Consider the following 57,671-nt stretch of genomic DNA (forward strand, 5'->3'; position numbering starts at 1 on the left):
CTACGACCCCGCCACCGCATGGAAGGACCAAACCCCCGCCGCGGCTTGACATCAAACCTTCAGGGATGTCTCGATCAGCGGGAGTTCGCGGGCTACTCGATCAGCGGGAGTTCGCGGGCTTCTCGATCAGCGGGAGTTCGCGGCGCTTCTCGATCAGCGAACGGAGCCGTTGAGCATTCTGGTGGTCGAGTAGGGGGCGAGCCGCTAGGCGAGATCCCGTATCGAGACCATCACCACCACAACATCATTCACCAGGAAACACGATCCCGACCTGCGCTCTGATGCGATCCATGACATCGAGCGTCTCGATCACGTCGGCAGCCGGGTGGACCTCGGAGTCGGCTGCTCCCGCGGCGATCCGTCGGGCAGCGTCCACCGCGGAGAAATGCAGCCCGTCTGTGTGGGTACCCGGCTCCTCGTCGTGGACGAGCACGTCGCCGGTCCGCGGCACGAGCCGGAACGGCCCGGGCTGATAGAACGGCCCAGGCAGATCCAGGTAAGCGTCCTCGCCGGCGACGAAGGCCGTCGTCGGCGTGTTGGACAGAATCGTCGTGTGCACCAACGACTGGCTGCCCCCGACGTGTCCCAGCGTCGCCGAGACCTGGCCGTTGAGTTCGTCGTTCGCCGGTTGACCGATGGCCGACACGGTAGCGACGTGACCAAGCGTCCAGTAAGCGAAGGCGATCGGATAGGTGCCGAGGTCGAGCATCGGTCCACCTGCCAATGCGGTGTCGTAGATGCGGTGGTCGGTGGTGAAGAACTCGCCGTGATCGGCGGCGACCGTGCGGATCTCGCCGAGCAGGCCGTCGGCGAGGATCTGACCGAGCACGTCGAACTTGGGTAGGAAGCGGGTCCACATCGCCTCACCGGCGAAGACGCCGGAGTTCTGGGCGGCCGTGAACACCTCGCGCGCCTGACTGGCGTTGATACCCAGGGGCTTCTCGATCAGCACGTGCTTTCCTGCGGCAATCGCGTCCAGTGCGCAGCGATGGTGCTGTGGATGCGGGGTGCTGACATAGACGATCTCGACGAGGGGGTCGGCAAGCAACGACTCGTACGAACCGTGAGCCGCCTCGACCCCCATTCGCCTGGCGAAATCATCGGCGCGCTGGGCGGAACGCGATCCGACCGCGACGACCTGCTGGGTGGTGTTCTCATTGAGGGCTTCGACGAAGCGCTGCGCGATCCACCCCGGACCCATGACACCCCAACGCAGTGCCGGGGCGGTCACGGGATCGAGGGTGCGAGGTGCGGGCAACCGTGTCAGCACGTCAGCCCCGATACTTCGCGACGTAGTCGGTCATCGTGGACAACTGGTAGCGCGAGACCTTGTGGGCATTCTCGTTCTCCGCGAACACACTCGAGACCATGACCGTGTCGTCGCGATCGTAGAAGCCGATCTCACCCAAGGTGCCGAAGAATTCGTCCCAATTGACGTCGCCATCGCCGATCTTGAGGTGCTGATGTACGCGCACCGCATTTCCGGGCGGATTGGTGATGTAGCGAAGACCATGAGAGGCATGATGATCCATGGTGTCGGCGACATGCACCAGACGCAGCATGTCACCGGCGGTGGTCATGATCTCGGCCATGTTCCCGCCCATGTGGAAGCTGTGGCAGGCGACGTACACCAGCCCGAAGTTCTTCGAGTTGATGCCGCGGATCATCCGGATGGCGGCCAGGCCGTCCTCGACGAAATCGTCGGGGTGCGGATCGATCCGGACGTCGATGCCTTCGCGCTCGATGATCGGCACGAGTTCTTCCATCGACCGGAAGAAGGCCCGTTCGGACTCCTCGGGCTTCTCGGGGCGGCCGGAGAACTCGGTGTTCATCACGTTGACGCCGAGGTCGACGGTGATCTGAATCGCCCGTTTCCAGTAGCGGACTGCGGCCTCGCGGGCGTCCTCGTCGGGCCCCGACCAGCGCAGCACCGGCAGCACCGAGGCGATGCCGACGCCCGCGTCGGCGCAGGCCTTGCGGAACTTCGCCACCAGGGCGTCGTCGGCCTTGGGGTGATTGAAGAAGGGAATCATGTCCACGTGCGGCGTCAACTGCAGGTACTCGTAGCCGAGATCGGCAACGACGCCGGGCAATTCGAGCAGTGAATAGCTGTGGTGGAACGGGGTGGGGTCGAGTGCAACCTTCATCGTCGAAACTCCTCAGCGTGGTCAGCGGAAGCGGACGGCCGGGACACCGCAGGAACCCAGGTACCTCTGGGTCCGCTGGGCGATGGGCAACGGAGCATCCGGGGAGCAGGGGTACATATCCTGCTCGACGATGGCGAAGATGTCGATGTCGAGGTCGGCGACCGCCTCGAGCAGCGGCGGCATCTCCGGGATGCCACGTGGCGGTTCGGTCATCGCGCCCAGGCGCACGGCCTCACCGAACGGCAGATCGTCGGCGGCCACCTTGGCGCGTACCGTTTCGTCTACCTGCTTGAGGTGCAGGTAGCCGATCCGCTCGGGGTGGTTGCGGATGATGGCGAGATTGTCACCGCCGCAATAGCTCACGTGACCGGTGTCGAGGCAGAGGTTGACGAACTCACCGTCGGTGTTCTCGAGGAAGCGGTAGATGTTCTCCTCGGTGTCCACGTGACTGTCGGCGTGCGGATGATACTGCGCACGCACACCGTACTTCTCGAACATCGCCTTGCCGAGTTCGTCCATGCCCTCGGTCTTCTTGCGCCACTGCTCCTCGGTCAGGTCGCGGTCCTCGAGGACGTCACCGGTCGCAGGATCGCGCCACATCTCCGGGATCACCACGACGTGCTTGCCCCCGACCGCCGCCGTGAGTTTGGCGACGTCCTCGATCTGGGTCCATACCGCGTCCCACGAATTGTCCTGATGCAGGTGCTCGAAGACAGTGCCGGCCGACAGCTTCAGTCCACGCTCGCCGAGTTCATCGAGCAGTTGCTTCGGGTCGGTGGGCAGATAGCCGAACGGGCCCAGCTCGATCCACTCGTAGCCCGATGCCGCGACCTCGTCGAGGAATCGGGTGTACGGGGTCTGTTGCGGATCGTCCGGAAACCAGACGCCCCAGGAATCCGGTGCGGAGCCGACGACGATGTTGCTCATGTGGGTGTATCCCTTCGGTGGGTCGGGTCGATCAGTGCGTGGTGACTGCGCTGGGCGTCACCGGGTAGGTGATGGTTTCGCGGTTGCCGGTCCGCAGCGAGCGCGCGGCGGCCTCGGCGATGGCCTGCGCCTTGAGCGCCTCGCCGAGCGTGGGGCCGATGTCTGCGCCGGTGGTGAGGGCCGCGAGGAAATGATCGAGTGCGGCGCGGTAGGTCGGTGCGACACGCTCGAACCAACCGGCATGCAGCCCGTCGCCGACTAAGCGGCCGGGCCCGTACCGGGATACCGATCCGACTGGGCGGCGGCCGGATTCGATCATGCCATCCGAACCGAGAACCTCGATGCGTTCGTCGTAGCCGTACCCCGTTCGCCGTGCACTGTCGATCTGCACGAGTGCGCCGCTGGGCATCCGTAGCGTGACGACCGAGGTGTCGACGTCGCCGAGTTGGGCCATTCGCGGGTCGGTGAACACGGACCCGGCAGCGAACACATCGACCGGGTCCTCGCCGGTGATCCAGCGGGCCAGGTCGAAGAAGTGCACGGTCTGATCGCGCATCTGACCGCCGGAGGTCGCGATGTAGTCCAGTGGCGGAAGCGACGGGCCGCGGGAGGTCAACTGGACGAGCTCCACTCCGCCGATCTCGCCGGTACGGACCGACCGGTGCAACTCGCTGTGATCGCGATCGAATCGTCGGTTGAAGTCCACCATGGTCGCCACGCCGGCCGCGGTCACCCGCGCCACGGTGTCGATTGCATGTGCCAGATCCAGATCGATCGGCTTCTCGCAGAAGGTGGGCAGTCCCGCTAAAGCCGCGCGACGCAGGTGGTCGGCGTGGGTATCGGTCGACGATGCGATCAGGACCGCGTCGACCTGGTCGGAGTCGTAGATCTCGGCGTCGGTGAGCCGGTGAGTTCCCATCCGGTTTGCGAGGTCATCGGCCCGAGCGGCATCGATGTCTGTGACACCCACAAACCGCACCTCGGGGTGCTCGGCGAGGTTCCGCGCATGCACCGAGCCGATGAAGCCGGCGCCGACGAGAGCGATGCGTACCAATTCGGACTCCTGTGTGAGACAGTTGTGGGACATGACTGGGACCGGTCCCAGTCACCATACGTGGTGTGGATCACGGAGGCAATAGGATGATCGATCGTGGGTGAGAACGAAGCGGGGATCGACTTCGTCGGCAATCGGCGACCGGCCACGATCCGGGACGTCGCCGCTCATGCCGGGGTGTCGAAGTCGGTGGTGTCACGCGTGCTGCGCGATGAGCCGAATGTCAGTGCGGAGCGGCGGGCGCGGGTCCGCGACGCGATGACCGAACTCGGCTACCGGCCCAACACCATCGCCCGCGGACTGTCGGAGTCGCGCAGCGGCACGGTCGGCGTGGTGATCAACGACTTGCGCAATCCTTGGTATGTGAGCCTTCTCGAGGGCTTGGCAACGACCTTCGACGCCGTCGACATCGCGCCGTTGTTGGTCGACAGTCGTCTGGACCACCAGGTCGGCCGCGACACCGTGGAGACGCTGCTGTCGCGGCAGGTCGACGGGCTGGTCGTGGTCGGCACCACCGACGCGCGGGTCGACGTGGAGCGTGCGGCGCAATCGATCCCGGTGGTGTTGGCGGGCACACTGGAGCCCGACCTGCCGACCGTGGACATCGCGGTCGATGATGATCGGGTCGGTGCGCGGCTGGCGACCGAACATCTGCTGGCACTGGGACATCGCCGGCTTGGCCACATCCAGGGGCCCGGAATGGTCGGTCGGCTGCGCCGCGAAGGCTTCGAGGAGACGATTGCCGCGACGGGTGCTGCCGACGAGTGCGTTGTGGAATACGGCGGGACCACCGAGGAGGGGGGATATGCGGCAACGGTACGTCTACTCGACTCGTCGACGCCGCCGTCGGCGATCCTGGCGTTCAACGACATGGCCTCGCTGGGGGCGATGTCGGCCGCCGACGACCGCGGATTGTCGATACCGCGCGATCTGTCGTTGATCGGCTACGACGACACGCAATTGGCCAGTCTGCGACACATTTCGTTGACCTCGGTGGACAACGGCAACTTCACGGTCGGCGCGCAAGCGGCCAAGTTCTTGCTGCGGCGGATGGGCAGGCTCGACGCCCCGCAGCAGATCTATCGGCATACGCCGCAACTAGTGGTGCGACGCACCACGGCCGAGCCGCGGTGAATCGCGACTCGGCCGTGACGTCGATTGTCAGCCGCGAGCGTGCCAGGCGGCGGCAACCAGCGCGGGCTGGCCGAACAAGCGGATGAATCGCTTTCGATCGGTGTCCAGCCCGAAGGCATCGATCTTGTTGCGGTACTGATGGATGTTGCCGGGGAACACCGCCACGAAGAACGCGGCGGCGACGGTTCCGATCATCCGGCGATGCTTCGGCAGTGCGATCAATCCGGCGCCGAGGGCGATCTCGGCGACCCCGGAGCCGACCACGGTCAGGTCGGGGTCCAGCGGCACGAAGTCTGGCACTTGGGCCTGGAACTCCTTGCGCTGGAAGGTGAGATGGCCGATGCCGGCGGTCGTCAAGATGGTGCCCAGAGTCAGTCGTGCGGCTCGCCGCGACGTCGGTTCATTGCTCGGCAGAATGGAGGCCATGGTGCCCTTCCGGTCAAAAGTGTGTTCGGGTGATCAGTCTTCGGCCACGGAGAGTGAGACCTCGATGTTCCCGCGGGTGGCGTTGGAGTACGGGCACACCTCATGCGCCTTGTCCACCAGTTGGCGAGCTTCGGGTGCGCTGACGGCGGGCAGGATCACCTCGAGTTCCACGGCGAGCTCGAAACCGCCGGAATCGTTGGAACCGAGGGAAACCCGAGCGCCGACCGAGGAGTCGCTGACGTCGGCGCCGGCCTGTCCGGCGACCAGACGCAGCGCACTGTGGAAACACGCCGCATACCCGGCGGCGAACAGTTGCTCGGGATTGGTGCCCACCCCCGACCCGCCCAATTCTTTGGGCATGTCCAGGTCGAGATCGATTTTGCCATCCGATGTCCGTGCGTGACCGTTGCGGCCGTCTCCGGTGGCGAGTGCCTCCGCGGTGTAGATCGGGGTCATGTCGTGCGTCCTTTCGTGGGTTCGTCGAGATGTCGACGGAGCTCGTCGGTGAGTTGATGCAGGGTCGAGCGCAGTTGGGCGAGATCGTCTATGTCAAAGGAGAATTCGTCGTCTCGTTGGTTTTCGGCCGCCTCCGCGATGGCCGCGGTCAGCGAGTCGTAGACGCAATCCGCGCGGGCTCCGAGTGCGACGCCCTCGGGGGTGAGGGCGACGGTGACCGAGCGCTCGTCGGAGGCGGACCGCCGCCGGCTCAGGTATCCGAGCGTCTCGAGCCTGCGGAGCAGGGGTGACACGGTCCCGGAATCCAACTGCAGTCGACGGCACAACCGGGACACGGTGATCTCGTCCTCCTCCCACAGCACCAGCATCGCCAGGTACTGCGGGTAGGTGAGACCCAGTTCGGCGAGCCCCGGCCGTTGCGCCGCGATCACGGCACGAGACGCGGAGTAGAGCGCGAAGCACAGTTGCTCGTCGAGTCGAACGTCGGTCACGGATCCGACCCTACACGATTTATGTTGTGCACAACATAGTTGTGGCAGATCTCGGCCCGATGTCAACCAATGTTGACGATCGACGATGGGTGGTGCAGGGTGCTGGGAGTGTCCACCCAGGCGATGCGCAATAAGTATCGGAGATTCGGATGACCGGGCCACACCCACTGGCCGACCACGCCGTCGTCGATCGTCTCGGTCAGGACCTGCGGGCCGCCGGGTACACATCCGAAGGCGTCAATCAACTGATCGGCGCATCCGCCAATGAGGCACTGGGCCGCGGCGTCTGGTGGCCGGCACTTGCCGCCACCCGGGCGGCCCCCGACCACGACGCGCCGTTGGCCGCCATCGTCCGGCTGTTCTTGCTCGGTGCCGACGAACCCGCCGATGGTGTGGCGCGGGCCTTTCCGTCGGTGCGTCCCGACGCGCTCATCGACGCCGGTGTGTTGACGGTCGGCGGCGCAGACGATTCGCTGCGCGCCGCCCTGGACATCCGCCCCCACGCCGACGATGTCCGGGAGTACCTGGTGGTGTCCGATCAGGACTCCGCAATGCGCGCCGGTCCGGTGGCCGCCGACCATGTCCTCGGGATCGGTGGGGCGTCGGTGTCGTTGGCGCGGGCGGTGATCCGCACGCCGGTGGGTAGGGCCCTCGACATCGGCACGGGCTGCGGTATCCAGGCGCTGCATCTGGACAACCACTGTGACGAGATCGTGGCGACCGACACCAACCCGCGGGCCCTCGCGTTGGCCGCGGCTACTGCGCGTCTGAATCAGATGGCCTGGGATCTGCGTGCGGGCAGCCTGTTCGAGCCGGTGGCGGGGGAGAGGTTCGACCTCATCGTCTCCAACCCGCCATTTGTGGTGGGTGCCGGAGGCCAGGACTACATCTACCGTGATTCGGGGGTTGCCGGAGATGGGCTGTGCGCGGACCTGATCCGGCAGATTCCCGATCACCTGAATCCGGGTGGGACCGCGCAGATCCTGGCCAACTGGGTGGTGCCGCATGACACCGACTGGCGCGAGCGGGTGCGCGGCTGGCTGGCCGGCACCGACCTGGACGCCTGGGTGGTACAACGCGAGTTCGCCGATCCCATCACCTACATCTCGTTATGGCTCTCGGACGCCGGGGAATCGGCACAACAGGCGGCCGACCGGGGTGCGCGATGGTTGGACTGGTTCGCGGCCAACGGTATCGACGGAATCGGCATGGGCTCGATCACGTTGCGCAGGCGCTCCCGGGACGGCGGTGAACCCGATCAGACGATCGAGGAGATCACGGGCGCCGGCGAGGAGGTGACCGGAGCAGAGGCCGAGGCGTTCCTGGCCCGCCGCCACTACCTGCGCAGCATCTCAGATGCGCAACTGTTGTCGACTCGGTTGTCGACATCGCCGGTGTTTCTGGAGGAACAGTCGTTACCCGGTAGCGAGGGGTGGCAACAGGTCTCGGCGACGGTGCGACGTCCGGGCGGTCCGGGTGCGGTCCTCGCGGTGGATGAGGTCTCGCGGGCCCTGCTGGCCGGGTGCCGGGGACAGGTGCCGCTGGGCGCGCTGCTCGAACTGCTCGCCGGCTTCCATGGAGTGGAACCCGATGCCCTCGCCGTGGCCGCTATTCCGGTGGTTCGCGAAGCCATCGGCCGTGGGATTCTGTACGAGGCGACGTGAGTCGACCACGCCCTTCGTGATGCTCGCAGGCTCGCTCCTCAGGGATCGGGCGGGACGCTCGCAGGCTCGCTCCTCAGGGGTCAGGGGTGACAGTCGCGGGTGAGCTCGGCTCCGGAATCTGAATGGGCGCTGTCGGTTTTCGGGCTGCCCACAGCCGATCACGAACCACCATCGGTAGCCGGTGGAGTTTGTCGATACCGAATTCCCGGCGGAACTCCGCCCAGGCCCAACACAACCCGAACACCAGAACCACGACGCACAGCGAGGTGGCGGTGTTCCACGGCCGGTGGGCTATGTGGATGGGCAGAACCACCAGCGCGAGCGCCTGCAGGACATAGGAATCCAGACTGCGCGTGCCGGTCATCACCAGTGGGCGTACCCAGTCCCGGTGCCAGTGGCGCAGCAGGAGGCGGAAGATGCCGTAGACCGCCGGTACCGCCAGCCATGCGCCGACGGCGCGGGCAGGGCGGAAGTCGAGTTTGTCGGCGAGCGTGGGTTCGAACCTGATCCATGGTCCGGCATCCACGCCGAGATGGAGAACGAGGGCGAACCCCACGGCCACCACGATGATCGGTGCCAGATGGCGGTCGACGAAACCGGCAACATCCCACTCGCGCCACTTCCAGCCGACGACGACCGCCGGGACGAACATGATCTGCCAGGCCGCCCAGTTCTGGATCCGGTGTCCGGCCGTGAACGAGGTGACGTAGAACCAGTCCGGTGACCACACCAGCGAGATGGCGTATGCGAGCACCGAACCCGCGAGGATGAGTTGCCACCGGTTGCGCATCAGCAGTGGGAACAGCAGATAGGCCGATGCCATCAGCAGCATGTACAGCAGCAGGATGTTGCCGCCGCTGGGCAGGTACCGCATGGTGATCGCGAGCTCCAGGCCGTGCCACCAATCATCGACCGGCAACAGCAGGGTGAGCCATCGATGACCCGCCATCCCCGCAGCGACCGCAGTGAGCGCGATCGTCAGCTGACACAGATAGAGCACCACGATCCGACGCGCGAGTCGTCGGTAGGCGAAACCCAACGAGTGCCGCTCGATCCACCGCCGATAGACCAGGCCCAGAACGAGGCCGGACAACAGGACGAACGCCGACATCCCGTCGACGTACGGGTAGATGTGGGTGGGCGCGGCGATACGCGTGCCGGCGGCGAAATGCAGCGAGATCATGCTCCAGATCGCGAGCCCCCGCGTCGCGTCGATGGCGAGATCTCGATTCATCGCGAGTGAGAATACCGCCGCTCACGTCGGAACTCGTCATCGCGCGACAGTGATGTCGGCGACGACAACGCCCGGCTCCCGCCTTGTGTCAGTGGCGGGAAGCCGGGCGTCGTGTCGGCTATCCGATCAGGTGTACAGGTCGGCGATGGCCGCCTTGTGCGCGTCGTGGATCACGTTGCGCTTGAGCTTCATCGTGGGCGTCAGTTCACCGGACTCGATCGTGAAGTCACCCTCCAGAATGGCGAACTTCTTGATTGCCTCGGCGTTGGACACCGTGGTGTTGGCACTCGTCACGGCTTCGTCGATTTCGGCCCGCAGCGTCTCGTTGGTCGCGAGATCCGACATCGAGGTGTCCGCAGGCAGGTCGTGGCGCTCCAGCCACCCCGGTGCCGCCTCCGGGTCGATGGTGATCAGCGCCGCGATGAACGGCTTGTTGTCACCCACGACGAGGCACTGACTGACCATCGGATGGGCGCGGATGGTGTCCTCCAGTTGTGCCGGCGAGACGTTCTTGCCGCCGGCGGTGACGATCAGTTCCTTCTTGCGGCCGGTGATGAAGAGATAGCCGTCATCGAGTTTGCCGATGTCGCCGGTGTGGAACCAGCCGTCGACGATCGCCTCGGTGCTGGCCTTCTCGTTCTTCCAGTAGCCGCCAAACACCACCGGGCCCTTCAGCAGCACCTCGCCATCGTCGGCGATGGCCACCGAGACGCCCGGGATCGGTCGACCGACCGAGCCGACGCGCTGATGTTCCTCATTGTTCGCGGTGACGGCCGCAGTCGTCTCCGACAATCCGTAGCCCTCGTATACGGGGATACCGACACCGCGGAAGAAGTGTCCGAGGCGGGCCCCGAGCGGCGCACCACCGGAGATGGCGCCCTCGCAGTTGCCGCCGAGCGCGGCGCGCAACTTTCCGTACACGAGTCGATCGAACAGTGCGTGCTTGAGTTTCAGGCCCAGACCGGGCCCGCCGTTCTCCAGGGCCTTGCTGTACTCGATGGCGGTGTCGGCGGCGCGATCGAAGATCGCGCCCTTTCCGCCGTCGTAGGCCTTCTGTTTGGCGGAGTTGTAGACCTTCTCGAAGACTCGGGGCACCGACAACACGTAATTCGGTTGGAACTTGCCCAGATCCTCGATGAGGTTCGGGATGTCGTTGGTGTGTCCGAGGATCACCCCGTTCTCGATGCACCCGACGGCGACGACGCGCGCGAATACGTGCGCCAGGGGCAGGAACAGGAGCGTGGACTTGCCCTCGACCATGCCGGCGCCGACGGCATCGCGGGTGGCTGCGCATTCGGCGAGGAAATTGGCGTGGGTCAGGACCACACCCTTCGGCTTACCCGTGGTGCCCGAGGTGTAGATAAGGGTGGCCGCGTCGGTTGCCAGTGCGTCGGCGTGGCGGGTGTCGAGTTCGCTGGTGTCGACCTTGGCGCCGCGCTTTGTGACGGTGGCCAACGCATGATCGTCGATGATGAGCGTCTCGCGCAGCTCCGGCGCTTCCTCGATGACCCGGATGTGGCGGGTGTAATGGGAGTGCGCCTCGACGAACAGCAGTGAGGTACCGGAATCCTCGAGAATCCACTTCACCTGGTCGGGTGCCGAGGTCTCGTAGATGGCCACCGTCGTGGCACCGGCCCGCCAGATGGCGTAGTCGAGAACCGTCCACTCGAACCGTGTCGAGGAGAGGATCGCCACGCGGTCACCGGACTTGACGCCCGAGGCGATGAGCCCCTTGGCCACGGCGTCGACCTCGTCGGCGAATTGCTTCGCCGTGACGTTGATCCATTGGTTTCCCGACCGTCTCTTCAGCAGCGGCATCGTCGGCCGCTCCGCCCGATAGCGGAGAATGCTGTCGATCGTGGTCGCCTTGTCCTCGATGGTGAGGTCGGTCGGAGTGGTGTACTGCTGCATGGCGGCTCCCCTACGCGCACATAACCGGTCATAACGGACATCCGTGAGTTCCGCGACGACACGTCAACTTCTGTTGAGTGGGACTGACGGTACCAGTATCCGTGGCGACCATCACAGAACGGTGACCGTAGGGCGTATCGCCGATCACAGGCTTGGCGGCCGCGTTGCCGAGGATTCCTCCCGTGGGGCCTCGGACCACTAGAGTTGTCAGCGTGAACAGGACTGGATGCGCATGAGTGGCAACGAGGACGCGGCGAGCGGCGACGCACCGGGCGGCGACGTCTCATTCGACGACCTCGACATCGCGCCGAAGGTCCGGCAGGCGATCGTCGACGTCGGCTACGAAACTCCCTCGCCGATCCAGGCGGCCACGATCCCGCCGCTGATGAGCGGTCGCGACGTGGTGGGCCTGGCGCAGACGGGCACCGGCAAGACCGCGGCCTTCGCCATCCCGATCCTGTCGCGGCTCGATACATCCGCGCGCCGGCCGCAGGCCTTGGTCCTCGCGCCAACGCGTGAGCTCGCGTTGCAGGTTGCGGAGGCCTTCGGTCGCTATTCCGCGCATCTCCCCGAGGTGCGGGTATTGCCGATCTACGGGGGGCAGAGCTACGGCGTCCAGCTGGCCGGGTTGCGGCGGGGGGCACAGGTCATCGTGGGCACACCCGGTCGTGTGATCGATCACCTCGACAAGGGCACCCTCGACATCTCCGAGCTCGACTTCTTGGTTCTCGACGAGGCCGACGAGATGCTGACCATGGGTTTCGCCGAGGACGTGGAGCGCATCCTGGCCGAGACGCCCGACGACAAGCAGGTGGCGCTGTTCTCGGCCACCATGCCCAGCGCCATCCGGCGGCTGGCGCAGCGCTACCTGAACGACCCGCAGGAAATCACCGTCAAGGCGCGGACCGCGACGGCACAGAACATCACCCAGCGATATCTGCAGGTCTCTCACCAGCGCAAACTGGACGCGTTGACGCGATTCCTCGAGGTCGAGACGTTCGACGCGATGATCGTGTTCGTCCGCACGAAGTCGGCCACCGAAGAGCTTGCGGAAAAGCTGCGTGCGCGTGGGTTCTCGGCGGTCGCCATCAACGGTGACATGGTGCAGGCACAACGCGAGCGCACCATCAATCAGCTCAAAGGCGGCACGATCGACATCCTGGTGGCCACCGATGTGGCCGCGCGTGGACTCGACGTCGACCGGATCTCGCATGTGGTGAACTACGACATCCCCCACGACACCGAGTCTTACGTGCATCGGATCGGCCGTACCGGTCGAGCCGGCCGCTCCGGCAACGCCCTGCTGTTCGTCTCGCCGCGCGAAAGGCACCTGTTGCGTGCCATCGAGCGGGCCACGCGTTCCACGCTCACCGAGATCGGGTTGCCGAGTGTGGAGGACGTCAATGCGCAGCGGGTGGCGAAGTTTGCCGACTCGATCACCGAGAACCTCTCTTCAGATCATCTGGACCTGTTCCGCAAGTTGGTGGAGGACTACGCCGGCGAACACGACGTCGCGATGGCCGATGTGGCAGCCGCATTGGCACTGGAGACGCGTGACGGCGGGTTCCTGATGGCCCCGGATCCTCCCGAGGGTCAGCGGCCGGAGCGCCGGGAGCGTGCACCGCGTGGTTCCGGTGGTCAGTTCGCGACCTATCGCATCGCGGTGGGCCGCAGGCACAAGGTCTCGCCTGGGTCGATTGTCGGCGCCATCGCCAACGAAGGTGGTCTGACCCGGGGCGACTTCGGCAACATCAGCATCCGCGACGACTTCTCGTTGGTGGAGCTGCCGGAGAATCTCGACAACGAGACGTTGGCGTCGCTGCGGCACACCAAGATCGGCAAGAATCCCATCGACATCCGTCGTGACTACGGGCCACCTCGCACGCGGGGCGGTGCCAAACGTGCGCAGGGAGGCCAGCGCGGCGGTCAGGGGCGTGACGGCCACCCCAAGCGCAACGAGAGCTGGGGCAAACGCGGAACCCGCCACATCGCAGGTCGCGGACGTAACTGAGGGAATGCCTTGGAGTCACTGAGAATTTGGTGACGCGTGGTATCGAACTTGCCGGATCGAGATAAATCCGTAACCTTTTGGGAGGGGTTCGTTCATTCCTGAACGGTCCCGCTATTCGACAACGCGATACACATAGGAACGGTGAGTCACCAGTGTCAGTGGTGAATTCGATTACAGCAGCCGACGCGCGCGAACACTGCGAGCACGAGCACGCGGTGCTCGTGGATGCCCGACCGCAGATCATGCGCCACCAGGGCAGCCTTCCCGGGGCGGTGGTGGTGGATCCGGCCGACGTCCGCGAGCGGTTCACGCCCACGCCCTCCGGCACGTTCCCCGTGGTACGCAATCCCGACACAGAGATCGCCGTGGTCTCGGTCAGCTCGCAGGCACCGGTGATCGCCGAAGAGATCGCCGGCCTCGGCTACACCAATGTCCGCTACGTCGATGGCGGTTTCCGCGCTCTGCGGTCCGAACTGCCGACATAGCCGACATCCCTCTCCACGGGCCTGACTTGGTAGCGTTCTGCAGGTATCCACGCCCGTGAATCCAGCCGACGACGCCGGACCCGGCGCACCGAGGAGGGATCGAGCAACCATGGCGGACGAGGGGACCGACACGCAGGAGGCGAATCGGACCGATCAGGTCCGGCGGCTTCTCGGCTACCTGCGCGAACTCGTCCGGGCCCGATTCGAGGCCGTCACCGATGTCGATGACCATCCGGATGTGTTGTGGGTCGGAAAATCCACGCCGGTGGCGGTGCGCGCGGGTGCCGTGTCCGGTCAGACGGTCTGCGAGATCGCGCCGGACAATCCTGCCCACGCCGATATCGAGCGCATCCTCGCCACACTTCGCGACAACCCGGAGAACCTGGAGCTGGTGCTGGCCAACGTGCTGGTGTCGGTATCCGACGTCGACGATCGGCACGAGTCCGACGGCCCGACCGAGGTCGGTGCTCGGCGACTGCGTGAACATCTCCTCACCCAGCAGGTCGTCGCCGAACGCGACGCCGCCACCGGTGTTGTGCGGGTCGCACTCGGCACCGGGTCGGCACCCGTCGTCCACGACGCCGCACTGCTGGCGACCGTCGAGGGTATCGACCTGTCCGGTGCGCTGAAGGCGCGTGCCAAGCTGACCGAACTTCCCAGCCCGGTCGGTGCGCGGGTCGGTGATGCCGTTGACACCTGGACAGACCAGATCGCGGTCGACGGCGACACGCTCACCCTGAGTACCGACCTGCGTCCGGCGTTGGTGCTGCGCAACCGCGGTGTCGCTGCCGTGCTCGACTTCTATGACGCCATCCTCGACGAACTGCGCAACTCCCCGGACGAGCTGCCGGTGGGATTGGCCCAACTCGTCGCGCCCATCGAGGCGCCCGAACGGGTCGCCGCGCTTGACGCCACCGGCGCGCTGTCGCCCGAGGACCTGGTTCGTGATGCCCTGTATCCGCTGCCCGCCAACGTCGAGCAACGCGACGTGCTGGCCCAGCTCGGACTCGACAGTGGAGTGGTGGTGGAGGGGCCGCCCGGCACCGGCAAGACGCACACCATCGCCAATCTGACGGCGGCATTGCTCGCCAAGGGCCAGCGTGTGCTCGTGACCAGCGAAAAGGCGCACGCGCTGCATGTGCTGCGCGCCATGCTGCCGGCCGAATTACGGGATCTCACCGTGTCGATCGCCGACGTCGGCGCCGACGATTTCGAGGCCACCTCGTCCAGCGTCGAGTCGATCGCCGACCGCAAATCACGACACCAGCCCCGGGTGGTCGCGGCGGAGATCACCGATCAGCTGGGCAAGCGAAATCAAGCGGTCCGCCGTCGTGAGCGCGTGCTCCGCGAGCTCTGGGTCGCTCGGGAATCCGAGACCGAGGTGCATGAATGGGTTGCCGGCGATTATCGGGGCACCCCTGCCGAAGTGGTACGACAGTGCATGTCGGATGCGTCGCGCTACGACTGGTTGCCGGGGCCGGTCGAGGGCGCGACACCACCGCTGGATGCCGAAGAGTTCGAGGCACTTCGCGAGTTGCTCGTCGACCCCGCGGTGGGCGCTGTGTCGCGTCTGGGGCAGCGACTCCCGGATCTGTCCGACCATCTGCCCGAGCCGTCGGTGCTCGACGACATCTGTGCGCGGATAGCGCAACGCCCGAGTGAACCGATGGTCGGCAGCGGCTCGTTGCTGTCGATCCTGGCCGATGTCGACAGTGCTCGGCTGGTGCGGATCAAGGAGGTGTGCGAGCGACTCGCCGTCGCCGCGGGCGAGGTCGCCGCCTTCCCGCCGACGATGGTCGACATGGCCGACCGCCTGCTGGCCGGACACGCGGCTCATCTCTGGTCGCGGGTCATCGGACTGTCGCCGGTCATCGGGGAGGCCGCCGAACGCGACCGGGCGATCGGCGGCCACGTCATCGTCGTCGACGGGGCGCATCCCGGCGACGATGCGGTGTTCGCCGAGGCCGCCGAACATCTCGCGAACGGAGGACGTTGGCGCGGCCGGCTGCTGCGGTCGCCTCAGCAGCGTGCGGTCGAGGACTCGGGTGTGCGGGCTACCGTCGACGGTCGTGAACCGTCCGATGCGCGGGCGATGCAGTTGGTGGCCGATCATCTCGCGGTGCTCGACGCCGTCGGAAAGGTGCAGCGGGTCCTCGCAGATTTGCATGTGCCGGTCGACAATTCGGGATCTCGGTCGGCGCAGCTCAATACTCTGGTGCGACTCGACAGTCAGTTGGCGTGGATCTCGGAACTGATGGCCGGACGTGACCAGCTCATCCGCGAGCTCGAGGCGATCAGTCCCGGTGGGCCGCGGCCACGCAGCGTCGCCGACGTCACCGAGGTCGCGCTGCAGGCCGGGGCGATCGCCGCGACGAACGATGCGGTGCTCGCCGAACACGAACTCGCCGACTGTGCCTATCGTCTGTCCGCCGAGGTCGAACAGGGACCATCGCCCGAAGGCGATGCATTGCTGTCGGCATTGGCCACTGCCGATGCCGACAAGGTCCGGGCCGCCCGGCGCGCATGGAATATCGCCCGTGACGAACTCGACGCACAGACCACCCTCGACCTGCTGACGCTCCGCCTGCGCAGCAAAGCGCCGGAGTTCTTCGCCACCTTTGCCGAGACCGCCGCGGATCCGGTGTGGCACACACGGCTACGCGAGATCGGCGGCGCCTGGTCGTGGCGGCGGGCGCAGAGTTGGGTGCAGGAACGAAGCGACCCCACGCTCGAGACCCGGCTGCAGGCAGAACTCGATGAGATCGAGGCGGACATCGCCGCGCTGACCGTGCGGGTCACCGCGGCCCGGGCTTGGCAGGCGTGTCTGGAACGGATGACGGTGGCCGAGGTCCAGGCGTTGCAGTCCTACCGCGATCACATGATCAACCTGGGCAAGGGATCGGGTAAGCACGCCAACAGGTTTCGCGCTGCCGCCCGGGCCGCGATGGAGCAGGCGCAGGGCGCGGTGCCGGCGTGGATCATGTCCATCTCGCAAGTCGCGGAGACGGTGGAGCCGCGGCGCGACGCATTCGACGTGGTGATCGTCGACGAGGCCAGCCAGGCAGACATCACCAGCTCGTTCCTGCTCTGGTTGGCGCCGCGGGTGATCGTGGTCGGCGACGACCGGCAATGCGCGCCGACCGGCCTGACCGGAACGACACTCGACGACGCATTTGCCAAGCTCGACGCCCAGCTGCCCGACCTCCCGCACTATCTGCGCGACGGTTTGACACCTCGGTCCAGTCTGTTCGCGTTGCTGCGCAGTCGGTTCGGACACCTGATCCGGCTGCGGGAACACTTCCGGTCGATGCCCGAGATCATCGAGTTCTCCTCGCGTCAGTTCTACGCTGGGGCGCCGCTGATACCGGTCCGCCAGTTCGGTGCCGACCGGTTGCCGCCATTGCGGTCGGTCCATGTCGACGACGGGGTGGCGACCGGACAGGGCGCAGCGCTGGTGAATGAGCGTGAAGCGGAGGCGATCGCCGAGACTCTCGCGCGATGTCTGGGCGATCCCGCCTACGACACAGCCGATTTCGGTGTCATTGTGCTTCAGGGCAGCAAACAGGTCGACGAGATCACCCGACGTCTGCGCGCGGTGGTGACCGACGAGCAATGGAACTCCCGCCGGATCCGGGTGGGAACCCCACCGGACTTCCAGGGCGACGAACGACGCGTGATCCTCTTGTCGATGGTGGTATCGGATGCGGCGGCGATCGCGCCGCTGACCCGGGCCGAGTCGCAGCGGCGGATCAATGTGGCGGCTTCGCGGGCGATGGACCAGATGTGGTTGTTCCGGTCCATCGGTGTCGATGAACTCAAAGCCAACGACCTGCGCCGCTCGCTGGCCGGATACGCGGAGTCGACGCAGGGGCCGGCGCTGTTGCCGATGCCGGTCGATGTGTCCGATACCGAACGCAGACAACCGTTCTCGAGTTTGTTCGAACAACGGGTGTTCAATCGGCTTGCCGAGCGCGGCTATCACGTGATGCCCGGGGTGACCGTCAACAACCGGCTCATCGACCTGGTCGTCACCGGGGCCGATGCGCGGATGGCCGTGGAATGCGACGGGGATTCGTTCCGGACCACCGGAGAGCAGGCCCGTTCGGATATGGAGCGCGAACGCGAACTGCGCCGTTGCGGCTGGGAGTTCTGGCGGGTCCGGGAGTCGGAGTTCGAACTCGACCCGGACGTTGCGCTCGCCGGACTGTGGCATGCTCTCGACCGTCGCGGCGTCAAGCCGGGATCGGTGGCTGCACGTGATGACGGCGCGCCCACGCCGACGTCGGCGTGGTCTCCGATCGACCTCAGCGCCGGCGACTGAGGTGGTGCGCTACGCCGTCCGATATCGCACGGCTCAGGCCGCGGAGTCGAGGGCATCCACCAACGCCGGTAAGCCGATACCGGCCGGCGTACGGATGCTGTGGCTGGCCATGGCGCTCAATGCCGAGGGCTCCGGATTGAACTCGATCACCGGGATGCCGCGTGCGGCCGCCCGTTCGGGCAACGCGGCTGCAGGGTAGACCCCTCCGCTGGTGCCCACGACGAGAACGACGTCGGCGAAGGTGAAGGCGCTTTCTGCCGAGCGCCAGGCGTCGTCGGGCAGTCCCTCGCCGAACCACACGACACCGGGCCGGATAGGGGACAGGCACGTCGGACAGGCCGGCGGCTCGACCCGGAGTTCGTGCACGGCGTGCTCGGGTTGCGCGTCGACCCCGTGATACGGGCGGCCGCAGTTGCTGCAACGCGGGGCGAACAGACTGCCGTGGAGGTGGCTGACGGTGCTGCTGCCGGCTCGTTCGTGCAGGTCATCCACGTTCTGTGTCGCGATGAGGACGGAGTGGGTGCGCTCGAGGTGAGCCAGTGCGTTGTGCCCGGGGTTGGGGGCCGCCGCATGGACCACCCGCGCGCGCCATTGATACCAGGCCCACACCAGCCCGGGGTCGGACGCCCACGCCTGCGGTGTGGCGATCTGCGTCGGGTCGAACCGTTCCCAGAGCCCGGTCTCGACGTCTCGAAAGGTGGCGACTCCGCTCTCGGCAGACATTCCGGCACCGGTGAACACGGTGATAACCTCGGCGCGCCGCACCACGTCGATCACCTCCGCGGGCAGTACGGTGCGCGGCGCAGATGCCCCGTGGTCGTCGGTCACCGTGGATCACCCTCGAGTGCCGACCGCAGGATCTCCGCAGTGGTATCGGGATCGTTATCGCGACGCACCACGAGACCCTTGGCGAAGCTGAGCTTGTCGCCGTCGTGGCGTGGCACGACGTGTAGATGGGTGTGGAAGACCGTCTGAAAGGCGGCGCGGCCGTCGTTGACCACCAAATTCACGCCGTCGGCCGACAGCGTGCAGGACTTCATCGCCGCAGCCAGCCGCTGCCCCGCGGCGAACAGGCGGGCGCCGACGTCGGGTTCGAGATCGGCCAGGCCGGAGGAGTGCTCCCGGGGCACGATCAGGGTGTGGCCGCGGGTCACCGGACGGATGTCGAGGAAGCCGATGACGGCATCGTCACGATAGACGATGCGCGACGGGGCGGTGCCCTCGACGATGGCGCAGAACACGCAAGTCGACATGACTGTCCAGCGTACTTTCCGCATGGTTGGTGGCGTCGCAAACAGCCTCGACACGAGCCGCCACCAGGAGTGGAACACATCACATAACGATTTCATAACGGGTCGCGAGCGTGCCCCGGGAGGCCGATCGAGCGCTCGGCCGCCGGTCCCTATCTGCGCCGATGCGGTACGGCCCGGAACGTCGCTCAGTGAACACTTGTCCTACCGGCGGGGTTACCCACGGGTATACCGACGGGTCACAACGGAACATGAGGAAAGCCTCATTTTTGTGTGTCATCATTGGGTCACGTTCACGTCGGCGAAGGCTCATGGATGAGCCTCGCGGCCGCCAAACCCGTTGCGCGGCAGGCGTGTACACCAGTGTGTCAGAGACCGCTGCACTGGACGTGACCAGGCCATCCGACGACCCCCGCGCGAGCTTCTGGTGAGTCTCCGCGACCCCCGCCGCCGACAACCGCCCCAAACCCGTGACCCGACACCTCCGTGACGTGTCGAGACAAGAGGAGTGCCCGTGACCGTCGACCATTACCGCTCCGGAGCGCAGGGTGCCGCGCACTCGAATCGCCCCGCTGCGACGCTGATCGATCGTCTCGCCGACGGCGAGCCGTATGCCATCAGCTTCGGCGGGCAGGGCTCGCCGTGGCTGCCCACCCTGGCCGAGCTCGTCGTCGATGCCGATCTGGAACACCGCATCGCCAAGATCGTGGCTGCCGCCGAGCGCATCATCGATCCGGTGGCCGATCAGGTCACCATCGCGCTGGCCGACGGTTTCCACCCGCTGACCTGGGTCCGCGCACTCGACGCCGAAGAGCCGGTCCCGAGCGATACCGAGCTGGCCGATTTCACCCTGTCCGGCCCCGGTGTGTTGCTCACCCAACTCGCTGCCATCGAAGCGCTCAAGAAGCAGGGCCTCGACACCGCGGCCATCGCGCCGCGCGCCGTCATCGGTCACTCCCAGGGCGCGATCGCGACCGACGCGATCGGTGCCGACGGTCATGTCGCCGAGACCGGGCAGGGGCTGCTACTGGCGATTGCTCAGCTGATCGGTGCCGCCGGCACCTTGATCGCTCGTCGCCGCGGGCTGGCGACCTCCACCGACGGCGGTCCGATGCTGGCGGTCAGCGGAGTCGCCCCGGAACGTGTCTCGGAGATCCTCGTCGAGTACCGCGCCGCGCTGAGCGAGGCCGAACGGGCCGCCGCGCCGGTTCTGGCGATCAACAACGGGCGCCGGTCGGTCGCCCTGTCGGGCGCCCCGCGTCATCTCGCCGCGTTTGCCGCGTTCTGTGAGCGCATCGCCGAGGCCGAAGCCGACGAGCGCAAGCGCAAGGTCACCGGCGGCGCGCCGTTCGCGCCGAAGTTCGATCACCTGGGCGTCAGCGTTGCGTTCCACCATCCGACGATGCAGCCCGCGGTCGATTTGGTCGCACAGTGGGCCGAGGCGTGCGGAATCGACGTCGACACCGCAGTGCGGCATGCGCGTGCCGTGCTGGTGGACCCGGTGGACTGGGTTGCCACCGTCGACGGCGTCGTGTCGGAGGGGGCCAAGTGGGTCCTGGACTTCGGTCCCGGTGATCTGGCCACCCGGCTGACGTCGACTCTGGTACGCGGACAGGGCGTGGGCTTGGTACCCGCGGCGCTGCGTCAGGGTCAACGCAACCTCTTCAGCCCCGGCGGCATCCCCGAGGTCGCCCGCCCGTGGCAGCAGTTCGCCCCGCAACTGATCACGCTGCCGAACGGTCGCACCGCGGTCGACACCGCGTTCACGCGGCTCACCGGACGTTCGCCGATGCTGCTGGCCGGCATGACCCCGACCACCGTCGACCCGGCGATCGTCGCCGCGGCCGCCAACGCCGGCCACTGGGCCGAACTCGCCGGTGGCGGTCAGGTCACCGAGCAGATCTTCGCCGACAACGTGGCACGTCTCACCGATCTGCTCGACGAAGGTCGGCAGGCGCAGTTCAACGCCTTGTTCCTCGACCCCTACCTGTGGAAGCTGCAGCTGGGCGGCAAGCGCCTGGTGCAGAAGGCCCGCGCGCAGGGCGCCCCGATCGACGGAGTCGTGGTCTCGGCCGGCATCCCCGAACTCGAGGACGCGGTCGCCCTCGTCGACGAGTTCGTCGAGGCCGGCCTGCACTACGTGGCGTTCAAGCCGGGCACCGTCGAGCAGATCCGGGCCGTCGTGCGGATCGCCGCCGAGGTGCCCCATCACCCGGTGATCGTGCAGATCGAGGGGGGCCGCGCAGGTGGCCACCACTCGTGGGAGGACCTCGACGACCTGCTCCTGGCCACCTACGGTGAGCTGCGCGCGCGCGACAACGTCATCATCTGCGTCGGCGGAGGCATCGGCACGCCCGAGCGCGCCAGCGAATACCTGACCGGCGCTTGGTCGTCGGCCTACGGATATCCGGCGATGCCGCTCGACGGCATCCTGGTCGGCACCGCGGCGATGGCCGCCAAAGAGGCCACCACCGCCCCCGAGGTCAAACAGCTGCTGGTGGACACTGTCGGCTGCGAAGAATGGATCGGTGCCGGACACGCCACCGCCGGAATGGCATCGGGGCGCAGCCAACTCGGTGCCGACATCCACGAGATCGACAACACGGCCTCCCAGTGCGGCCGACTGCTCGACGAGGTCGCCGGTGACGCCGAGGCCGTCGCCGAACGCCGCGACGAGATCATCGCTGCGATGGCCGGTACCGCCAAGCCCTACTTCGGCGACATCGCCGAGATGACCTACCGCGAGTGGCTGGACCGCTACGCAACCCTCGCGGTCGGCGACGGTCGTGCCGACCAGTACCCGTGGGCCGACATCACCTGGCAGCAGCGGTTTGTCGACATGCTGCAGCGCACCGAGGCGCGGATGAACCCGGCCGACTCGGGCGACATCCCGACGATGTTCGGCGCGCTGGGCTCCACCGACGACCCGCACGCCGCCATCGACGCGATCGGCAGCGTGTACCCGCAGATCGAGCGTGACGTGCTGCATCCGGCTGATGTGGCCTTCTTCCTGGAGCTCTGCCGCACCCCGGGCAAGCCGGTGAACTTCGTGCCCGTCATCGACAAGGACGTGCGCCGCTGGTGGCGTAGCGACTCCCTGTGGCAGGCTCACGATGCCCGCTACCCGGCCGACGCGGTCTGCGTGATCCCCGGTCCGGTTGCGGTGTCCGGTATCACCCGCGTCGATGAGCCCGTGGGTGATCTGCTCGACCGCTTCGAGGCACAGGTGGTAACCGACCTGCAGGGGACCGGTGTCGAGGCGCTCGCCACCGACACCCGCAAGGACGCCGGGATGGTCCGCGGCGACGGCGCGATCGTCGCGGTGCTCGAGGCCGACGACGTCGACTGGGTCGGTCGGATGGTTCCCAACCCCATCGCGCTTCTCGGTGACGTGGATCGCTGGCAGCTGGTCGATCCCGACCGCGCAGAACACGAGCCGACCGGATCGGTCCTCGAGCGGGTTGCCGGCGACGCCGAGCGACTCGACGGGACGCGATTCGATCTGATCACCCCCATTTCCGGTGCGTCGGTGCGTATTCCGTTGCACGTCGACGAGACGATCCGCGACGGTGGAAACCCACGCGTCGGCGTCGACGAGGCCGCCACCGCGATGTCGGAGATCCTCACCGTCGCCGCCGGCGGTTCGCTGGCCGAGGTGTCCGACGGCGTGTCGGTGACCACGGTCGGCTGGAATCCAGATGACGTCGCCGATCACGCCGCCGTCACCGGCTACACGATGCCCGCGCATCTGCGTCCGACGACGCCGACCGAACCCTTCGGCTTCGCCGTCCCGGACACGCTGGTCGGTTCCTCGTGGCCCAGTGTCTTCAGTGTCATCGGCGCGGCACGCACCGCGTCGGGTGCGCCGGTGGTGGAAGGACTGCTCGATCTGGTCCATCTCGACCACGCCGTCACGCTGGTCGGTGATATCCCCACCACTGCGACAGAACTCACCGTGACCGCACGTGCCGGCGCGGTACACGACACCGAGGTGGGCCGGGTCGTCGAGGTGAGCGTCGACATCGCCGGGCCGTCCGGTGAGATCGCGCACCTGCATGAGCGCTTCGCCATTCGCGGGCGACTCGGAGCCGAGCAGCTCAGCGACCCCGCCCGGGCCGGTGGCGCCGCCGGCGCCGAACAGTCGGCCACCCGCAAACTCCTGCGGCAGGCGACCATCACGGCCCCGAGCAGGATGACCGGTTTCGCCGCGGTCTCCGGTGACCGCAACCCGATCCACACCGATGCCAACGCGGCCCGACTGGCCGGGCTCGGTGACCCGATCGTGCACGGCATGTGGCTGTCGGCCGCAGCCCAGCAGGTCGTCACCGCCACCGACGGCAAGAACCCGATCCCGTCGCCGCGTCCGTTGATCGGATGGACCGCGCGTTATCTGGGCATGGTGCGCACCGGCGACTCGATCACGGTCCGGGTCGACCGGGTCGGACTCGATGCCGGACGAGAGGTCGTGGAGGTGTCCGCCAAGGTCGGCGACGACCTGGTGATGAGCGCGACCGGCCTGCTCGCCGCGCCGCGCACCGTCTACGCATTCCCCGGCCAGGGCATCCAGAGTAAGGGGATGGGTCTCGATGCGCGATCGCGCTCGAAGGCCGCCCGCGAGATCTGGGACCGTGCCGACAAGCACACCCGCGCCGCGCTCGGTTTCTCCATCCTCGCGGTGGTGCGCGACAACCCGACCACGTTGGTGGCCAACGGGACCACCTACAACCACCCCGACGGCGTGCTGTACCTGACGCAGTTCACCCAGGTCGCGATGGCGACCCTGGGCGTCGCGCAGATCGCCGAGCTCAAGGAGTCGGGTGGCTTCGTCGAGGGTGCCATCACCTGCGGCCACTCCGTGGGCGAGTACAACGCGCTGGCAGCGTGCGCGGGCGTCCTTCCGCTGGAGGCCGTCCTGGAGGTCGTGTTCCAGCGTGGCGAGGCCATGCACCATCTCGTGCCGCGAGACGAACTGGGCCGCAGCGATTATCGGATGGCCGCCATCCGCCCGAGCCAGTTCGGCCTGGCCGACTCCGAGGTGACCGCATTCGTCGCCGAGGTCGGCGACTCGGTCGGTGAGTTCCTGGAGGTCGTGAACCTCAACCTGCTCGGCTCGCAGTACGCGATCGCCGGCACGGTCCGCGGGCTCGAGCACCTGGAGAACGAGATCGAGCGTCGCCGACTGGAATTCGGTGGCAAGAAGTCGTTCATTCTGGTGCCCGGCATCGACGTGCCGTTCCACTCCAGTGTGCTTCGCGCCGGTGTGCCGGAGTTCCGGTCCAAGCTCGAGGATCTGCTGCCCGAGCACTTCGACCCCGCGATCCTCGTCGGCCACTACATCCCGAACCTCGTGCCGCGGCTGTTCAACCTCGAGCGTCCGTTCGTCGAGGAGATCGCGGCACTGGTGCCCTCGGACCCGTTGAATGCGGTTCTCGCCGATTGGGATTCGTGGGCGGAGAGGCCGAGCGATCTGGCTCGCGTCATCCTCATCGAACTCCTTGCCTGGCAGTTCGCCAGCCCGGTGCGCTGGATCGAAACCCAGGAGCTGCTCTTCGCCGGCACCGAACGTGACGGTCTGGGTATCCAGCGGTTCGTCGAGATCGGCCTGAAGGGGGCGCCGACACTGGCGGGTCTCGCCGGCAACACCCTCAAACTCGACGACTACGCATCGGCGACCACCGAGGTCGTCAACGTCGAGCGCGACTCGGACGTCATCCTGGCCAAGGACTCCGGTCCTGAGCCCGAGGCCGAGGTCGAGGAGTTGGCCGCCCCGGCAACGGAGGCCACTGAGGCGGCTGCGGCGGCCCCGGCACCCGCGCCCGCAGCGGCTCCGGCTCCGGCGGCCGCCGCCGGACCGCGGCCCGACGACATCGCCTTCGGCCCGGCCGACGCGGTCCGCTCGGTGATCGCGCTGTGGACCAAGATGCGCACCGATCAGATCGGTTCGGCCGACACCATCGAGGCACTGTGCGATGGCGTCTCGTCACGTCGTAACCAGCTGCTGCTCGACATCGGCGGCGAACTCGGCCTCGGTGCCATCGACGGTGCCGCCGAAGCGGACATGAACGCACTCTCCTCGACGGTCAACACCCTGGCCCGCGGCTACCGCCCGCTGGGGCCGGTGCTCACCGATGCCGTCGGTGACCAGATCCGCAAGGTCCTCGGACCGGTCGGAAAGCGCCAGTCATACATCACCGATCGCGTGACCAACGTGTGGCAGCTCGGCGAGGGTTGGGGTCTGCACACCGCTGTGGCCGTGGCGCTCGGTACCCGCGAGGGCGCCAGCGTGCGTGGCGAAGATCTGGGCAACCTGCTCGACGGGCCGCTGGCCAACGCCGATGCGCTCGACGCCCTGATCGACCGCGCCGTCACTTCGGTCGGTGCGCAGAGGGGCATCTCGGTGGCCAAGCCCGCCGCCGAGGGCGGTGGCGGCGCCACCGTGGACGCCGCGGCTCTCGGCGAGTTCACCGAGCAGATCACCGGACGTTCGGGAGCGTTGGCGTCGGCCGCGTACACCGTCCTGGCCAAGCTCGGTTTGGCCGACGATGCCTCGACCGCCGAGATCGTCGATGACCCGAACGCCGCTGTGGCCGAACGCGTCAGCGCCGAACTCGGTTCCGACTGGGCGCGCACCGTCGCGCCGGCCTTCGACACCGCCAAGGTCGTCCTCGTCGACGACCGGTGGGCGACCAGCCGTGAGGACCTGGTTCGTATCTGGCTGACCGCCGAGAGTGAACTCGACACCGATCACGACTCGGTTGTCGCGCGCTTCACCGGGGCTGGTGACACCGTCGCGCAGCATGCCACCTGGTGGCAGGGCAAGGCGTTGTCGGGTGGAAATGCCGTGCACGCACGGATTTTCGCCGACATCGCGAATGCTGCGGAGGCTCCGGGTGCCGGGCAGTACGCCGGCGAGATCGCTGTGGTCACCGGTGCGGGTAAGGGTTCGATCGCCTCCGGCGTGATCGGTGGACTGTTGGCCGGCGGTGCGACCGTGGTCGCGACCACCTCGCGCCTCGACTCGGCGAAGCTCGCGTTCTACAAGAAGCTCTACCGGGAGAACGCACGTTACGACGCCGCCCTGTGGGTGGCGCCGGCGAACATGGCCTCTTACACCGACGTCGACGACCTCGTCGAGTGGATCGGTGCGGAGCAGACCGAGAACCTCGGTGGCACCACATCGGTCATCAAGCCGACGATGAAGCCCACCCTGCTGTTCCCGTTCGCCGCGCCGCGGGTCGCCGGTGACCTCACCGACGCGGGCGCTCGGGCCGAGCTGGAGATGAAGGTGCTGCTGTGGTCGGTGGAACGGCTCATCGCCGGTCTGGCCGATATCCACGCCGACCACGACATCGCTGCCCGCATGCACGTGGTGCTGCCCGGTTCGCCCAACCGCGGCATGTTCGGCGGCGACGGCGCCTACGGCGAGAGCAAGGCCGCACTGGATGCCCTGGTCACCCGATGGGGCGCCGAGGATTCCTGGAACCAGAAGACGACCCTCGCGCATGCGCTGATCGGTTGGGTCCGCGGAACCGGACTCATGGGTCACAACGACGGCATGGTCGATGCGGTGGAGGCTGCCGGTGTCCGCACCTGGAGCACCGACGAGATGGCCGCCAACCTGCTCGGCTTGTGCACGCCGGAGCAGCGGGAGAGCGCGCGTAGCGCAGCCATCGTCGCCGACTTCACCGGTGGACTCGACCCGTCTATCGACCTCAAGGCCCTCGCATCGGCAGCCGCTGAGACGGCAGCCGAAGAGGAGCCGGCCGACGAGCGCGAGGTGGCGACGGTCGCGGCGTTGCCCGCACCGGCCCGTGCACCGAAGTCGATGACCCCGCAGTGGCCGTCGATCGACGCCCGACCCGAAGACCTCGTGGTCATCGTCGGCGCCGGCGAGCTGGGCCCGTACGGTTCGGCTCGCACCCGGTTCGAGATGGAGGTCGACGAGAAGCTTTCGGCCGCGGGTGTTGTGGAGCTGGCGTGGAACACCGGCCTGATCCACTGGGACACCGCGCCCAAGCCGGGCTGGTACGACACCGAGTCCGGTGACCCGGTGCCGGAGAGCGAGATCTTCGAGCGCTACCACGACGAGGTCGTCTCACGCTGCGGCATCCGCCGCTACGCGGACGAGGGTGCGATGGTGGACAACACCTCGCCGCTGCTCACCTCGGTGTTCCTCGACGAGGACCTCACCTTCACGGTGAGCTCGGAGGCCGAGGCCCGGGCATTCGCCGCGGCGAACCCGCAGAAGACCCGGGTCGCCGAGAACGCCGAGACCGGTGACTGGCAGGTGACCCGTCTGGCCGGCACCGAGATCCGGGTACCGCGACAGTTCTCACTGTCGCGTACCGTCGGCGGTCAGATTCCGACCGGTTTCGACCCGACCCGGTGGGGTGTCACCCCGGACATGGCCGAGTCGATCGACCGGGTGGCGCTGTGGAACCTGGTCGCGACCGTGGACGCGTTCCTCTCATCGGGATTCACCCCGTCCGAGCTGATGCGGTGGGTCCACCCGGGTCTGGTGGCCAATACCCAGGGCACCGGCATGGGCGGCATGACCTCGATGCGCGAGCTCTACATCAATACGCTGCTCGGCGAGTCGAAGGCCAATGACATCCTGCAGGAGGCGTTGCCGAACATCGTTGCCGCACATGTGGTCCAGTCCTATGTGGGCAGCTACGGCGCGATGATCCATCCGGTCGCCGCCTGCGCGACGGCCGCGGTGTCGGTCGAGGAGGGCGTGGACAAGATCCGCGTCGGCAAGGCGCTGTTCGCGGTGGCCGGTGGTTTCGACGACCTCGGCATCGAGGGCATCGTCGGATTCGGTGACATGTCGGCGACAGCCGAGTCGGCCAAGATGTCGGCGCGCGGGATCGATGAGCGTCGGTTCTCCCGGGCCAACGATCGTCGTCGCGGCGGGTTCGTCGAATCCGCCGGTGGCGGAACGATCCTGCTCGCCCGTGGCGACGTCGCCGCGCAGATGGGTCTGCCGGTCCTCGGCGTCGTCGGGTGGGCACAGAGCTTCGGCGACGGTGTGCACACGTCGATCCCGGCACCCGGCTTGGGTGCGCTGGGTGCCGCCCGCGGGAACCAGTCCTCGCCGCTGGCCAACGCACTCAACGCGCTCGGTGTCAGCCCTGACGACATCGCGGTCATCTCCAAGCACGACACGTCGACGCGGGCCAACGACCCCAACGAGTCCGAACTGCACGAGCGCATCGCGTCGGCCATCGGTCGAGGCGACGGCGCACCGCTGTTCGTCGTCTCGCAGAAGTCGTTGACCGGTCACGCCAAGGGTGGTGCCGCCGCCTTCCAGCTGATCGGTCTGTGCCAGCTGCTGCGTGACGGCGTCATCCCGCCCAACCGCAGCCTCGATTGTGTCGACGAGCAGATGCGCGAATACCCGCATCTGGTCTGGGCGCGTGAGACCCTGCACCTGGGGGAGCGGTTCCCGTTGAAGGCGGGTCTGCTCACCAGCCTCGGCTTCGGTCATGTGTCGGGCCTGATCGCGGTGGTCCACCCGGAGGCGTTCATCGCGACGCTCGACGCAGAGCAGGCCGCTCAGTACCGACAGGTGTCCGCCGAGCGGGCGCGCAAGGGCAATCACCGTCTACTCGAAGCAATGTGCGGTGTCGAGCCGGCCTACAAGCGGCCGCCGAACCGCCGTTTCGACGAGGCTCTCGACGAGCACGACGCCGAAGCCGGCCTGCTCCTGAACCCGTCGGTCCGCCTGGGCGCCGACGGCAGCTACGCCGGCGAGGCGGTGTGACCGCGGGCGCGGATGCGGCGATGAGCGTGCTGGGTGTGGGGATCGACATCGTGTCGATCCCGGAGTTCGGCGAGCAGTTGCGCCAACCCGGTACGACGTTCGCGGACCGGTTCACGGTTCGCGAACGTCGCGACGCCGCCGCCGGAACCGGAGACGAGGCCCGTCATCTCGCTGCGCGCTGGGCCGCGAAAGAGGCCGTGGTGAAGGCCTGGTCGGTGAGTCGGTTCTCCCGACAGCCGTTGCTGCCGTTGATCCGTCACAGCGACATCGAGGTCGTCACCGACAACTGGGGCCGCCCGGCCATCCGGCTCGGCGGTGAGATCGGCGACCTGCTCGCCGACACCCGGGTGCACATTTCGTTGACCCACGACGGTGACACCGCCGCTGCCGTCGCCATCCTCGAGGGCATCTGACGAGTTCGCGCGGCCGCTGATCAACCGCGCGTGAAATTTCACGCGTGAGTGGTCGGCGGCCGCGCGAAGTCAGGCGGCCATCAGGTTCAGACGTGCGAGCCAAGCGCGGGCTTGCGCCGCTACGACTCCTTTTTCGAGATCCTTCCAGGTCCACCGGATCACCATGATGCCGAGCTTACGAAGGGCGTCCTCTCGGGTCTTCTCCCTCTTCATCGCCTGAAATGGTGTCTCACCAGGCTTGAGATGCTTGCGATACTTGACGTCCCCGTCGAACTCGGCCACGAGGAGCCCTGCCCAGTCGAAGTCGGTCCGGGCGACGTGTTCTCCGTCTTCGTCGTAGAACTCGTTCTGCAGGCGCGGGATCGGTAAACCGGCCTCGATGAGCTGAGCCCTGGTCCACGATTCGCCGGGGTTCTCGGACGCGCCGTCCGCGTGGTGCAGTGCGCGTCGCGCCTGCCCTACGCCATGCCGGCGACGCCGGAGCATCGCGCGCATCACCTCACTATCGGCGCCTGCTCGCAGCGCTGAGTCGAACACGCTCAGCGCACCAGCGAACCCGTGCGGCGTCGTACACGCGACATCTACCGCGGTGCGTTCCAGCGACGTCACCCGGAAGCCGTCCACAACGACGACCTCGGACTCGGTCAACGTTCCGGTGTGTTCGTGCCGGGTCGAGCTGCGATGCGCGCCATGACTTCTGCCGGTCGTGGTGTGGACGCGCCGGAAGTTGGGTTTGAGCATCGCCAGCTGGTGCAGTGTCGCTGCGCTCTGATGACTGAGCGTGATCGGCTTGGTCGCCTGCTTACTCGCAGCGATCGCCGACAGCCGATGCAACTGCTCGGGTGTACGTTCGGCAGGTGTCACCGAGGTACCCGAACCGACGGATACCAGGTCGCCGCGTCGACGCGCTCGGGTCAGTTCGTTGTCGGTGTATCCGGCGGCGAGGGCTGTGGAACGAAAGATGAGGCCGTGCTCATCGGTGGGATAGGTGGTCATACCCATTGGACGCACGACCGACCGCCGCGGTGCCATCGAATTCTTGTCGCGCGCCTGCTGATCAACCGCGCGCGCAATTTCACGCGCGAGAAGTTGCCGGGCGCGCGAACTGGGTGGACCCGCGCGAACCAGCCGACCTCACTCCTCCGCTGTGGTCTCCTCGAGAAGCAGGTAGCCGGCCAGCATGCGCTTGAGTTCGGCGACCGTCTCGTCGTGGTCGTGACCATCCTGGACGGAGAAACTGAGCACCGAGTACGCCGTGTGTACGAGCACCTGCGACATCATCTCGCGCCGGTTGCGCTGGGTCGGGGTGAGCGGGGCGAGGATGCGGGCGACCTGATCGGCGAGTGCGCGTTCGTTCTCCGACGCTGTTGCGCGGGTGGACGGCGTGGACTGGACCGCCAGCCACACCGCCCGCCGCGAGGGATCGTCGCGCCAGAGTGCAGCGAGATGGTCCAGGAACCTCTCGAGGAGGTGGGGCCACTCCAGTGACGGGATCTCGGTGGAGAAGGCGGCGAGTTCGTCTTGGACGCCGACGGTGTCCTGTCGATCGAGCTCACACACGATGACGTACTTGTTGGCGAAGTACTGATACAGCGTCCCGATCGGCACCTCGGCCCGCGACGCGATCTCCTCGCACGTCAGCGACTCGAAGCCCACCTCGATGAGCAGATCGCGTGCCGCGGACAGCATCGCAGAGAACTTCTTCTTGCTGCGCTCCTGTGTGGGGCGTTTACGCGGGAGCAGCGGCTCGGCAAGGGGTGCGGACATCGTCGTCGGTCCTGCGGGCGACCGTCACACCGACAGGTCGCGACGCAGCTTGGCGACGTGGCCGGTGGCTCGGACGTTGTACTGGGCGGCGGCGATCGTGCCGTTCTCGTCGACCAGGAAGGTCGATCGGATGACCCCGGTGACCGTCTTGCCGTACATCTTCTTCTCCCCGAATGCCCCCCATTCGGTGAGCACTTTCTTCTCCGGGTCCGACAGCAGCGGGAACGTCAGACCTTCGTCGGCGACGAACTTCGCCAGCTTGGCCGGTTTGTCCGGGGAGATCCCGACGACATCGATGCCGGAATCATTGAGTTCGGCGAGGTTGTCGCGAAAATCACATGCCTGCTTGGTGCAGCCGGGAGTTGCAGCTGCTGGATAGAAGTAGACGATGACCTTCCGGCCGGCGTAGTCGGACAAAGACACCGCGTTGTCCTGGGCGTCGGGAAGGGTGAACGCGGGGGCGGGGTCTCCGACGGACAGCCGCGTGGTTGCTGACATGTAGGTCAGGCTAGTCGATCGTCGATGGAGATCACCTGTGGTCACTGGGGTGGGTTGTCGCGAACGCCCGGATCGGTGTCGGTCGACACGGAGGTTCGTCGCGCCGTCCACCGGGCGCGACGTCGCCCATGCCGTACCCTCGAAAAGTCGAGTGCGACGCGCGGCGACCTGGGTCGCAGACTCTCGGGCCCGCGTGACTCGAGCCCGTCGTGAACAGGTGAACGCAACCGCAGTGCCGTCGACCATTGGGAGGAACCACGTGTCCGGGGATACCGAACGTATCGAGCAGGAGATCGCGCAGGCGCGAGAAGATCTCGCCAAGACCCTGGACACGTTGGCCGAGCGCACGAGTCCGCAACGGCTGGCCGCCGACGCCAAGGAGAAGGCGGTGGCGACATTGAACTCGCCGGCGGTCAAGTATGCGTTGGCCGGTGTCGGTGCCGTCGTGGTGGTCCTGGTGGTTCGAAAGATCATGAAGTGACGCCGGCCCGCGGCGAGACGCCGCGGACCATCCGCGCCCGCGGCGCCGCGGCGGCAATCGTCGTGGTGGCGGCCAGCCTGGCCGGATGCTCACTGGCGCCGAGCTACCCCGATACCGTCACCGATGCGCAGAGCCTCGATTCGCTGGCACAACCGACCATCTCGGTGACCGGGTGGGGCGACACCCCGATGAACGACAACGCCGTCGGCGTGATGCCCGGCGCGCCGATCACCGTGACCGCTCGTGACGGCAGTCTGTCGTCGGTGGTGATCGCCGGGCCCGATGGCCCGGTCGCGGGATCGACGTCCGCGGACGGGTCCCGGTGGACCTCGTCCGGGGCATTGGACTTCGGGACGGATTACACGTTGAACGCCGCGGCACGCGGTGTCGACGGCGTCGGCGCGCGCAAGATCGGCTTCACCACCGCGTCGGCCGAGTCGCTGGCATATGCGTCCACGGTGACCGCCGACGGTGAGACGGTCGGCATCGGACAACCCGTCGCGATCAACTTCGACACACCCGTAGCCGACAAACGCAACGCGCAGAACGCGATCACCGTGACCACCGACCCGCCGGTGCAGGGCGCGTTCTATTGGATCAACGACAGCATGGTGCGGTGGCGGCCCGAGCATTTCTGGGCGCCCGGCACCAAGGTCAAGGTCAGCGTCGACGCCAAGGGGATCGATCTCGGGGACGGTGTGTTCGGGGACAACAATCTGACGTCGAATTTCACGGTCGGTCGCAGCCTCGTCGCGGTCGCCGACGACGACACCGAGCAGATCACCGTGTCGGTGAACGGCAAGGTGGTCAAGACGATGCCCACTTCGATGGGCAAAGACGCCACCCCCACCAACACCGGCACCTACATCGTCGCCGAACGCGAGCCCAGCGTGATCATGGACTCGTCGACCTATGGAGTGCCGGTCAACTCGGCCGAGGGGTACCGGGAGACCGTCTATGACGCCACCCGGATTTCCTTCAGCGGCATCTACGTGCACTCGGCACCGTGGTCCCTCGGCGATCAGGGGGTCGACGATGTGAGCAACGGGTGTCTGAACGTGAGCCCGGCCAACGCGAAGTGGTTCCTCGATCACGCGCTGCGCGGTGACATCGTTCAGGTCAAGAACACCGTGGGCCCACCGCTTCCCGGCGACGACGGGCTCGGGGATTGGAACATCCCGTGGTCGGTGTGGAAGAAGGGTAACGCCTGATCCGCCTGTGGTTCCCGGCGTTGTGAGGAGGCGATTTCACTTCTGTCGCCCCGACATGTAAGGTTCCTTCTCGCACCGGCAAGCGCCATTAGCTCAATTGGCAGAGCAGCTGACTCTTAATCAGCGGGTTCGGGGTTCGAGTCCCTGATGGCGCACCAGACATTCAAGACGCTCCGCGTAGCGCGGGGCGTCTTTTCTGTCGAGAAGGCTCCGAGTCGGACACCCGATCGACTCGGACAATCCGGCCCAGGATTGTCTCGTACACTTGACATCGACCGTGCTCTCGAGGGGGAGATCCTTACGTCGTCGACGTCGCACGGTGAGTTCGTAGGTGTTCCCAGGAGGAGATTCATGCGGATCAGTCGTACCCGCACCGGCCGGCGGTCACCGCTGGCCCTGTTCGGCGTTCTCGCCGCCGTCATCGCCATGGTGTCCGCGTGTTCTCAGGACGCGACGTACTCGCCTGATGTCAGCAGCTCCAACCTGTTTGACGACATGCTGCGGCCGGGTATGACCGTCACCGAGTTGGCCAACCGGCCGTTGGCCGACCAAGCGGTCGGTATCCAGCCGGGTGCGCCGATCACGGTCGCGGCCAGCGAGGGTTCGATCACCGGAGTTCGTATCGACAAGTCGGACGGCTCGCCGGTCAAGGGCGTGTTGTCGGAGGACGCCACCACGTGGACCAGTGCCGAGCCCCTGGGATACAACCGCACCTACACGTTGCAGGCCGACGCCGTAGGCATCGGCGGCCGCACCACCAAGCGGGTGTCGTTCACCACTCAGGCCCCCAACAATCTGACGCTGCCGTATCTGACTCCGTCGCCGGGCGAGACCGTCGGCGTCGGCCAGCCGGTCGCGATCAAGTTCGACGAACCGATCCCGAACCGCAAGGCCGCCCAGGACGCCATCAGGATCACGACCAACCCGCCGGTGGAGGGCGCCTTCTACTGGATCAGCGACTCCGAAGTCCGGTGGCGCCCACAGAACTATTGGGAGAGCGGCACCAAGGTCGACGTTGCGGTCAACACCTACGGCATCGACCTCGGCGACGGGCTGTTCGGTCAACAGAATGTGAAGACCAACTTCACCATCGGTCGTTCGATGATCATCACCTCCGACGACAACACCAAGCAGGTGACGTTCGCACGCGACGGCAACGTCATCCGCTCGATGCCGACATCGATGGGCAAGCCGGGGCACGAGACCGACAACGGGGTCTACCTGGTGTCGGACAAGCATGAGCACATCATCATGGACTCGTCGACCTACGGCGTCCCGATCAACGCTGCCGAGGGATATCGCACGCCGGTCGACTATGCGACCCGGATGTCCTACAGCGGCATCTTCTTCCACTCGGCGCCGTGGTCGGTGTGGGCGCAGGGCAATACCAACACCAGCCATGGCTGTCTGAATCTGAGCCCCGACGACGCGTTGTGGGTTATGCAGAACACCCTGCGCGGCGACCCGGTCATCGTGAAGAACACCGGGGGCGGGACCCTGTCCGGGACCGACGGTCTCGGCGACTGGAACATCCCGTGGTCGGAGTGGTCGAAGGGCAACGCCGACGCCTGAGTCGGTCAACCGGAGCGGTCGGGCTCCGGCCGCGCGCCAACTATGCCATCGATCACTGTTACGATCGGCGATGACAATCTCGCCGATCGTGAAGGATGCCTGATGACCGACCGCTCTGCCTGGGAAACCGACGAACTCGCCGCTCTGCGCGATCTGTCCCGCAGCTTCTGCGAGAAGGAGATCAAGCCCAACATCGAGCGGTTCATCGACCAGCACCACGTGGACCGTGAGCTGTGGAACAAGGCGGGGGAGCTCGGCCTGCTGTGCATGTCGATCCCGGAGGAATACGGCGGCGGTGGCGGAACCTTCGCCCATGAAGCGGTGCTGATCGAGGAGCAGGCGCGGATCGCTGATTCGTCGTGGGGTGCGAGCCTGCACAACGGCATCGTCGCGCACTACCTGCTCGCCTACGGGTCCGAGGAGCAGAAGCAGACCTGGTTGCCGAAGATGGCCAGCGGCGAGGTGGTCGGCGCGATCGCGATGACCGAACCCGGTACCGGTTCGGATCTGCAGAATGTCAAGACCAAGGCGAGCCGGCAAGGTGACGAGTATGTCATCGACGGATCGAAGACCTTCATCACCAACGGTGGCCAGGCCGACCTGATCATCGTCGTCGCGAAGACCGACGTCGGCGAGGGTGCCAAGGGCATCTCGTTGATTCTGGTCGAAGCCGAACGCGAGGGGTTCCGACGCGGTCGCGTCCTCGACAAGGTCGGCCAGCGCGGGCAGGACACCTCCGAGCTGTTCTTCGACGGAGTCCGCGTACCGACCTCGAATCTGCTGGGCGCCGAGGAGGGGCAGGGCTTCATCCAGCTGATGCAGCAGCTTCCGCAGGAACGGTTGATCATCGCGGTGGCCTCGGTCGCCGGGATGGAAGCGGCCGTGGCGCAGACCCTGGAGTACACCAAGGACCGCACCGCATTCGGACGACCGATCTTCGGCTTCCAGAACACGAAGTTCAAACTCGCCGAGGCGGCCACCGAGACGCGTATCGCTCGAGTGTTCGTCGATGATTGCATCGTCAAGCACCTCGACGGACGTCTCGACATCCCCACGGTGGCGATGGCCAAGTGGTGGACCAGTGATCGGGCCATGGTGGTCGCCGACGAATGCCTGCAGCTCTTCGGCGGCTACGGCTACATGAACGAATATCCCATCGCGCGCATGTGGGCCGACAACCGGGTACAGAAGATCTATGCGGGCACCAACGAGATCATGAAGGAGATCATCGCCCGGTCCCTGTGAGGTGATCGGTGCGCGTGCCGCCCATCAGACGTGACGGGTGTTACATTCTCTCCTGACCTGGGGTCGAGGAGGGACTGATGACGCGGTGCGCGCGCTCGGTGGGTGTGCTGGGCGTCTGCGTGGGTCTGGCCGCGGCGATGCTCGGCACGACGCCGGCCGTCGCCGACGGATCACCGACACCGCCGTGGTTACCCAGCTCGGGCTGCGCGGCAGATCTACCGCCGAAGCCGTCGCCGGCGCCATTCGATCCACGTGAGCTGATCCCAGACCGGATCGGCATCCCTCTGCCGTATCCGCGCATCGTGCCGGTGCCGGAGCCCGAATCGGCGGCGGAACCGCCTACCCGCATACCGTCTGAGTTGCCCCCGCAGGACCCGTGCACCGACCCGTGTCCGGACATCACCGACCCGCCCGGGCCGCGCGACGTCGGGCCGGCGTTGTCCATCGAGTTCCCCAAGATCACCCTCGATCCCGCTCCCCAGGACATCCCGGTGCCGGTCCCCAACCCGGACCCGGCGCCGCTCCCGCCGCGGCCGCCGGTGGTGCATCCGGGCACGGCGTCGGCGCCGGTGAGTGCCAAGCCGAGCGCACCACGGGTCGCCGAGGTCGACTTCGTGTCGACGCTCACCGGTAAGGGCTCGACCAGCCGCACCGACAAGCGGTGGCAGGTCAACGGCACCGACCTGGGCATCATGTGGGAGTCCGAGCCGGGTCGGATCGCGATCGCCTTCGGCGACACCTTCGGTCGGGGGTTCACTCCGCCGGGGGCCAACGGTGGTGACTGGCGCAGCAACGTGCTCGGCTTCAGTTCCGACCGCAGGCTCGACGACGGGATGTCGATCGACACCATGGTTCAGGACAGTCGCTGTCATGCGGCGCAGGTGCTGCGCGCCCGTCACGTCAACCGCTACGAGATCACCACCATCCCGACGTCGGGTTTCGCCCTCGGCGACAGGCAGTACATGAGCTACATGTCGGTTCGCACGTGGGGACCGATCCCCGGTGTGTGGCTGACCAATCACGGCGGGTTGGCCTATTCCGACGACGATGGTTCCACCTGGACCAAGGATCCGTACGCACGCTGGGACAATCTGTTGGGCACCAGCAGATTCCAGGTCTCGTCAATGGTTCCGCACGCCGGTTACGTCTACATGTTCGGCACGCCCACGTCGCGCATCGGCACGGTGGGCCTGGCCCGCGTGCGCGCCGACGACGTGCTCAACAAGACGGCCTACCAATACTGGCGCGACGGCCGATGGGTGCCGACCCGGGACGGGGACGTGGCGTCGCCGCTGTTCGCCGGCGCCGCCGGAGAGGTGTCGGCGCGCTACGACACCGCCTCGCAGCGGTGGCAACTGAGCTACCTCGACGCATTCCGCGGAGCCATTGTGCTGCGTACGGCGCGTTCACCGCAGGGACTGTGGTCGGAGCCCGCCGAACTGGTGCACTCGGCCCGCTATGCCCAGCTCTACGGTGGGTTCCTGCACCCGTGGTCGACTGGTCGCGACCTGTACTTCACCATGTCGACCTGGACGCAATACAACGTCTCGCTGATGCGCGCCACGTTGCGGTGACACGCCTCCGCGGGACCTGAGATGCTCCCGGGGGACCGGGACTACGGCGTATTGATCCAGGTCAGGATTGCCTGTCCGGCCTGCGGGTCCCCGTTGTTGATCCCGACGGCAGCTCCTATGGCCGCGCCCACGCCGGCGCCCCAGATGCAGCCGACCAGCACCAGGCATCCCACGATGAGTCCGACGATCGCGCCGACTGCGGTGGCCACGCCGCCGCCGCGATTCCACCCGTTGTTGATGTGCCAGATCATCTTCTGGTAGGCGCGATCCTTCTTGGCCGACGCCGGATGCATGCCTGCCGCGATCGCGGCGCGGATCTCCGGGGTGATCTGCGGCGCCAGGGTGGCGGTGGTCCGATCTGCGCTGACCGTTGTGCGCAGTGGGACGTCGACCCCGTTGAGTGGGATCGACAGAGCGATTCGGTCGATGGTGTTGCCGTGCCGGTCGAGCACTGTCAGCGCATCGGCGTCGTGCTGGCCAAAGGTGGCGTTGGTCAGCACCGAGGTGATCGACGTACCGTCGGTGGACGCGAATGTGTGATGGCTCGCTGCGAGCGACGTCGGCGCGCCGTGTGCGGTAGCGGTGGCCACGGTGAGCAAAGTTGTGACCACGCCGGCAAGCGTCAGGACGACGAGTCTCATGATCTTCATGCGGTGGCGTTCCCTGTTCGTGAGTGTCGTGCGGTGCAAGGTGAATCCCGGTGCGTGCCGGTGAATCCTGTTGACCCTATCGCGTTGGGTGGTGGCGGCCGATCAGCCGACGGCGAAGCCGGGGGAGACGCCGTGGATCGGGCGCGTGCTGCCGTCGGCGCCGCGAGCGTCACCGCGATACCGAATGCGGAAGCGGCCGACGGTCCGTGCCGGGATCGTCCACTCGATCCGGACGATCGATGCGTCATTCTGGCCGGCCGGCCGCCGCCAGCGCAGTGTGGTCTCCCAGTCGTTGTCGTCGGCGACGGTGGCCCAACCCGTTACGGTTCTGCGCTGCACCTCCAGATAGGTGCCCTCGGTGTGGAAGTCGTTGTTGGGGTGCGCGCCGACGAACTCGACGGCGGCCACTTTACCCGTGCGGTAGCGGGGCTCCGGCGCAGCCAGGACGTCGCCGTAGGCGTGCCCGGCCATGGGCTGGTCGGGAGGTGGTGATGGTAGCAGATCGGGTTGGAAACCGGACTTGTCCAGCGGAGCCGGCCCTCGGCCGGGCGGGGTGCCCGACGCCATGGCGGCGGCGAGAGAGTGGAATTCCTGCTGATAGGCCGACAACGTCCAGCGACCGTACTGTGTCTCACCACCTTCGTACTGCTGGGAGTCATACTCCTCGGGCGTCGTCACGTATTGCGTGTAGGCATTCGAATAGCCCTGGATGAGGACGTTGTCCAGGCTGACCCGGAGCGCATCGGCGACAACGGTGCGCAACCGCAATCCGGCGACGATGGTCACCTCGGCCGGAATGGCGACCAATACGAGTTCGCCGATGCGCAACAGCTGCAGTGGAACCACGTGCGGGATCCACGGAGCGGGCGGGAGCAGGCCGAGTGGAAAGGCGATCAGCTTGGGCGCCTGCATGTCGCGCATCCACGGCGACACTGGCGGATGCTTGTCGCCGCCGAAGGCCGCGACCACCGGGTTCGTGGCGCCCTCCTGAAGAAACCCGAGTTGGGAACGCCAGTTGTCCTCCGTGCTGGTGGCCGCGCCGGCCGCGCCCATCATGGCCGGCGTCGTCGCGGCCGGTTTACCCTCCGGGGTGTACATGCCGTCGATCCGGACCGCCGACATGTCGACGTAGCGCACGATCGAGTCGACACCGCCACGGGTCATCGGCCGCGCCGAGTCGAATGCGCTGCGGCCGGCCAGATACTGGCGCTCGCCGACGATCTCGCAGTTGCGTTTGTTGTCGTCGGTCGGCCCGCTCGGATGCATCTTGATCAAGTTGAGATTCGGCGTCATGTCGCCGCTGTTGGTCTGCGGGAATGCTGCGACGAATCCCGGCGATGTGCTCTCCCAGCGGTAGCTCGCGTAACCCTTGTTGTCTCCGGCGATGAGCCGGTTGCGGTCGGTCAGCGAAGTACCGTGCGTCGAGAACCACGTGATGGCGCCGACGTCGGTGCCGCCCCGGCTCAGGCGTAGCACGGTGACGGCCGGGTCGATCGCGCCGGGAAACTGCCGGCGCTCGGCAGTGGGATTGAGGTCGAAGGCAACCCGAGAACGGTTGCGGCTCGCGTCGTGCAGTTCGCTGCGGCCCAGCGAAATCGTTCCGGGCGCGAGGTCGTCGTGGGCGCGGGCGATGGCGGTGACGATACCGTTGACCTCTGCGTCATAAGAGTTCTTCTTGAAGCCGTACGCGGCCAGCGAATACGCGAAATCCCACGCGGTGCCACCACACGACGCGTGCGTATGGGTGGCGTTGAGGTTCACATTGCGCTCGGTGTAGAGATCGCCGAAACGCTTGTGCAGCAATGGCATCACACCCATGTGGTGCGACTGGAACAGGCAGGCGATGTCGCTGGTGACGAACACGACGCGTTCCCCGGTCCCCCGATCGACGATGATGTAGGCACGCGCCCAGCATCGTTGCAGGAGGCCGGCGGCGACCTGATCGGCGTCGGAATAGCCCATCATGCCCTGGCCCGCGATTGCGCCGGTCATGTCGGCGATACCCCGGCCGATCAGATAGCCGTCGGCACCATTGCCCCCTGCCGGCGCCTGACCGCTCGGCGTCGCACTCGCTGTCGATTGCCCGGCAACGAGTGCGACGCCGCCCCCGACGGTGGTCGCTGCTGCTCCCAAGAGCAGTGATCTCCTGGTCACTTCCATGTCGCCCCCTGTGTGGTTGTGATGTGGTGCGACGACGCTGTCGCGGTCGATGACGCCGCGGTCACCTCCGGACGACGTGTCCGAGCATCAAGGTGACGGTCGCCTCGGCGATCCGATCGCAGATCGATCTGTCCCGGGTGTTGAGGTAGGCCAGCGTGATCCCGTCGGTGGCCGCCACCACCAGGGGAGCGAGGTCGACGACGGGTCTGTCCCACTCGACGTGCGCCTGCGCCGCCGCCCGGGCCAGGCCCTCGGCGATGGCCGCGTAGTACCGGCGGTACATGTCGGCGCCGAGCCAGGCGAGATCGCTGGTCTGGCGCGCGTACTGGTTGAGCGAGATCATCGCCTGTTCGCGGTCGGGGTCGGCCACCACACCATCGATGTAGCCGAACAGACTCTCCCGCAACATGAGCCGGATGCCGTCGTATCCGTCGACGAGGTCCTCGGCGGCCGCCGACAACGCCTCGGCGATCACCGAGATCTCGTTGTCGGTGCCACGTGCGACCAGTGCGGCGAGGAGATCGTCGCGCGACTCGAAGACGTAGTGGAAGGTCGACAGTGTCACCTGGGCCTCGCTGCTGATGGCTCGGGTGGTTGCGCCGTCGACGCCGCTACGTGCGATGACCCGAAACGCAGCGTCGAGCAACAGGTCTCGTCGTTTCTCTACGGGCATTCGAGCCATCATGTGTCCTTGCTGTACCGGATGGAGGATCGGTTAGTTCAGCGAGCCGAGTACTTCTTGTGCTGCGCGCTTGCCCGAACGGACAGCGCCATCCATGTAGCCGGTCCAGTAGTCGGCTGTCTCGGTACCCGCCCAGTGGACCGGACCGACCGGCGCGCGCAGTGCGGGACCGTAGGTGGTCAGGGTTCCCGGCGATGAGACCGCCACCGGGCCACCTTGGGCCCACGGGTCGAGGTCCCATTTGTAGATGCCGTGATCGATGAAATCGCGTGCTTCGGGGCCGAAGTAGTCGACGAAGTTGCCGATGCACTCGCGGACGATCTGGGATTCCGGTGCCCGGTCCAGCCGTCGCATGGCGTCCGCGGAGATGAACCCCATCAGGATGTGTCGATCCTCGGCGTAGCTTTCGAAGGTGACATCGATGGGTCGACCGTTGCCGTATACCTGGCCGGACAGGCCCTTGTCGCGCCAGAAAGGACGGCGGTACAGCGCCGCGAACTTGCTGACCGCGCCCATGTGATAGCCCCTGGTGATGCCGACCCGGGCGGCCGGGAGTCCGGGAGAGTACCTGATCTGATCGCTGATGGCCGGCGACATCGCGACGATCACCTTGCGCGCGCGGAAGGTTCCGGCGGTGCTGGTCACCGTCGCGATCTCGCTGGTGAAGTCGATGGACCGCACCGGGGCGTTGTAGACCATCCGGTCGCCGAGGGCCCGCGCCATCCGCAGTGGGATGAGTGCGGCGCCCCCTTCGAAGAGGCTCTCCTGGGCGCCGTCGTCGGTGCTCAACAAGCGGATGAGGGTGCCGGGGTTGTTCTCGTCGCCGGACGCGGCGATGTAGTTCAGGAAGTACAGAGCCGAGACCTCGTCCGGGCGGACCGACAGCGGCGCAGACATGGCCACCTGCATCAGCGCCCGGGCGGTCGATGTCGTCGCGATCTGGTGGCTGTACTGCTCCCAGGTCAACGAGTCGAGGTAGCGCGCATTGGGATGCTTCCACGGCTCGCCGACCGGGAAACCGGCCAACGCGTCGGCCTGGGCCCTGGCGAGACCAGCCCCCGCCTGCAGCGTCTCGGCTTGCAGCGGCAGCGGCAAAGCGGCCGGCATGCGTGAACTCTGACCGCTGTTCCAGAAGATGCTGTCGCCTTGGTTGTAGGTGGGGATGGTGCGCACGTCGTACTCGCGGGCAAGGGCGGCGATGTGATTCTGCGTCGGTCCGATGAACTCGGCCCCGGCATCCAGGGTGGCCCCGAGTTTCGGTGAGGAGATGTTGTGGACGCGGCCGCCGGCCCGCTCCCGAGCTTCGAGTACCACCACCGAGGCGCCCGCGGCGACGAGGGACTTGGCGGCGGCCAACCCGGAGAGCCCACCGCCGACGACGATGGCGTCGACGGTGTCGCCGGGTAGGGCGCGTGCACGGCCGATCCCGCCCAGCGCGGACGCACCTACTGCGGCCCCCGCCGCGGCCAGTGTTGTACCGAGTAAACGCCGACGTGAGATGTCCTGGCTCATGGCGACCTTCCGTGCCGTGGACCCGCTGGTCCTGGGTGTGCGAGCAACGCTATCGACGCAATGTTTAGGTCATTTGACCTGAAGTAACGGCATGGTAACAGGTCGGTGTGGCGCTCGTCGCACCTTCTGGCTGGTACCCGATCGCCAGCGCATGCGCCCTGTCGGAGGCAGGGCAACGAAAGATCCACCCTCCCGGGGCCGCGGCGGGTGTCGTGGTGACGCGACGGCCGGGTCGGGAGGGTGGATCTCGGAGAGCGTCCGGATGAGGTCCGGGTGTGTCAGGCGTGGTCGGCAATAATCGATGCAGCCTGATCCGCGTCGACGTTCTTGGCGATCAGCTTGGCGTTTTTGGTCTTTCGGATGGAGTACAGTCCGTCCTTCTTGGCGTGTGCGACGTGCAGTCCGGCCTTCTTCGCTGCCTTGTTCAGGTCCTCGAGCATGGCGGCGATGGTACGGCATGAACGTGAACGTTTCGTGCCGGTGCAGCGGCGGGTTGCCCCGGGGTGCGTTGAGGGGCTGGGAGTCGTCGAAAAATGTTGCATCACAACAGTTCTGATCTCACGTCGAGGTGAGGGGCGGCACCTCACACGCGGTGCGCGGGGGTGTGCGGGCACCTTGATGGTCGTGTAACCGGATGATGCATACCTGGTAACGAACCGTTCATACCTTCATCGCGTACTTCTCGGGCAGCGTCGCCCAGTTCACTGTCGCCACTTCTCACCGACGAAAGTACCTTGAGATGACTTCAACCCTGGAATCTTCGCGCACCTCCGACGAGGTATTGCTCGATCAGCAAGGTCATTGGATCCGCCACTGGCAGCCCGACGATCCGACGTTCTGGAACAGGATCGGCAAGAGGGTCGCCTTCAAGAACCTCTGCTTCTCGATCTTCGCCGAGCACATCGGATTCTCGGTGTGGTTGCTGTGGAGCATCGTCGTGGTGCAGATGACCGCCAACTCCGATGGCACCGCGGCCGCATCCGGATTCGCACTCTCGACCACCCAAGCACTGTGGCTGGTCGCCGTGCCCAGTGGCGTCGGTGCTTTTCTGCGGCTTCCGTATACCTTTGCCGTGCCGGTGTTCGGCGGCCGGAACTGGACCGTGATCTCGGCGTTGTTGCTGCTGATCCCGTGTATCGGACTCGCTTGGGCGGTGTCCAATCCTGACATCCCGTTCGCTCTGCTGCTGGTGATCGCGGCGACCGCAGGTTTCGGCGGCGGCAACTTCGCCTCCTCGATGGCCAACATCTCCTTCTTCTACCCGGAGAAGGAGAAGGGCTGGGCCCTCGGACTGAACGCGGCCGGCGGAAACATCGGTGTGGCAGTTGCGCAGAAGATCATCCCGACCATCGTGGTCATCGGCGGCGGGGTCACCCTGTCCTATGCCGGCCTGTTCTATGCACCATTGGCCGTGGCCGCCGCAGTGCTCGCGTTCTTGTTCATGAACAACCTGTCGGAGGCGAAGGCAGATGTGAAGCCGGTGTGGGAGTCGCTGCGCCACCAGGAGACCTGGGTGATGTCACTGCTCTACATCGGTACGTTCGGGTCGTTCATCGGCTACTCGGCGGCCTTCCCGAGCTTGCTGAAGGCAGTGTTCGACCGCGGCGACATCGCGCTCACCTGGGCGTTCCTCGGGGCCGGCATCGGATCGATCGCCCGGCCGCTGGGTGGCAAGCTCTCCGACGTGATCGGCGGCGCCCGAATCACCGCGTTCAGCTTCGTCGCACTGGCAGTGGGTGCGGCCATCGCTCTGTGGTCGGTCAAGGCCGAGAACCTGCCGGTGTTCTTCGCCGCTTTCATGCTGCTGTTCGTCGCGACCGGCATCGGCAACGGCTCCACCTACCGGATGATCTCCAAGATCTTCCGCGTCAAGGGTGAGGATGCCGGCGGGACGCCCGAGATCATGACGAACATGCGGCGCCAGGCGGCCGGTGCCCTGGGCATCATCTCGTCGGTCGGTGCGTTCGGCGGTTTCATCGTGCCGCTGGCCTACGCGTGGTCCAAGAGCGCATTCGGCAACATCGAACCCGCGCTGTGGTTTTACGTCTTCTTCTTCATCGCGCTGCTGGGGGTGACCTGGTACAACTACATCCGTCCGAGCACGCGGATGGCGCAGGCCGGAGTCTGAGCCGCGACAACTCCTGGTCCACTGACGACGATGGCCCCCGGTCCGCTCGATGCGGACCCGGGGGTCATCATGTCGGGGTGGATGACGGGACTCGAACCCGCGACAGCCAGGATCACAACCTGGTGCTCTACCAACTGAACTACATCCACCATCGGCGTCCGTCACCCAGGATTTCTCACCGGGCCCCAGAGCCAGGGACTTACTCTAGCGGGTCGAGGCGGCCGAACTCCAATCGGTCCCGCCTCGCGCGTGTTCACGCAGGTCCGAGGTCCTTCACGATCGTCGCGAGCTCGTCGGCCTCCGGTCCGGGAGCCGCCACGAACGCGGCGGCACGGTAGTACTTCAGTTCGCGGATCGACTCACGGATATCGGCGAGTGCGCGATGGGCCAGGCCCTTCTCCGGCTGGCCGAAGTAGATCTTGGGGTACCAGCGACGGCACAGCTCCTTGATCGAGCTCACGTCGACCATCCGGTAGTGGAGGTAAGCGTCGAGTTCAGGCATGTCACGGGCGATGAATCCCCGGTCGGTGGCGATGGAGTTACCGGCCAGCGGGACCGCGCCAGCGGTGCTCACCTGGGTGCGGATGTAGTCGAGCACCTGCTTCTCGGCCTCGGCGAGGGTGGTGGTCGACGCGCGTACCTCCTCGGTGAGCCCGGAGGCCGCATGCATTTTGGTGACCACATCCGGCATCGCCGCGAGGTCCTCGTCGGATGCGTGGATCACGATGTCCACGCCTTCGCCGAGCACATTGAGTTCGCTGTCGGTGACCAGCGCGGCGATCTCGATCAATTTGTCGGACTCGACCCGCAGACCTGTCATCTCGCAGTCGATCCACACCAGTTTGTCCTGCACGCGGTCAACCTTAGCCGCCGTCGCGCGTACGGTATCGCGTCACCGGTGCCGACGATTCCCGGCCCGATGTTCCGGCTGAGGATCGACCCGACTGCTGATCGAGTGGCCCGGCGTGCTGGCGCGGGGTTCACCGGACTGCTGGTCGAGTGGCCCGGCGTGCTGGTGCGGGGTTCACCGGACTGCTGGTCGAGTGGTCCGGCGTGCTGGTGCGGGGTTCACCGGACTGCTGATCGAGTGGCCCGATGTGCCGGTGGAGGGTTCACCGGACTGCTGGTCGAGTGGCCCGGCGTGCCGGCGCAGGGTTCACCGGCTGCTGATCGAGTGGCCCGATGTGTCGGTGGAGGGTTCACCGGACTGCTGATCGAGTGGCCCGATGTGTCGGTGGAGGGTTCACCGGCTGCTGATCGAGTAGCCCGAGGCGCTAGCCGAGGGCGTATCGAGATCCCTGCACCACTCAGTACGGTGGTGGGTTCTGTGTGTTCCAGCGTTCCATGGCGCGGGTGTCGGCGCGTTTGACCGATTTCGAGCGTTGCTCGCGGAGGGTGTCGATGCGTTGTCGGGCGGGGTCATCGGGTGGTCGGGTGCTGCGGGTGAGCGAGGTGAACAGGTCGCGGCCGGTGAACGCGTTGCCCAGGTAGGTGTGGCCGGTCGGTGATTGGAAGAACACCGTGCCCAGTGGGTCTTGGTAGTCGCGCCACCCGGTGGCGAAGGTTTTGATGCGGTGGTGAAAACGGCACAGCGGCTTAAGGTTTCGTGCATCGGTGGCGCCACCCTCGGCGTGTGGGACCGAATGGTCGACATCGGCGTGATAGGCGCGGTTGTTGCAGCCGGGAAAGCTGCAACACAGCTCGCCGGCCCGGATGAGGTCGGCGAGTTTTTTCGACGGCGCGTAGCGGTCGGTTTGTGCGAGGTTGGTGGTGTCGGGTGTGACGTAGCAGCGTTTGGCCTCGGCCAACAATGCGCGGGCGGTGTCGGCATCGATGACTCCGTGCCCGTCGAGGAAGGCCGGATCATCATCGTGACCCAGCAGGGTGCTCAGATTGACCACGATGTGAAACGTCGGACGCGGCGCACAATCCGTCGTGGCGGCGTCAGCGTCGACCGGTGCGGCCGAAGTGTCGCCCTGCCCGTCGCGGACCTCGGGTTCACCGGCCGCCGCGGGGTCGGGTGCCGTCGCCTCGTCCTCGACTGCGATCGCGTCACTGTCGGGTGTCTCGTCGGGAGCGTCGAGCCCCTCGCCGGCGGCGCTGTCATCGGCGTCGGCGTCGGTGGTGCAGACCTCACATCGGCAGTCCAGGCGGTCGGCGCCGGCGGCCAAGGCGACCAACGCATCGGCGCGGCGTTGGGCGGCGGTGCGTGGATCGTCGGGATGCACCGCCGCGGCCATCGCGTGGAGTCGGGCGTCGATGGCCGCGGCCTGCTCGGCGGGCAACACACCCCCGATCCGGGACTGGCCCGGGGTGTGGCGGTCGGGGCGCACACTGATGTTGCGGTCGGTGTCGACCTGTTCGCGCCGACGGCGCACCGCGGTCGGATCGATCTTCGTGATGATCTTGTCGATCATCGTGGTGAACCGGGTCATCGACATCGGCTCGCGCGACTCGATGGCCGCGGCGATCTCGGTATCGAGCACAGTGAACTTTGCGGGATCGACCAGCACGGTGCGGCGTACCACCACCAGAAACCGCGGTAGGTCGATACGGCCGGCGACAAGGGTGGCGCCGGTGAACGGCAACTGATGACGTAACACGCTGCCGGCCTCGATCAACTCTCGCGCCCGCGCCGGTGGCACCGTCAACGCGGCACCGACCTCGGCGATCGCCATCTCCAACCCGGTCGGTCCGTACTGGGCGCGTGGATCCTCCCCGGCCGCCGCACGCCTGGCGAGACGTTCCAGAGTGGCCAGCGACGTCGACTGCTCACCCAACGCCGCAGCCAACCGCACCAGATGGTCCTGTTCACGTTCCTCGTGAATCAGGCTGACCGCCTGCAACATCCGATAATCGGCGGCCGCGCGCACCGCATTGCAATGATGGAGCACCTCGACCAACTCGGTGGCGCAGTGCTGCTCATCATCGGCCATCTGGGCCAACGCCGGCGCGCTCGAATTCATGACACCAAACTAACCGCACCCACCGACAACTTTCGTCGACGCAGGTCAAACCCCACAACAGACCGTGGATGACTCAGCCGTCGTCGCCGAGTTTCCGATAGAACGTGCCGACGATCGGCGCGACCACTGCGCGTGGGCTGTATCCACCGGCGACCGACATCGCTTTCGACAGAGTGCCCGGAACCACCCGCATCTTGTTGTGTTCCAGCGCATCCAGGCTCATCTCGGCGACCTTGTCACTGGAGTGCCACAGGAAGTCGGGGACCATCTTGTCCACGATGGACTGGTTTTCGGGTGCCGGCGTCGCTGTGCGCACCGGCCCCGGCGCGAGCAGGGTGACGTGGACGCCTTGAGCGGACACCTCGCCGCGCAGCGACTCGCTGAAGGTGTTCACGAACGCCTTCGTGGCCGCATACGTGGCGTTGTTGGGGATCGGCATGTTCCCCGCGGCCGAGCCCACCATGAGGATTCCGCCGGAGCCACGGTGCACCATGTGCGGGAGTACGGCCAAGGTCAGATCGTGGACGGCGTTGACGTTCAGCCGGACCTGCGCGCGTTCGTACTCCGGGTCGAGGTCACTGACCGGTCCGAAGGTGGCGATCCCGGCGTTGTTGCACAGGATGGAGATCTCGCGTCCGGCGAGTTCGGCACAGAGCACCTCGACCGCAGGTGAATCCGAGAGGTCGACCGGGCGCACTTCGACCGCGATGTCGTGGCTGTCACGGAGCTCGGCGGCGAGGCCCTCGAGGATGTCACCGCGACGAGCGACCAAGACGAGCGAATGCCCGCGCGAGGCCAGTGCCCGCGCCAGTGCCATCCCGATGCCGGATGAGGCGCCGGTGACAACGGCGCGGGCGGACTCGGTCGGCGACGGGACACCCATGTCTGAAGATCCTAGTCGGGCGGTCGGGGGGATCTCGATACACCGGCTCGCTGCGCTCGCGCGGTTACTCGATCGGCGGTGGATACACCCGCTGCGCTCGCGCGGTTACTCGATCGGCGGGGATACACCCGCTGCGCTCGCCGACATCGAGACCCCCTCCGCCTTGGTCAGGCGATGCCGGCGGCCACCTCGGTGCCCTGCCGGATGGCCCGCTTGGCGTCGAGCTCGGCGGCCAGGTCGGCGCCACCGATGACGTGCGTGGTAACCCCGGCGACGGTCAGCGGATCGACGAGTTCGCGCACCGATTCCTGACCGGCACACACGACCACGTTGTCGACTTCGAGGATGCGGGTCTCGGTGACCTTGCCCTCGTCGTCGTGGAAGCTCAGGTGCAGCCCCTGGTCGTCGATCTTGTCGTAGGTGGCGCCCGAGATCTGTTCCACGCCCTTCATCTTCACCGTCGCGCGGTGCACCCAGCCGCTGGTCTTGCCCAGTGTGTTACCCTGCTTACCGGGCTTGCGCTGCACCAGGTAGACCTGACGGATCGCCGGCAGCGGACGGGGTTTGGTGACGAACCCGGGCTTGTCGCCGTCCTCGGTGACGCCCCATTCCTGCTCCCACTCCTTCAGGTTCAACGATGGGGATTCGTCGGTGACGAGGAACTCGCTGACGTCGAAGCCGATTCCGCCGGCACCGATCACCGCGACACGCTTGCCGATCTCGCGACGGCCGAGGACGGCGTCGGCATACGACATCACCATCGGGTGGTCCACGCCCGGGATGCTCGGAATGCGCGGGGTGACACCGGTTGCCACGATGACGTCGTCGTATCCGCCCTCGATGATCTCGTCGGCGGTGACGCGCTTGTTCAGCACCACGTTCACACCGTTGATCTCCAGCTGACGGGTGTAGTAGCGGATCGTCTCACTGAACTCTTCCTTGCCTGGGATGCGGGAGGCAATGGAGAACTGCCCACCGATGCTGGAGCCACCCTCGTAAAGGTCCACCTTGTGGCCGCGTTTGGCCGATGCGACCGCGGCCGACAACCCTGCCGGTCCGGCGCCGATGACCGCGACCCGCTTGGCGCGGCGCGTCGGTCCGAGTAGCAGCGTCGTCTCGCGGCCCGCCTGCGGATTGACCAGGCAGGAGACGTGCTTGCCGACGAAGGCGTGGTCGAGGCAGGCCTGGTTGCAGCCGATGCAGGTGTTGATCTCGTCGGCCCGACCCTCACGGGCCTTGTTGGCGATCTCGGGATCGGCGAGGAACGGTCGGGCCATCTGTACGGCGTCGACGCGCCCACGTTCGAGGATCTCCTCGGCGAGTTCGGCGGTGTTGATGCGGTTGGCGGCGATCAGCGGGATGGACACCTGGTCGCGCAGACGCTCGGTGAATTTCACGAATGCGCCGCGGGGCACCGAGGTGACGATGGTGGGCACTTGCGCCTCGTGCCAGCCGATGTCGGTGTTGATGGCATCCACCCCGTGCTCCTCGGCCTTACGGGCCATGAGCGCGATTTCGTCCCACGTCTGGCCGTTGCGGATGAGGTCGGCGATGGACTGGCGCAGGATGATCGGGAAATCACGCGGCACCTGGCGGCGCATCTCCTTGATGACCTCGACGAGGAACCGCTGCCGGTTCTCCGTTGAGCCACCCCACTTGTCGGTTCGATCGTTGGTGTGCGGGCAGAGGAACTGATTGATCAGGTAGCCTTCGCCGCCCATGATCTCGACCGCGTCGTAGCCCGCCTGCCGGGCCAGCTTCGCCGACCGTCCGAAGCTGCGGATGACGTGCCGGATGATCGGCTCGTTCATCTTGAGGTGTTTGAACGGATGGATCGGTGACGGCTCGGAGCCGGCGGCGACCTTGAACGGGTTGTAGCCGTAGCGACCGGCGTGGATGAGCTGCATTGCGATCTTGCCGCCCTCGTCGTGCACGGCCTTGGTGACCCGCTGATGTCGCTTGACCTCCAGGACGTTGGTCATCTTGCCGCCCGCGATGGACAGCACACCGGTACGGCTGGTGGCGAATCCGCCGGTGATGATGAGCCCAGCACCGCCCTTGGCGCGCTCGGCGAAATACGCGGCGAGTTTGTCGATGTCCCACACCCGATCCTCGAGACCGGTGTGCATCGAACCCATGATGAGGCGGTTCGGGATGGTCATCCCGCCGATCTGCAATGGTTCGAACAGGTTGGGGAACTGTTGATTTCGCTCGGCCGTGTGGGCTGACATGGCGTTGCCTCTCGTGTCGGGGTCGTTGCGGGAAGGTGATCGTGGGTCAGGTGGACAGTTCGCGTTCGAGGGCGTCGATGACCTCGTCGCACCAGTCGACGAAGCCCTGCTCGGATCGAATTCCGCCGCGCAGCACCAGGTACTGATGGAGTTTGCGGCCGGTCAGGGTGTCGGGAGCGGGGTAGTACGCGGCCTCGAAGCCGTTGAACAGGGTCAGTTGGGCGAGATGTTCGTCGCGATGCGCCTTGAGCTCGCCGATGATGGTGGCCAGATCGCCGAATTCGGCGGCGCGCAACTTGACTCCGAGGTCGTTGCGCAGCGGCTGCAGCGGCGTCGGACTCATCGCCCATTCCGCCAGCACTTTCCGGCCCGAGTCGGAGACGGTGTAGACCTTCTTGTCGGGTCGACCGTCCTGGGGAATCGACTCGAAACTCACCAGGCCGTCAGCGTGCAGTTTCTTCAGGGTGCGGTAGATCTGCTGATGGGTAGCCGACCAGAAGTAGCCGATGGATCGGTCGAACTGCTGGCCGATCTCGTAGCCCGTTCCGGGCCGTTCGGCCAGCGACACCAGGATCGCATGCTCGAGCGCCACGATGTGAACCTAGCACTGCACCTACGCACTATGCAACAAAGTTCATATGTGGCCGAATTCTGCCTTCGTGCAGTTCCAGCACCTCGTCGGCGATCTCGGTGACGCGGCCGTCGTGGGTGATGAGGAGGGTGGACCGACCGGCAGCCAACCGCTGCAGCGGCTCGAGGATGCGTTGGGTCGTTGCATCATCGAGGCCGGATGTCGGTTCGTCGAGGATGAGGATCGGTGTGTTGCGCAGGAAGGCGCGCGCCATCGCGATGCGTTGACGTTGTCCGCCGGAGAGGGTCAATCCGTCCTCGGCGAGTGGGGAGTCGTACCCGGCGGGCAAGGCGCTGATGAACGAGTCGGCGTCGGCCGCGATCGCGGCGGCGATGATCGATGCGCGGTCGGCGTCCGGGCATCCGTAGGCGATGTTGTCGGCGACCGTGCCGGTCTTGATGACGGGTTGCTGGGGGAGCAGGGTGATGTGTTCGCGAATCGAGCGGCCGGTGAGCTCCGACAGCGACCGGTCTCCCAGGGTGATGGTGCCCTCATCGGGTCGCTCGAACCGGCAGAGCAGCGACGCGAGGGTGGATTTCCCGGCGCCACTGGCCCCGACCAGCGCGGTGATAGCTCCGGGGTTCAGATCCAGCGACACCCGATCGAGGACCGTCACACCCGCACGCCGCAGAGTCACCGCGCGCATGGAGATCCGGTGATCGGCTCCCCGATGGGCGACCGCGTCGGGCTGGTCTGCGTCGGTCGGTTCCAGATCGAGCAGTTCGCAGATGCGTTCGGCGCTCACCGTCGCCGACGCGAGCGCGAGCCGGACCTCGGCGAGTTCCTGCATCTTGGGATAGAGCATGCCGAGGTAGCCGGTCAAGGCCAGTAGCGCTCCCACGCTGAGCGCACCTTGGCGGACCTGCCACACCCCGGCGACGGCGATGGCCAGCGTCACCACCACCTGTCCGAAGCCCATCACCGCACCGAATCCGGCTTCGATCCGGGTCTGGGTCAAGCGGGTGCCGAGCCAGGTGACACCGTGACGGTGCAGACGGGCATGCTCGCGGTCCTGTTGGTTGTAGGCGACGGCCGTCTCGTGGCCGGTGATCGCGGTCGAGACGGCCAGCGCGATGTCGGCATTGGCGATGCGTTCGTCGCGGGTGACCAGCGTCTGGCGACGCGAGTAGAGCGCCGACAGTGCCCACAGGACGGGCACCGCGGCCAGCGCCACCAACGCGACCTGCCAACTCATGATGAATGCGGCGACGACCAGGCCGGCGGTGTTCACCGCGGCGATGACGAACTGCATCAGTCCGGAACCCACCAGATACTCGACGGCCTCCAGATCCCCGGTGTGCCGCGTGACGAGGTCCCCGACACCGAACCGGCGGTGGACGACGGGATTGAGGCGTTGGATGTGGGCGAACAGGTTGTCGCGCAGGCGTAACACCACGCGCTCGGAGATCCCGATCGCAGCCACCTGGCCGTAATAGTCGGCCGCGGTGGCCACGGCAGTCACCAGTAACCAGAGGACGGCCAGCGCGCCGAACTGCGTCAGGCTGGTCGCGGTGAGTGCACCGTCGATCACATCCGACAACACGAAGATGCCGACGATTTCGCAACCTGTTGCGATCAGCAGCAGCGCGGCGGCGAGGGCGAACCGGGGGCCCTCGGAGGCCAACGCGGGCGAGAATCGGCGAAATGCGTCGCGCGCGGTCATCTTGAGTGCGGCCCTCCCGTGGTACTCCGCCGACGGCACTTGCCGGCCCGAAGAAAACCTAGGCGGGCATCCTTCGGGCCGGCTTCCGCGGAACTGGGAGAACGCTGTGCGCGGACTCGCCACTAGTTGGGTCGGGCCTCAGGTCAGCGCCGCCACGCCGAGCCAGGCGATCGCCGCCACCCTGATCACCTCGAGGACCAGCGCGCGCCGACGAGTGCGGCGGCCGCGGTCATCAGGACTGCGATCGCAACCGCGTCGGAGATGACGTGCGGCGACACGTTCTCCTACGACTGGACAGTCGGGGATCGGGCACGTGGTCACCTCGCGCGTTGGGCGGCAGGCCGACCTACCATGCGCCACACTGAGTCCCATGGCGACACCGCACACGCGACCGAGGGGTTTCCTGTCCTGGCGGCGGGTCGAGGGCGGTGGGGTGATCGCCCCGGACGAACGGCTTGGCTGGTCGAAGACCGTGGGAATCGGCCTGCAGCACGTGGTCGCAATGTTCGGCGCGACGTTCCTGGTGCCGGTACTCACCGGCTTCCCACCGTCGACGACGCTGTTGTTCTCCGGGATCGGCACGTTGCTGTTCCTGCTCATCACCCGCAACAGGCTGCCGAGTTACCTCGGGTCGAGTTTCGCCATCATCGCGCCGGTGCTCGCGGCAACCGCGTCCAACGGGCAATCCGCCGCGCTCGGCGGCATCGTGGTGGTGGGCGCGCTACTGCTGATGATCGGCGCGATCGCGCATTTCGCGGGCATCGGCTGGATCGAGGTGCTGATGCCGCCGGTGGTGACCGGCACGATCGTCGCCCTCATCGGGCTGAACCTCGCACCCACCGCGAAGGCCAACTACGAGCAGGATCCGGTCATCGCCACCGTGGTCCTGGTGTTACTGGTCGCGTCGGTGGTGCTGTTCCGAGGCATGCTGGGCCGACTGGCCATCTTTCTGAGCGTCATCCTCGGCTATGTGATCTCGCTGATCTTCGACAAGGTCGACACCACCGGGATCAGTGACGCGGCGTGGGTCGGCCTGCCGGAGTTCCAGGCGCCGAGTTTCCACCTGTCGGTGATCCCGATGTTCCTGCCGGTGGTGCTGGTGCTGGTGGTGGAGAACATCGGCCACGTGAAGTCGGTGTCGACGATGACCGGCATCAACTATGACCGCAGGATCGGGCGGGCGTTGGCCGCCGACGGCCTGGCCACCGTGCTGGCCGGTAGCGGCGGCGGGTCGGCGACCACCACCTACGCCGAGAACATCGGGGTCATGGCGGCCACCAAGGTGTATTCGACCGCCGCCTACTGGGTGGCCGGCGCGGCCGCGATCCTGCTGGGACTGTCGCCCAAGGTCGGCGCGGTGATCGCCGCGGTCCCGCCGGGTGTGCTCGGTGGCGTGACGACCGCGCTCTATGGCCTGGTCGGCATCCTGGGCGTGCATATCTGGGTCACCAACCGAGTGGACTTCGGACGGCCGATCAACCAGTTCACCGCGGCCATCCCACTGGTGATCGGCATCGCCGACTTCACCTGGGAGATCGGTGACCTGAACTTCGGCGGCATCGCCCTGGGGGCCGGCGCCGCGCTGGCCATCTACCACTCGATGGCGCTGATCGGCCGGTGGCGGGGGACGGTCACCACCTGATGCGGGCGTGCTCCACCGAGGACGGTCGGTCAGTCCTTGCTGCCCGGTATCCCGATCACGAACCCGATCCCGATGATCACGCACGAGACGAACGCCACGGCCGGCATCACCCACATGTAGTCCATGTGAGGGATGTTACGAGTCGGGCGGTGGCCGCGCGCGGTTTCCGCGGGACAACGGGACCTTGGTCCCGGAAGCGCAGATGTCCACACCGACCGGAGGTCGGCAGGAATGTCACGGTGCGCCCGCGTGAATCTCATTCAACCACGCAGTGGGCGCACACCGACCGGAGGTCGGCAGGAATGTCACAGTGCCCCCGGCAGGATTCGAACCTGCGACCTAGGGATTAGAAGGCCCTTGCTCTATCCACCTGAGCTACGGAGGCTGATGCCGCCCTGAGGCGGCAGCGTGGGCGAGTATAGCCCGTCCTACAGTTGTCTCATGACCAGCGCAACGCCGACAGTTCCGGCCACGTCCGGCCGGGACTCGATGCGTGAGCAGCGCGGCATCGTCGCGGGGCTCGCCTGGGCGTCGGGATGGTTGGCCGGTCTCGTGGCGATCGTGGTGACGGCGCTGTCGGCGGCATCGGCGGTCGAACTGGCCGGGGTCCCCGATCCTGGGTGGATCACCACCTACGGCGTTGCGGCGGTCACCGCGGTCGGGGAGGTAGCGGCCGCGGTCGCGGTCGGGTCCGCGCTGTTCGCCGCGTTCTTCGTGCCACCCCAGGCCGATGGGGTGCTCGACGTCGGCGGGTACCGGGCCATCCGGATCGCCGCGTCCGCGTCGCTGGCGTGGGCCATCTGTGCGGTGCTGATGATCCCGCTCTCCATCTCCAACGTGAGCGGGCAGCCCCTTTCGGAGACGATGCGGCCGGCCAACCTCATCACCGCGTACTCGCAGGTCGCCGACGCGCGTACCTGGCTGTGGACGGCTGTCTTCGCCCTGGTCGCCGCCGCGACCGCCCGCGTCGTGCTGCGGTGGGGCTGGACCGTCGCGGTACTCGGCATCGCAGTGATGAGCCTGATGCCGATCGCGCTGGCAGGCCATTCCTCGACCGGCGGCAATCACGACCTCGCCACCAACAGCCTGATCCTGCACATCGTCGGCGCGACGGTGTGGATGGGCGGACTCTTCGCCGTGCTGCTCTACGCCTTCGCCGGTGGCCGGTGGCGTGTGCTGGCGGTCGCGCGGTTCTCTCGCGTCGCTTTCTGGGCGATCCTCGTCGTCGGAGTCAGCGGCGTGATCAACGCACTGGTGCGGATGTCACCTGCGGATCTGTTCACCGACGTCTACGGCGCGCTGGTGCTGGCCAAGGTGTCTGCGTTGGTGGTCCTGGGGGTACTCGGCGCGTGGCACCGGCGGGCGACGATTGCCCGACTGGCCGAGGAGCCTGCCGAGCGATCTCTGTTCGTCCGGTTCGGGCTCGTCGAGGTCATGGTCTTCGCGATCACTTTCGGACTGGCGGTGGGGTTGTCGCGCACTCCGCCCCCGGCCGGGGAGATCGCCGACATCAGCGCGGTGGAGAACCAGATCGGCTACCGCATCGACGGGCCGCCGACGCTTGCGCGCATCGCGTTCGACTGGCGATTCGACCTGCTGTTCGGCACCCTGGCGATCGTCCTGGCGGTGGTGTACCTGCGGGGCGTGGTGCGTTTGCGACGACGCGGTGACCACTGGCCGGTGGGCCGCACCGTCGCCTGGATACTGGGCTGCGCGCTGCTGCTGTTCACCACCTCGTCGGGCCTCGGTCGGTACTCGCCTGCGATGTTCAGCGTGCACATGATCGCGCACATGTCGATGTCGATGATGATCCCGGTGCTGTTGGTGCTCGGTGGTCCGGTGACCCTGGCGCTACGTGCCCTGCCGCCCGCCGGCCGAGGTAATCCGCCGGGCCCGCGGGAATGGATACAGTCGGCCATCCACAGTGCGCCGTCGCGGTTCCTGACCCACCCGGCGATCGCCGCGGTCATCTTTGTCGGCAGCTTCTACCTGCTGTACCTCAGCGGCCTGTTCGAGACGATCGTTCCCTACCACGCGGCGCATCTGCTCATGAACGTGCACTTCGTGGTCAGCGGCTACCTGTTCTACTGGCTCGTCATCGGTATCGACCCTGCGCCACGGCAGGTGACGCCGGTGGCCAAACTCGGCATCGTGATGGGTTCGTTGCCGTTCCACGCCTTCTTCGGCGTGGCGCTGATGATGACCAGTGCCGTGATCGCCGAGAGCTACTACCGCGGGCTCAATCTGCCTTGGGACTATGAGCTGTTCGACGACCAGCGTGTGGGCGGGGGGATCGCCTGGGCCACTGGTGAGATCCCGCTGGTGGTGATCATGCTCGCGCTGCTGGTGCAATGGCGGCGCCAGGATGAGCGGCAGGCCCGGCGCTACGACCGTCGGGCGGTGCGCGACCATGACGCCGACCTCAACAGCTACAACGAGATGCTCTCGGAACTCAACAAGCGCAAGTGAGCTGTCGGGACACCCG

General features: G+C 66.6%; 40 protein-coding genes and 3 tRNA genes. 16 read left to right on the forward strand and 27 right to left on the reverse strand.

From position 1 onward, the window contains the following. Nucleotides 1–244 precede the first annotated feature (244 nt). The 4 genes from VX037_RS15605 to VX037_RS15620 are packed head-to-tail and all read right to left on the reverse strand — an operon-like array spanning nucleotide 245 to nucleotide 4,161. Entirely contained in the window at nucleotides 245–1,270 is a 1,026-nt protein-coding gene (locus VX037_RS15605) for a Gfo/Idh/MocA family protein (protein WP_328714855.1), read from the reverse strand. 1 nt (nucleotide 1,271) lies between these two features. Further along, complete coding sequence (locus tag VX037_RS15610) at nucleotides 1,272–2,147, reverse strand: sugar phosphate isomerase/epimerase family protein (protein WP_328714856.1); 876 nt, start codon at nucleotides 2,145–2,147, stop codon at nucleotides 1,272–1,274. Between the two features lie 21 nt (nucleotides 2,148–2,168). Next, the gene (locus VX037_RS15615; protein WP_328714858.1) at nucleotides 2,169–3,074 is read right to left on the reverse strand and encodes a sugar phosphate isomerase/epimerase family protein; all 906 of its coding nucleotides are present in this window, start codon (nucleotides 3,072–3,074) and stop codon (nucleotides 2,169–2,171) included. A 31-nt stretch (nucleotides 3,075–3,105) separates the two neighbouring features. Next, a complete protein-coding gene (locus VX037_RS15620; RefSeq protein ID WP_328714859.1) occupies nucleotides 3,106–4,161 on the reverse strand; it encodes a Gfo/Idh/MocA family protein in 1,056 nt (351 codons plus the stop codon). A gap of 63 nt (nucleotides 4,162–4,224) precedes the next feature. Here VX037_RS15620 and VX037_RS15625 point away from each other — a divergent pair, with 63 nt between their 5' ends. Beyond that, nucleotides 4,225–5,262, forward strand: a complete 1,038-nt coding sequence (locus VX037_RS15625) for a LacI family DNA-binding transcriptional regulator (protein ID WP_328714861.1) — start codon at nucleotides 4,225–4,227, stop codon at nucleotides 5,260–5,262. 27 nt (nucleotides 5,263–5,289) lie between these two features. On the opposite strand, the gene VX037_RS15630 is transcribed toward VX037_RS15625, so the two are convergent. Genes VX037_RS15630 through VX037_RS15640 form a run of 3 tightly spaced genes read right to left on the reverse strand, consistent with a single transcriptional unit; the run spans nucleotide 5,290 to nucleotide 6,635 of the window. Then, nucleotides 5,290–5,688, reverse strand: coding sequence for a DoxX family protein (locus VX037_RS15630; protein WP_266061222.1), 399 nt, complete (start codon nucleotides 5,686–5,688; stop codon nucleotides 5,290–5,292). Nucleotides 5,689–5,721: 33 nt separating this feature from the next. Beyond that, on the reverse strand, nucleotides 5,722–6,144 hold the full coding sequence (locus VX037_RS15635; protein WP_328714863.1) for an organic hydroperoxide resistance protein: 423 nt from the start codon (nucleotides 6,142–6,144) through the stop codon (nucleotides 5,722–5,724). Beyond that, nucleotides 6,141–6,635, reverse strand: a complete 495-nt coding sequence (locus VX037_RS15640) for a MarR family winged helix-turn-helix transcriptional regulator (RefSeq protein WP_328714865.1) — start codon at nucleotides 6,633–6,635, stop codon at nucleotides 6,141–6,143. Before VX037_RS15640 ends, VX037_RS15635 begins: the two co-directional genes overlap by 4 nt. Before the next feature lie 149 nt (nucleotides 6,636–6,784). Between VX037_RS15640 and VX037_RS15645 the strand changes: the two genes are divergently transcribed. Continuing rightward, nucleotides 6,785–8,299 (forward strand): DUF7782 domain-containing protein, encoded by a 1,515-nt coding sequence (locus VX037_RS15645; RefSeq protein ID WP_328714867.1) that lies wholly within the window; start codon nucleotides 6,785–6,787, stop codon nucleotides 8,297–8,299. A 73-nt stretch (nucleotides 8,300–8,372) separates the two neighbouring features. Here VX037_RS15645 and opgC read toward each other — a convergent pair whose 3' ends face one another. Both opgC and VX037_RS15655 read right to left on the reverse strand, forming a co-directional pair. Continuing rightward, nucleotides 8,373–9,533 (reverse strand): OpgC domain-containing protein, encoded by a 1,161-nt coding sequence (gene opgC / locus VX037_RS15650; protein ID WP_328714868.1) that lies wholly within the window; start codon nucleotides 9,531–9,533, stop codon nucleotides 8,373–8,375. A gap of 126 nt (nucleotides 9,534–9,659) precedes the next feature. Next, nucleotides 9,660–11,444 (reverse strand): AMP-dependent synthetase/ligase, encoded by a 1,785-nt coding sequence (locus tag VX037_RS15655; RefSeq protein WP_235725150.1) that lies wholly within the window; start codon nucleotides 11,442–11,444, stop codon nucleotides 9,660–9,662. 232 nt (nucleotides 11,445–11,676) lie between these two features. On the opposite strand from VX037_RS15655, the gene VX037_RS15660 reads away from it, so the two are divergent. The 3 genes from VX037_RS15660 to VX037_RS15670 all read left to right on the forward strand — a co-directional run bounded on the left by VX037_RS15660 (nucleotide 11,677) and on the right by VX037_RS15670 (nucleotide 18,261). Next, a complete protein-coding gene (locus VX037_RS15660; protein WP_235725149.1) occupies nucleotides 11,677–13,455 on the forward strand; it encodes a DEAD/DEAH box helicase in 1,779 nt (592 codons plus the stop codon). A gap of 152 nt (nucleotides 13,456–13,607) precedes the next feature. Beyond that, nucleotides 13,608–13,940 carry a rhodanese-like domain-containing protein gene (locus VX037_RS15665; RefSeq protein ID WP_266061230.1) on the forward strand — a complete coding sequence of 111 codons (333 nt, stop codon included), beginning with the start codon at nucleotides 13,608–13,610 and terminating at the stop codon, nucleotides 13,938–13,940. A 109-nt stretch (nucleotides 13,941–14,049) separates the two neighbouring features. Next, nucleotides 14,050–18,261, forward strand: a complete 4,212-nt coding sequence (locus tag VX037_RS15670; protein WP_328714870.1) for an AAA domain-containing protein — start codon at nucleotides 14,050–14,052, stop codon at nucleotides 18,259–18,261. Nucleotides 18,262–18,294: 33 nt separating this feature from the next. On the opposite strand, the gene VX037_RS15675 is transcribed toward VX037_RS15670, so the two are convergent. Both VX037_RS15675 and VX037_RS15680 read right to left on the reverse strand, forming a co-directional pair. After that, nucleotides 18,295–19,089 carry an SIR2 family NAD-dependent protein deacylase gene (locus VX037_RS15675; RefSeq protein WP_328714872.1) on the reverse strand — a complete coding sequence of 265 codons (795 nt, stop codon included), beginning with the start codon at nucleotides 19,087–19,089 and terminating at the stop codon, nucleotides 18,295–18,297. Beyond that, entirely contained in the window at nucleotides 19,086–19,514 is a 429-nt protein-coding gene (locus VX037_RS15680) for an HIT family protein (RefSeq protein ID WP_235725146.1), read from the reverse strand. The genes VX037_RS15675 and VX037_RS15680 overlap by 4 nt, the downstream gene beginning before the upstream one ends. A 511-nt stretch (nucleotides 19,515–20,025) precedes the next feature. Between VX037_RS15680 and VX037_RS15685 the strand changes: the two genes are divergently transcribed. After that, complete coding sequence (locus tag VX037_RS15685) at nucleotides 20,026–29,277, forward strand: polyketide synthase (protein ID WP_328714874.1); 9,252 nt, start codon at nucleotides 20,026–20,028, stop codon at nucleotides 29,275–29,277. Nucleotides 29,278–29,297: 20 nt separating this feature from the next. Further along, nucleotides 29,298–29,690, forward strand: coding sequence for a holo-ACP synthase AcpS (acpS, locus tag VX037_RS15690; RefSeq protein ID WP_235725204.1), 393 nt, complete (start codon nucleotides 29,298–29,300; stop codon nucleotides 29,688–29,690). 69 nt (nucleotides 29,691–29,759) lie between these two features. On the opposite strand, the gene VX037_RS15695 is transcribed toward acpS, so the two are convergent. The 3 genes from VX037_RS15695 to bcp form a co-directional block, all read right to left on the reverse strand. Then, nucleotides 29,760–30,692, reverse strand: a complete 933-nt coding sequence (locus VX037_RS15695; RefSeq protein ID WP_328714876.1) for a hypothetical protein — start codon at nucleotides 30,690–30,692, stop codon at nucleotides 29,760–29,762. Between the two features lie 132 nt (nucleotides 30,693–30,824). After that, entirely contained in the window at nucleotides 30,825–31,457 is a 633-nt protein-coding gene (locus VX037_RS15700; protein WP_328714878.1) for a TetR family transcriptional regulator, read from the reverse strand. Between the two features lie 24 nt (nucleotides 31,458–31,481). Further along, nucleotides 31,482–31,955 (reverse strand): thioredoxin-dependent thiol peroxidase, encoded by a 474-nt coding sequence (bcp, locus tag VX037_RS15705; RefSeq protein WP_235725142.1) that lies wholly within the window; start codon nucleotides 31,953–31,955, stop codon nucleotides 31,482–31,484. A 259-nt stretch (nucleotides 31,956–32,214) separates the two neighbouring features. On the opposite strand from bcp, the gene VX037_RS15710 reads away from it, so the two are divergent. From VX037_RS15710 to VX037_RS15735, 6 genes are all read left to right on the forward strand, one after another. Next, the gene (locus VX037_RS15710) at nucleotides 32,215–32,436 is read left to right on the forward strand and encodes a DUF3618 domain-containing protein (protein ID WP_235725141.1); all 222 of its coding nucleotides are present in this window, start codon (nucleotides 32,215–32,217) and stop codon (nucleotides 32,434–32,436) included. Next, nucleotides 32,433–33,647 carry a L,D-transpeptidase gene (locus tag VX037_RS15715; RefSeq protein WP_442903683.1) on the forward strand — a complete coding sequence of 405 codons (1,215 nt, stop codon included), beginning with the start codon at nucleotides 32,433–32,435 and terminating at the stop codon, nucleotides 33,645–33,647. Before VX037_RS15710 ends, VX037_RS15715 begins: the two co-directional genes overlap by 4 nt. 82 nt (nucleotides 33,648–33,729) lie before the next feature. Continuing rightward, nucleotides 33,730–33,805: transfer RNA gene (locus tag VX037_RS15720), tRNA-Lys, on the forward strand. A gap of 193 nt (nucleotides 33,806–33,998) precedes the next feature. Continuing rightward, complete coding sequence (locus tag VX037_RS15725; RefSeq protein ID WP_328714880.1) at nucleotides 33,999–35,219, forward strand: L,D-transpeptidase; 1,221 nt, start codon at nucleotides 33,999–34,001, stop codon at nucleotides 35,217–35,219. A gap of 102 nt (nucleotides 35,220–35,321) precedes the next feature. Further along, complete coding sequence (locus tag VX037_RS15730; RefSeq protein WP_235725139.1) at nucleotides 35,322–36,464, forward strand: acyl-CoA dehydrogenase family protein; 1,143 nt, start codon at nucleotides 35,322–35,324, stop codon at nucleotides 36,462–36,464. A gap of 77 nt (nucleotides 36,465–36,541) precedes the next feature. Continuing rightward, nucleotides 36,542–38,038 (forward strand): DUF4185 domain-containing protein, encoded by a 1,497-nt coding sequence (locus VX037_RS15735; RefSeq protein WP_442903684.1) that lies wholly within the window; start codon nucleotides 36,542–36,544, stop codon nucleotides 38,036–38,038. A 41-nt stretch (nucleotides 38,039–38,079) separates the two neighbouring features. Here VX037_RS15735 and VX037_RS15740 read toward each other — a convergent pair whose 3' ends face one another. The 5 genes from VX037_RS15740 to VX037_RS15760 all read right to left on the reverse strand — a co-directional run bounded on the left by VX037_RS15740 (nucleotide 38,080) and on the right by VX037_RS15760 (nucleotide 43,482). Next, nucleotides 38,080–38,688 (reverse strand): hypothetical protein, encoded by a 609-nt coding sequence (locus VX037_RS15740; RefSeq protein WP_328714881.1) that lies wholly within the window; start codon nucleotides 38,686–38,688, stop codon nucleotides 38,080–38,082. A 102-nt stretch (nucleotides 38,689–38,790) separates the two neighbouring features. Further along, on the reverse strand, nucleotides 38,791–40,848 hold the full coding sequence (locus tag VX037_RS15745; RefSeq protein WP_328714882.1) for a neutral/alkaline ceramidase: 2,058 nt from the start codon (nucleotides 40,846–40,848) through the stop codon (nucleotides 38,791–38,793). A gap of 61 nt (nucleotides 40,849–40,909) precedes the next feature. Then, nucleotides 40,910–41,530, reverse strand: coding sequence for a TetR/AcrR family transcriptional regulator (locus VX037_RS15750; RefSeq protein WP_372475232.1), 621 nt, complete (start codon nucleotides 41,528–41,530; stop codon nucleotides 40,910–40,912). Between the two features lie 33 nt (nucleotides 41,531–41,563). Next, the gene (locus VX037_RS15755) at nucleotides 41,564–43,042 is read right to left on the reverse strand and encodes a flavin monoamine oxidase family protein (protein WP_328714883.1); all 1,479 of its coding nucleotides are present in this window, start codon (nucleotides 43,040–43,042) and stop codon (nucleotides 41,564–41,566) included. Nucleotides 43,043–43,320: 278 nt separating this feature from the next. Further along, nucleotides 43,321–43,482, reverse strand: coding sequence for a hypothetical protein (locus VX037_RS15760; protein WP_235725134.1), 162 nt, complete (start codon nucleotides 43,480–43,482; stop codon nucleotides 43,321–43,323). 299 nt (nucleotides 43,483–43,781) lie between these two features. On the opposite strand from VX037_RS15760, the gene VX037_RS15765 reads away from it, so the two are divergent. Next, nucleotides 43,782–45,170 (forward strand): MFS transporter, encoded by a 1,389-nt coding sequence (locus VX037_RS15765; protein WP_328714885.1) that lies wholly within the window; start codon nucleotides 43,782–43,784, stop codon nucleotides 45,168–45,170. Nucleotides 45,171–45,246: 76 nt separating this feature from the next. Here VX037_RS15765 and VX037_RS15770 read toward each other — a convergent pair. The 7 genes from VX037_RS15770 to VX037_RS15800 form a co-directional block, all read right to left on the reverse strand. Continuing rightward, nucleotides 45,247–45,319 (reverse strand) — tRNA-His (locus VX037_RS15770). A gap of 104 nt (nucleotides 45,320–45,423) precedes the next feature. After that, nucleotides 45,424–46,023, reverse strand: a complete 600-nt coding sequence (gene orn, locus VX037_RS15775; protein ID WP_328714886.1) for an oligoribonuclease — start codon at nucleotides 46,021–46,023, stop codon at nucleotides 45,424–45,426. 454 nt (nucleotides 46,024–46,477) lie between these two features. Further along, nucleotides 46,478–48,136 carry a DUF222 domain-containing protein gene (locus tag VX037_RS15780; protein ID WP_328714887.1) on the reverse strand — a complete coding sequence of 553 codons (1,659 nt, stop codon included), beginning with the start codon at nucleotides 48,134–48,136 and terminating at the stop codon, nucleotides 46,478–46,480. Nucleotides 48,137–48,209: 73 nt separating this feature from the next. Further along, a complete protein-coding gene (gene cmrA / locus VX037_RS15785; RefSeq protein WP_328714888.1) occupies nucleotides 48,210–49,019 on the reverse strand; it encodes a mycolate reductase in 810 nt (269 codons plus the stop codon). A gap of 167 nt (nucleotides 49,020–49,186) precedes the next feature. Next, a complete protein-coding gene (locus tag VX037_RS15790) occupies nucleotides 49,187–51,250 on the reverse strand; it encodes an NADPH-dependent 2,4-dienoyl-CoA reductase (protein WP_328714890.1) in 2,064 nt (687 codons plus the stop codon). A gap of 46 nt (nucleotides 51,251–51,296) precedes the next feature. Further along, on the reverse strand, nucleotides 51,297–51,842 hold the full coding sequence (locus VX037_RS15795) for a PadR family transcriptional regulator (protein ID WP_328714891.1): 546 nt from the start codon (nucleotides 51,840–51,842) through the stop codon (nucleotides 51,297–51,299). A gap of 28 nt (nucleotides 51,843–51,870) precedes the next feature. Then, nucleotides 51,871–53,544 carry an ABC transporter ATP-binding protein gene (locus VX037_RS15800; RefSeq protein WP_328714893.1) on the reverse strand — a complete coding sequence of 558 codons (1,674 nt, stop codon included), beginning with the start codon at nucleotides 53,542–53,544 and terminating at the stop codon, nucleotides 51,871–51,873. 370 nt (nucleotides 53,545–53,914) lie between these two features. Between VX037_RS15800 and VX037_RS15805 the strand changes: the two genes are divergently transcribed. Next, a complete protein-coding gene (locus VX037_RS15805) occupies nucleotides 53,915–55,186 on the forward strand; it encodes a uracil-xanthine permease family protein (protein WP_328714895.1) in 1,272 nt (423 codons plus the stop codon). Between the two features lie 311 nt (nucleotides 55,187–55,497). Here the strand turns inward: VX037_RS15805 and VX037_RS15810 are convergent. After that, nucleotides 55,498–55,571, reverse strand: a tRNA-Arg gene (locus VX037_RS15810). Nucleotides 55,572–55,627: 56 nt separating this feature from the next. On the opposite strand from VX037_RS15810, the gene VX037_RS15815 reads away from it, so the two are divergent. Next, a complete protein-coding gene (locus VX037_RS15815) occupies nucleotides 55,628–57,655 on the forward strand; it encodes a cytochrome c oxidase assembly protein (RefSeq protein ID WP_328714896.1) in 2,028 nt (675 codons plus the stop codon). The last annotated feature ends 16 nt before the right edge of the window (nucleotides 57,656–57,671 follow it).

It is taken from the genome of Gordonia sp. Z-3, assembly GCF_036233855.1.
Lineage (GTDB): Bacteria > Actinomycetota > Actinomycetes > Mycobacteriales > Mycobacteriaceae > Gordonia > Gordonia tangerina.

Coding starts and splice junctions, on each gene's coding strand:
- VX037_RS15610 (WP_328714856.1), bottom strand. CDS start 2,147: ATGAAGGTTGCACTCGACCCCACCCCGTTCCACCACAGCTATTCACTG.
- VX037_RS15645 (WP_328714867.1), top strand. CDS start 6,785: ATGACCGGGCCACACCCACTGGCCGACCACGCCGTCGTCGATCGTCTC.
- opgC (WP_328714868.1), bottom strand. CDS start 9,533: ATGAATCGAGATCTCGCCATCGACGCGACGCGGGGGCTCGCGATCTGG.
- VX037_RS15815 (WP_328714896.1), top strand. CDS start 55,628: ATGACCAGCGCAACGCCGACAGTTCCGGCCACGTCCGGCCGGGACTCG.
- VX037_RS15745 (WP_328714882.1), bottom strand. CDS start 40,848: ATGGAAGTGACCAGGAGATCACTGCTCTTGGGAGCAGCAGCGACCACC.
- VX037_RS15615 (WP_328714858.1), bottom strand. CDS start 3,074: ATGAGCAACATCGTCGTCGGCTCCGCACCGGATTCCTGGGGCGTCTGG.
- VX037_RS15635 (WP_328714863.1), bottom strand. CDS start 6,144: ATGACCCCGATCTACACCGCGGAGGCACTCGCCACCGGAGACGGCCGC.
- VX037_RS15755 (WP_328714883.1), bottom strand. CDS start 43,042: ATGAGCCAGGACATCTCACGTCGGCGTTTACTCGGTACAACACTGGCC.
- cmrA (WP_328714888.1), bottom strand. CDS start 49,019: ATGGGTGTCCCGTCGCCGACCGAGTCCGCCCGCGCCGTTGTCACCGGC.
- acpS (WP_235725204.1), top strand. CDS start 29,298: ATGAGCGTGCTGGGTGTGGGGATCGACATCGTGTCGATCCCGGAGTTC.
- VX037_RS15695 (WP_328714876.1), bottom strand. CDS start 30,692: ATGGGTATGACCACCTATCCCACCGATGAGCACGGCCTCATCTTTCGT.
- VX037_RS15790 (WP_328714890.1), bottom strand. CDS start 51,250: ATGTCAGCCCACACGGCCGAGCGAAATCAACAGTTCCCCAACCTGTTC.
- VX037_RS15730 (WP_235725139.1), top strand. CDS start 35,322: ATGACCGACCGCTCTGCCTGGGAAACCGACGAACTCGCCGCTCTGCGC.
- bcp (WP_235725142.1), bottom strand. CDS start 31,955: ATGTCAGCAACCACGCGGCTGTCCGTCGGAGACCCCGCCCCCGCGTTC.
- VX037_RS15700 (WP_328714878.1), bottom strand. CDS start 31,457: ATGTCCGCACCCCTTGCCGAGCCGCTGCTCCCGCGTAAACGCCCCACA.
- VX037_RS15680 (WP_235725146.1), bottom strand. CDS start 19,514: ATGTCGACTTGCGTGTTCTGCGCCATCGTCGAGGGCACCGCCCCGTCG.
- VX037_RS15750 (WP_372475232.1), bottom strand. CDS start 41,530: ATGGCTCGAATGCCCGTAGAGAAACGACGAGACCTGTTGCTCGACGCT.
- VX037_RS15655 (WP_235725150.1), bottom strand. CDS start 11,444: ATGCAGCAGTACACCACTCCGACCGACCTCACCATCGAGGACAAGGCG.
- VX037_RS15780 (WP_328714887.1), bottom strand. CDS start 48,136: ATGAATTCGAGCGCGCCGGCGTTGGCCCAGATGGCCGATGATGAGCAG.
- VX037_RS15800 (WP_328714893.1), bottom strand. CDS start 53,544: ATGACCGCGCGCGACGCATTTCGCCGATTCTCGCCCGCGTTGGCCTCC.
- VX037_RS15660 (WP_235725149.1), top strand. CDS start 11,677: ATGAGTGGCAACGAGGACGCGGCGAGCGGCGACGCACCGGGCGGCGAC.
- VX037_RS15670 (WP_328714870.1), top strand. CDS start 14,050: ATGGCGGACGAGGGGACCGACACGCAGGAGGCGAATCGGACCGATCAG.
- VX037_RS15760 (WP_235725134.1), bottom strand. CDS start 43,482: ATGCTCGAGGACCTGAACAAGGCAGCGAAGAAGGCCGGACTGCACGTC.
- VX037_RS15725 (WP_328714880.1), top strand. CDS start 33,999: ATGCGGATCAGTCGTACCCGCACCGGCCGGCGGTCACCGCTGGCCCTG.
- VX037_RS15765 (WP_328714885.1), top strand. CDS start 43,782: ATGACTTCAACCCTGGAATCTTCGCGCACCTCCGACGAGGTATTGCTC.
- VX037_RS15735 (WP_442903684.1), top strand. CDS start 36,542: ATGACGCGGTGCGCGCGCTCGGTGGGTGTGCTGGGCGTCTGCGTGGGT.
- VX037_RS15805 (WP_328714895.1), top strand. CDS start 53,915: ATGGCGACACCGCACACGCGACCGAGGGGTTTCCTGTCCTGGCGGCGG.
- VX037_RS15620 (WP_328714859.1), bottom strand. CDS start 4,161: ATGTCCCACAACTGTCTCACACAGGAGTCCGAATTGGTACGCATCGCT.
- VX037_RS15740 (WP_328714881.1), bottom strand. CDS start 38,688: ATGAAGATCATGAGACTCGTCGTCCTGACGCTTGCCGGCGTGGTCACA.
- VX037_RS15630 (WP_266061222.1), bottom strand. CDS start 5,688: ATGGCCTCCATTCTGCCGAGCAATGAACCGACGTCGCGGCGAGCCGCA.